The organism is Pandoraea sp. CB10b_02, from assembly GCF_002216225.1.
GTDB lineage: Bacteria > Pseudomonadota > Gammaproteobacteria > Burkholderiales > Burkholderiaceae > Pandoraea > Pandoraea nosoerga.
In genome coordinates, this window is record NZ_NJGW02000008.1 from 55,771 (window position 1) to 112,507 (window position 56,737).

Genomic DNA, 56,737 nt, shown 5'->3' on the forward strand with positions numbered 1-56,737 from the left:
CCTTTGAACTGTACGTCTCGTCTTTGAGGAACGGCGCGATACCCTCGGGCCGAGCGCGACACCCGCTCATGTTTCACGCCCTCGCACGCCGGCGAAAATTCCTGCCAAGAATACGTTGGTTGCGCATGAGATATATCCCAAATGCCGAGCTGGCATCTCGCTTCCCCACGAGTGCTGCGCTTGCGCGTTCGGCGCGAAGCAATTTTGGGAAATGACTCATCCAACACCGCTCGCATAGTGGGCCACGCCCAGGCTGCGCTTCACGCCATTTCACGCTTACCGCGGAGGCAACAGTCCTAATTTGAACAAACGTTAAAAAATGACTTACAATGCGGTCGACGGCGCGCGCGCATGTGCGTTGCCCTTTCCATTTCACTTACGCCAGCGAGTCTCCTCATGAGCGGTAGACCCAGAGAATTCGACGACGCAGCCGTCATCGACGCTGCCATGGACGTCTTCTGGACGCACGGCTATGAAGGCACCTCCGCGCAGGCGCTCGTCGAGTGCACCGGCCTCGGGCGAGGCAGCCTCTACAACGCCTTCGGCAGCAAGCTCAACCTCTATCACGAAGCCCTCACGCGCTATCAGACGCTCGGACTTCAGACCCAGGCCGATATCCTGAACGCCCCCGGCCCCGTCAAGGAACGGCTGCGCGCGCTCATGCAATGGGGTATTGACGAAGATCTCAATCCCGACAAACAGCGCGGCTGCATGTCGCTTTTCGCCGCTCTCGAACGTGGCGCGAAAGATCCCAAGGTCCGCCAGATCAGCCAGGCCTATCTCACGCGCATCGAGCAGGTCATCGTGCATCTGATCGCCGTCGGACAGCGTAACGGAGAGCTGTCCGCCGAACGCTCGCCGCTGCTCGTCGCGCGCACGTTCCTGTCCACCTATTACGGTCTGCGCGCACTGGGCCGCACCGTCAGCGATCGCGCCTTCCTCGAAGATATCGTCGAAGGCACCCTCGCTCAGCTCTGAGACCGCCCGGCGCCGAAGCCTCCGCGCACCACACAGACTCCCCGGACCCCGTCCTTTCACGGGTCCATTCCCCAACCCCAAATTTGTAATGAACGTTAAAAATATGCCATCAAGATCCACCATGCCACCCGTCGTCTATTTACTCGGACTTACCGTCTTCGCCATGACCACGGCCGAATTCATGGTCGCCGGGATGATGCCCGCCCTCGCGCGGGCGATGGACGTCGGCATCGGCGCCATCGGCAACCTCATTTCGCTCTACGCGCTTGGCATGGCTGTCGGCGGCCCCGTGCTCACCGCAGTGTTGCTCGCGCTGCGCACGCCGCACAAGCGCGCCCTCGTCTGCCTGCTCACGATCAACGTCGCCGGCGGCGTGCTCGCCGCCGTCGCGACCCGCTATGAGGTGATGGCGCTCGCGCGCGTCGTGATGGGAATTGCCAGCTCGGCCACGTTTGGTGTGGCGCTGACGCTGTGTGCCGATCTCGTCGCCCCGTCGGTGCGCGGGCGCGCCGCGGCGTTCGTGCTCGGCGGCCTGATGTTCTCGCCGGTGGTCGGCGTGCCGCTCACGGCCTACATCGAGCAGCATTACGGCTGGCGCGCCAGCTTCTGGCTCGTCGCCGTCCTCGCCGCGCTGTGTACCGTCGCCGTCGCGCTGTGGGCCCCGGCCACCGAAAAGCGCGGGCGCGAGAGCATCAGTCTCGCCGCCGAAATCCGCTCGCTGCGCAACCGTCCGCTATGGGCCGCATTCGCGACGAGCGGCCTCATCATCGGCGCCACCTTCGCCGCGTTCAGCTACTTCTCGCCCATCTTCCTGAACGTCGCCGGCCTGCCCGCCGCCGCAATCCCGAACCTGCTCGCGATGTACGGCGTCGCCAACATCATCGGCAACGCCGTGACGGGACGCTTCGCCGACCGCCACACGCTCACCGTGCTTGTCACGGGCCTGGGCGTACTGGCCCTCGCGCTGGTGAGCTTCGCGCTGTGGGCCCGACTCGCGCCCGTGGGCGTGGCGGCCTTCGCCGCCATCGGGCTGACCGGCGTGTCGCTCAACCCGGCCATGGTCGCCCGCGTGATGCGCGCCGCCGCGCCGGGGCCGCTGGTCAACACCATGCACACGTCGGTGATCACGGCCGGGCTTGCCTTCGGCACCTGGGCCGGCGGCGCCGCCATCGACGCCGGTTACGGCCTGCGCGCACCGCTGTGGATCGGCGCGGCCATGGCAGCGCTGGGCCTCGCCAGCCTGCTGCCCTACGTGCGCCACGGACTGGCGCAAGCGCCTGATACCGCGTGCCCGGCCTCGTGAGTCACCACTGACTCACCGCCAGCTTCAATGGCGGCGCCGTATCACGTGAACAGGCCGGCCACATCCGAGAAGACTGTCGCCACCGGTGCGGCCCGGCTTGCCCACGTCCCCACCATCACCATTGCGTCGCAGATCACGCCGATGGCAGGCATGTCGTCTCTCCGGTCGTTCGATTCCCTGTCGCCCGTTGCCCGTTCTCAGGCGTGCGGCTCAGAAGAAGTTGGCGAGGCCGGCCAGGAAGTCGGCCACCGGCTTGGCGCGCAGCGCCCACGTCCCCACCGTCACCAGTCCGTCGCAGATCGGTCCAATTGCAGCCATGTCACACCTCCGGTTGTCGTTTCGTTGTTTCGTTGTTTCGTCGTTTCGTTGTTTCGTCGTTTCGCGTTTGCCGCGAGTTGAGTGAACGATAAACCTCGGGACGCACGCCGGAAACTGAGATAAATCACAGGCGGCGCCCGGGCGACGGAAGGCGCCGGAGGCAGCCGCCGCGGTCGAAGGGCGCGCGCAGTGTAAACTGCAGGGTTTTCGACCCCCCAGTGGAATGGTGCAAGTGCCCCGGCGTCCCGTTATCAGCGCCCCGACACTCATACGCTCGCTGGCCCGTCTGAGCACGTTCGCGCCCCCGGAGGCAGCGCCGTCGCTCTCGGACCGCCTGAGTCAGTGGCTGGGCTGGACCGACGCCATCGCCCTGTCGTCGGCCCTCAAGGCCAACCCGCCGGCTGCAACACCCGGCGCGCGCGCGCCTGCGCAGGATCCGGCCGGCGAACTCGCCCGCGTGCGCGCAGACCTGGCGGCCGCTATCGCGCGCGATTGCGGACTAGCAGCCGCGCCGGGCGGGCGGATTCGCGCCCTGAGCGCCGCCGAGCGCCAGCGTGCGGCGTCCTTCGCGGATTTTCCGGCCTATCGCCAGCGCTACGCGACTTCGCAACAGACGATGGATACGGCCATCAGCGCCGTGCGCACGCGCATGCGAGCCCGGTTGGCCGCTCGTTCGCCACAGGGCGCGCGGCTCGCCGGCGTGGACGCCGTCATGGAACGCGTGATGGGCGCTCGCGAGCGCGCCCTGCTCGCGAGCGTGCCGAATCTGCTCGAAGGCCACTTCGTGCGCCTGCGCGACACGGAGCAGGCGGCGATGGCCGCCCCGCGCGTGAGCGGCGCGGCGCCGCTGCCGCCGGCCGGCGCCTGGCTCGACACCTTCCACCGGGACATGCAGAGCATCCTGCTCGCGGAACTGGATATACGCCTCGAACCCGTCGAAGGGCTGATCGCCGCCCTCGCCTCGGTATCGAACGGCGAAAACGTTAGTGAACCCGGACAACAATGACCCGTTACCTCGTTGATCTCGTCGCCTTTGTCGCAGGCCTGGCCGTCGTCGGCTGGATCGCCATCGGCTATGCCGGCACCAACACCCTCGCGCTGGCCATCGCCTTGCTGATCGCAGCGGTCTATCTCATCGGCGCGCTCGAGCTCAAACGCTTTCACCAATCGACCCGCGCGCTCGCGCGCGCCGTGGCCGGGCTCCATGCCACGCCGGCATCGCTGCCCGCCTGGCTCGACACGCTCCCGGCCGGTCTGCGCAACGCCGTGCGCCTGCGCGTGGAAGGCGAACGCGTCGGCCTGCCTGGCCCCGCTCTCACGCCGTACCTCGTCGGCCTGCTCGTGCTGCTGGGCATGCTAGGCACGTTCCTCGGCATGGCCGCCACGCTGCGCGGCACGGGTCTCGCCCTCGAGGGCGCCACCGACCTCGAAGCGATCCGCGCCTCGCTCGCCTCGCCGGTCAAGGGGCTCGGCTTCGCGTTCGGCACCTCCGTCGCCGGCGTTGCGACATCCGCCATGCTCGGCCTGCTTGCCGCCCTGGCCCGCAAGGAGCGCGCGCACGCGGTGCAAGCGCTCGACGCGCGCATCGCGACCACGCTGCGGCCGTTCTCGCAACAGCACCAGCGCGAAACCACGCTGCAATTGCTGGCACAGCAGGCCACCGTCATGCCCGCGCTCGTCGAGCGTCTGCAGGAGATGATGGCTGCGATGGAGCGCCACAGCCAGACGCTCGGCGAGCGACTCGTCGCAAGCCAGGACGCGCTTCACGCGAAGACCGGCGCGTCCTATGCACAATTGACCGACGCGATGCAGCAGTACCTGAAGGACAGCGTGGCCACCACGGCCAGCGCGGCCGGCGCCGCGATCCGCCCGGCAGTCGAAGCGACGATGGCGAGCCTCGCACGCGAGACGGCGTCCTGGCAGCAGACCGTTTGCGCCGCGATGCAAGATCGCATGGACGGCTTGTCCGATCGCTTCGAAGCCACCACCACACGTGCCGCAAACGTCTGGAACGCGTCGCTCGACGCCCAGTTGCGCGCCAACGAGTCGCTCGCAACCGACCTGCGCGCGGCGCTGGGCGAATTCACGCAGACATTCGATACGCGCTCGGCCAAGCTTCTCGACGAAGTCGCCGCGCGTCTGGAGAGCGCGACGGATCACGTCAGCGCGGCACACGCGGGCGTGGCGAAGCGCTGGGAAGCGTCGCTGGCCGCGCAACAGGCGACCAGCGACACGCTCGCCAGGGACCTCGCGGAGTCGCTCGCGCAATTCGCGCAGACGTTCGAAACACGCTCGGCCGGTCTGCTCGCCGACGTCACGTCGCGCCTCGATAACGCCACGGGCAGCATCGCCACCGCGCAGACCACGGTCGCGCAGGCCTGGGAGCAAGCCCTGGCCCAACAACAGCGCTCGCACGCCGCGCTCACGCAAGACCTCGGCGCAGCACTGGAGCGCTTCGCGCAGACGTTCGAGGCCCGCGCCAACGCGCTGCTCGCCGACGTGGCGACCCAGCTCGACGCGGCCAGCGGCAGCGTGAGCGGCGCGCACGAACGCGTTGCGCAAGCGTGGGACCGGTCGATCGCCCAACAAAAGCAAGCCAACGAAGCGCTCAACGCCGAGCTCGCTGGCGCGCTGGCGCGCTTTGCCGAAACCTTCGAGCAACGCTCGGCGCAATGGCTCCAGAGCGTCTGCGCCCGCATCGACTCGACCTCCGAGAGCGTGGCGCAGACCTGGCGCGAAGCCATCGCCGAACATACGCGCACGAGCGAGCGTCTGGCCGACGGCAACCAGCAGCTCATCGCCGCGACGACCAGCGCCTTCAATGATCACAGCGCGTCGCTGATGCAAGCGCTGAGCGCCGCCAACGCGGCCCACCACGACGCGACGGCCGAGCGCGAGACGCAACGCCTGTCCGCCTGGACGCAGACGCTCGAAGGCACGCTCGCCACGCTGCGCGCGGAATGGCAGAAGGTCGGCGAACACGCGGCCAGCCAGCAGCAGGCAATCTGCGACGCGCTCGCGCGTGCGGCGCTGGAGATGTCCGAACAGACGCGCGCCAACGCCAACGACACCATCGCCGAGATCTCGCGTCTGGTGCAAACCGCGTCGGAAGCCCCGAAGGCTGCCGCCGAGATCATCGGCGAACTGCGCCAGAAGCTCTCCGAGAGCATGGTGCGCGATAACGCGATGCTCGAAGAACGTTCGCGCCTGCTCGACACGCTCGGCACGCTGCTCGATACCGTCAAGCACGCCGGCAACGAACAGCGCGCCGCCGTCGACGAGCTCGTCACCACGTCCGCTCGTTTGCTCGAGCGCGCCGGCGCCAATCTCGGCGAGGCCATCGCCGCGCAGACCGACAAGCTCGCCGCGGCGTCGGCGCAGGTCGCCGGCAGCGCCATCGAGATCGCCAGCCTTGGGGACGCCTTCGGCGCGGCGGTGCAGAGCTTCGGCGAATCGAACGCGCAGTTGCTCGAGCATCTGCAGCGCATCGAAGCCGCGCTCGACAAGTCGATGGCGCGCAGCGACGAGCAGTTGGGCTACTACGTCGCGCAGGCGCGCGAGGTCGTGGAGCTCAGCGTGATGTCGCAGAAGCAGATCCTCGAGAATCTGCAGGATCTGGCGCAAACGCGGGCACAACCGGGTAGCGTGGCAGCATGAGGGACGAACTGGGCGCTGGCGTCGGCGAGGGCATGGAGGGTCTGGAGGGCGTGGGCAGCGTGGAGGGCGGCGACATTGGCGCCGCCTCGCCGACGTGGGCTGTCTTCGGCGATCTGATGTCGGTGATGCTCGGCGCGTTCGTGCTGATCATGCTCGGCGTGATCGGCGTGCAAATCGAGCTCTCGGCCCGACTGGAGCGCGAGGTCAAGGAGCGGCGCGCCGAGACGCAGCGCCGCGAGACGCTCGAAAAGGCGCTCGCCGGCCCCCTCGCGGGCGGGCGGGTCACGCTCGTGAACGGCCGCATCGGCATCAGCGGCAACGTATTGTTCGCGCTCAACTCCGATCAGTTGCAACCGCAAGGGCGCGAAGTGCTGCGCAGCCTCGCGGGGCCGCTTGCCGCCTACCTGCGCGCGAGCGACGAAATCCTGATGGTCAGCGGCTTTACCGACAACCAGCAGGTGCGCGAGACGAACCGGCGCTTCGCCGACAACTGGGAGCTCTCGGCGCAGCGTGCGCTCACCGTCACGCGCGAGCTGATCGCCGCGGGCGTGCCGCCGTCGTCGATTTTCTCGGCGGCGTTCGGCGCCGAGCAACCGGTGACGTCCAATGCCGACGAAGCCGGCCGCGCGAAGAACCGTCGCGTGGAAATCGCCCCCATGCCGCGCAGCAGCGCCAGCAACGCAGGTAAGCCCAATGCGTGACGCCCACTTCGATTCGCCCGCATGCGATGGCGCCTCGGCGTGCGAAGCGCCGCACGCGAACGCCGCACCCGACGTGCCCGCCGCGCCCGACGCCGTCTCGGCACAACTCGCGCAATGGCGCTCGCAAGGCGCCGACAAGCGCGACCCGGTGCTTTTCCATCGAATCGAAGCGCTCGCCGCGCGCAGCCGCGGCTATGGCGGAGACGTGCGGCGCATGCTCGACGAACGTCTGAAGATGCTCGTCGAAGCGTTGGCACGGCGGCTCGCGTCCGCTGAAACGGTAACGCAGGCGCCGCGGGAAACGCACGCCGACCCGTCCGTTGCGTCACCGCTTGCCGCGCTCGCCGCCGGCATCTCGCAACGCACCGGCGAGCGCGCCGCCCGGGCGTCGGCGTCTCGCGCCGCTCACGCTCATCGGCTCGCGGCACGCGGCGATCGTGAGCCGCATAGCGCTCGTGACGGGCAGGCGGGCGATGCGCCCGCGTCTTCCGTCGCCCCGGCTGCCGCAAGGCCTGCCGCCACGGCGCCTGCGCCCGTGGCCGTGCCGATCACGCCCACCGTCATCTCGACCGACGACGCCTTCGAGGATCTCGACGTGCTCGAGTACTTCCGCGAAACGTGGTCGAAGCTGAGCACCGACGGCAATCTGCGCCAATCGCTCGCGCAAGTGCCCGAGAACGCCGGCCCCCTGAATTCCAGCCATCTCGTGCACCGCGCCCTGTCGCTCATGCACGACGTCTCGCCCGACTATCTGCGGCACTTCCTGCGCCACGCCGATGCGCTCTCGTGGCTCGAAGACATGGAGGCGGCCGGCGGGCTTGGCGCCAAGGCCACCGCGCGCGCCACCGCCGCCGTCAAACCGGGTCGCACCAAGGCCCGCTGAGAGAGGTTCGCCGGGATCTTCTCCGGCATCGCGGCGAACACGGGGGCCCGGTCAGGGCGTGGGAGGCAGAGACGGAAGGCAGAGGCGGAAGGCAGAGACGGAAAGCAGGGATGGGGCGTCCTGCGATCAGCCGCCGTCAGCCCGCGACGCGCGGCTTTCCGCCGCCGGACATCCACCGCAGCGTCACCGCCCAGAAGCTCAGCGCGAGCAAGCTCACGAGCGCGCCCAGCGCGCATACGCCCGTCCATCCGAACGTCGCGAAGGTCGCCGTTGCGGCAACGCCGCCAAGGCCGCTGCCCGTCGCGTAGAACAGCATGTAAGCCCCGACGAGCCGACTCGGCGCCTGCGCACGCGCGGCGAAGATGAGGCTCTGGTTCGTCACGTGAATCGCCTGCGCCGCGAGATCGAGCAGCAACACCCCGAGCGCCAGCCACCCCAGCGACACGCGCAGGCCCGCAAGCGGCAGCCACGAGAGCGTGAGCACGAGCAACGCCGCGCCCGTCGTGCGCTGTGCCCAGCCGCGGTCGGCCCAGTACCCGGCACGCGCGGCCGCCAACGCCCCCGCGGCGCCGACGAGCCCGAACGCGCCGATGGTCGTGTGCGAGAAATGGAACGGTGCGGCGGACAACGGCAATACCAGCGCACTCCAGAAAATGCTCAACGCCATGAACATCAGCAAGGCAATGCCGCCGCGGACCTGCAAGGTGCGCTCCTCTCGGAGCAGCGCGAACATCGAGCGCAGCAGTGCCACGTAGGGCTGGCGCGTCGCCGGCGCCCGCTGACGCGGCAACGCGCGCCACAGCACGGCGCCGAGCACGAGCATCGCCAGCGCCGAGGCCAGATACACGCCACGCCATCCCGCAACGTCGGCAACGCCGCCCGCCATCACGCGCGCCAGCAACAGGCCGACCACCACGCCGCCCTGGGTGGCGCCCACGACGCGGCCTCGCTCGTGCTCGCCCGCCGCACTCGAGGCAAACGCAATGAGGCCCTGCGTCATGGCCGTGCCGAGCATGCCGACGAACGTCATGCCAAGCAGCAGCGCCCACGCCGAGGACGCCGCCGCAACGCACAGCAGACCGGCCGTCAACAAGCCGAGCTGCACAAGCATGAGGCGCCGCCGCTCCCATTGATCGCCGAGCGGCACGAGAAACACCAACGCCAGCGCACAGCCGATCTGGGTAGCGGTCACGACGCTGCCCGCCGCGCCGTGCGAAATCGAGAAGTCGTTCGCCAGCATGTCGAGCAGCGGCTGCGCGTAGTAGACGTTGGCGACGCTCAGCCCGGCCGCGCATGCGAAGACGGCCACGAGCGCACGGGGCATCCCGCCCGCGATTGTTGCCGGCGACACGTCCGCCGCCGGCGTCGATTGACACGATGACATGGGGGGCTCCCTCAACTGGTTTCAAATTGATACTTGTTGGATCATACCCAAACAAGTTCTAAAATGAAACCTAATTTCCAACACCCCGGCCCTCCGACGCCCGCGCCCTGCGCCAACACCCGCGCGGCGATGCCGGGCCGCCATCCGTCTGAAATCCCTCTGAACGAGGCCGCAGCCCATGCCCACATCGAAGTCCGTTGCCACGCCGGCGCCAAACCCGTCGCTCGATACCTGTCCCGTCGCGAGAACGGTCGACGTGATCGGCGATCGCTGGAGTCTGCTGATCGTGCGCGACGCCTTCGACGGCGTGCGCCGCTTCGGCGACTTCCTGCGCAGCCTGGGCGTGGCGCGCAGCATGCTCGCCACGCGCCTGCGCGCGCTGGTCGACGCAGGCATTCTTGCGGTGCAGCCAGCCTCGGACGGCACGTCCTACCAGGAATACGTACTCACGCCGCAGGGACGCGAACTCTTCACGCTCATCGTGGCGCTGCGGCAGTGGGGGGAGAAACACCGCTTCGGCCGTCGCGAGCCGCACTCGACGCTTGTCGATACGCGCACCGGCGAACCGCTGGCCGATCTGTGGCCGACGACCGCGGACGGGCAGCCCGTCGCGCCCGAGGACACGCAGGTGATTCGCCCGACCTGAGCGCGGATGAGGGCGCGCGCGCCGCCGTCAACTTGCCACTGGAGGCGATTCCGGGGGATAATCGAGCCCGCTCCCGCCGCCTCGATGCGGGAAAATCCTTTGAAAAATCATCGTGTTGGGCGTTGACTTGCGCTGTGATGCCAGTCCGCCGCCTCCCGCAATGCCTCGACAAGCCGTCGCCTCAGACGGCTTTTTGCTTCCATGACGAATCACGGACATCCGCCGGCCGACGACGCGCAACCGGCCCACGACGACGCAGCCGCCACCGGCGCGACGCCCTCCAACGAACAGGACGGCGACGTCTACGTCGGTCCGGACGGCGTGGCGCACCCGCGCCGCATTCGCAGCTTCGTGCGGCGTGCCGGGCGCAGCTCCGAAGCGCAGAAGCGCGCCTTCGACGCGCTCGGCCCGAAGTTCGTGTTGCCCTACGCCGCGCAGCCGCTCGACTGGCCGGCCGCATTCGGCCGCGACGGCGCGCCGCGCATTCTGGAAATCGGTTTCGGCATGGGCGACGGCACCGCTCATATCGCAAAGTTGCGGCCCAACGACGATTTTCTCGGCGTCGAAGTGCACGAACCGGGCGTGGGCGCGCTGCTCAAGCTCATTGGCGAAACACCGCTCTCGAACGTTCGCATCGTCCAGCACGACGCCGTGGAAGTGGTCGAGCACATGCTGCCCGCAGGCTCGCTCGACGGCGTTCACATCTTCTTCCCGGATCCGTGGCACAAGAAGCGCCACCACAAGCGCCGCCTGCTGCAGCCGCCCTTCGTGGCACTGCTCGCTTCGCGCCTGAAGTCCGGCGGCTATCTGCACTGCGCCACCGACTGGCAGGAGTACGCCGAGCAAATGCTCGAAGTGCTCGGCGGTGAAGCGTCGCTCGAGAACACGGTCGCCACGGCCGACGGCTATGCGCCGCGTCCCGACTATCGTCCCGTGACGAAGTTCGAGAACCGCGGCCTGCGTCTGGGTCACGGCGTATGGGATCTCGTATTCAGGAAACGCTGATCGTCCCCGGGCGGCAGCCGTTCGCCGCGTTCGCGCAAACACGAAGGGCACCCGAGGGTGCCCTTTCTTCGTTGCGGCGTGGACCGCGCGTCAGTCGGCCCAGACTACCAGGCCGCTGTAGGCCGTCGCCAGCACGACGATACCGAACACGATGCGATACCACGCGAATGCCGTGAAGTCGTGCGACGCGATGTAGCGCAGCAGCCAGCGCACGCAGATGAAAGCGCTGACGAAGGCCGCGACGAAACCCACGCCGAAGAGGCTGAAGTCGTCGAGCGACAGCGTCGAGCGCGCCTTGTACAGTTCGTAGACGGTGGCGCCGAACAGGATCGGAATCGCGAGAAAGAACGAGAACTCCGTCGCCACGCGGCGCTCGAGGCCGAACATCATGCCGCCGATGATCGTCGCTCCCGAGCGCGACGTGCCGGGCACGAGCGCAAGGCACTGCGCCAGGCCGACCTTCAGGGCGTCGGCGAAGGACAGATCGTCGATCGACGCCACGCGCGGCGGCTTGCCCGTTTCGGCGTTGCGGCGGTTGTGCCGCTCCACGAGCAGGATGATCACGCCACCGACGATGAACGCCGTGGCCACCACGATCGGATTGAACAGCACCGCCTTGATGTGCTTGCCGAAAAGCAGGCCGAGCACGATGGCCGGCACGCAGGCGACGACGACGTTGACGGCGAACCGGCGCGCCTTCGCGTCCCCGCCGAGCCCCAGCACCACCTGCGCGATCTTCGCGCGGAATTCCCAGCACACCGCGAGAATCGCGCCGAACTGGATGACGATCTCGAAGACCTTGCCCTTGTCGTCGTTAAAGTCGAGCAGACTGCCGGCCAGAATCAGATGGCCGGTCGACGAGATCGGCAGGAATTCGGTCAAGCCTTCGACCACGCCGAGAATGACGGCTTTGAGCGCCAGCAACAAGTCCATGCGATGAGTTCCTGAGAAGTCGTTAGGTGGGAAAAAAATGTACGAGATGAGCGCGTCGAGCGAGGCAGGCCGCGCGGGAAGGCGCAGCGGGAAGGCGCAGCGGGGAGCCGGAGCTCGGAAGCGCGCCGCCTCACGCGCGAGCCGTCATCGCGAATCGAATTTGACGTTCACGCCATGCGCGAGCACGGTAATCGCCCCCGGCTGACGCACGGCCCCGCCGATATTGAGCTGTTCGGGCTTGAACGTATAGATCGGCGCGTTCTGCAGCAACTGCATCGCGATCAGCGCGCCGGCCGCGTTCAGTTGCCGCGACCACCGCTCGGGCAGGCCGTCGATGGCGAACGTCTCGACTTCGGGATCGCGCAGCACGACCGACATCGTCGCGGGATCGTAGGCGAGCGCGCTGTCGATCGCGAGCGTGCCCGTGAGCGGCGCGCCGCCCAGCGGGTGCGTGACAGTGGCGTCGACCGACACCGCCAGCCGGTTGCGCTCGGGCAGCAAGGTCAGCCGCGGGTGCGACAGATTCACGTCGAGCACGGCGAGCACGCGCCGGTCGAATGGAAACTTGCGATCGAGCGCGCGCTGCAATTGGCCTTCGGAAAACGTGTAGTCGTTGCCGAACGGCAACCCGGCGCAGGCTCCCAGCCCGGCCGCGAGCAAGGTGGCGCCGCTCACGGCGAGCCAGCGCCGCCGCCCGGCGTCGGGAGCGTGGAGCGCGCCCCGCACCTCGCGGCACTGACGCATGGACGAATCTCGATACGAATTTGCCGGCATGTCGTGTTTCGCTACAGGGCTCTGGCGCCCGACACGCGCGACTATAGCACCCGAGTGCGACACGACACTACGCGTGGCCGGGCGCCGTCATCGCCTCCAGTGCGGACAGCCAGGCGATGGCCTGCGCACGATCGCTGCCACACATTTGCGCCGACGGTTGCAGCGATCCGCACACGGCCGGACGCAGCGCGCTGCCGAAAAGCCGGCAGCGGTCCTCGTCGTCGAGTTGCACGCAGCGCGTGTTCGCCGGCTTGCCGTTCGGCATGCCCGGAATGGGTGTCGAAATGGAAGGCGCGATGCAACACGCCGCGCAGCGGGGTCGGCAGTTCATGAAACGGCGGATCAGAGGATGAGAAGGATGAGAACAATCAGGGCAAGCGGGGGGCGACGCGCCGTCCCGCGCGGCGCCAGGCGATGCGAGGCGATGCGAGGCGATGCGAGATGATGCGAGGTGGCGCGATGGGGCGCGATGGGGCGCGTGTCGTGATCGCGAGGCCCCCGCATTTTAGCGCGAGCGGGCGCACGGCAGGGCACGCCGCGCGCCCGCCCAACGTTTACCACGGCAGGCTGCCCGACGCGTCGAAAAATCCGCCCGTGACCGGGCCGCGCTCGCCGAGCGCCAGCATCACCACGCTGCGCGCGGCCTGCGCAAGGTTCTCACGCGCCCGCTTGCCGCTCGCATCGCCCGCCAGATCGGCCGGCGCGCCAGGGTCGACCGAATTCACGGTGATCGACGTCTCGCGCAGCGTCTGCGACAGCTGCACGGTGAGCATGTTGAGCGCAGCCTTCGACGCATTGAAGCCGATACGCCGCATCGACGCATGTTCCCACGACGGATCGTTGTTGTACGCGAGCGAGCCCAGTCCGCTCGACACGTTGACGATGCGCCCGCGCTCGGCGCGCGACAGCCACGGCAGCATCGCCTGGGTAACGCGCAGGGTGCCGAAAAAGTTGGTCGCGAACACACGCTCGACCGCTTCGATGGAGGCGCGCTCGGGCGCGTCGTCGCGCGGATCGGTGACGCCGGCGTTGTTGACCAGCACGTCGAGCCGGCCGTAATACCGGCCAATGCGGTAAGCGGCAGCGTGCAGCGTCTCCGGCTGCAACAGATCGATGACGAGCGTCTCGGCCTGGAACCCGGCCTTGCGCAACGGCTCGACCACCTCTTCGCCCTTCGCCTGCTCGCGCGCGCCAACGAGCACCGTCATGCCCGCCTCGGCCAGCGAGCGCGCCACTTCCTGCCCGATCCCGCGAGTCGCGCCCGTCACCAGCGCCACTTGGCCCAGATGGCGCTGCGCGTCCTCGCGCACCACACTTTCGATAGCGTCCCGTTTCATCACTGCTCCCGTCGAATTGCCTGTTGTTCTGCGCCCGATCGCACGCAAATTTGTTAGCATCGAGTTTATGAAGAATCCTTCAGTTTTTCCATTCGCATATGAAACCTGACAGCCGAGGCCCCGCAGCGCCCCGTAAGACGCCGCAGCAGGCCCGGTCGCGGGTGACGATCGACGCGATTTTCGACGCAGCGCTTCAGGTTTTGCTGCTCGATGGCGGGCGTCAGCTCACCACCACGCGCGTGGCCGAGCGCGCCGGCGTGTCCGTCGGCACGCTCTATCAATATTTCCAGAACAAGCAGGTGCTGCTCTACGCGGTGCTCGAGCGGCATGTGGAGCGCATCGTCGAGACGGTCGAGACCACCTGTCTGGCCGCGCACGGGCAGCCGCTCGAGACGATGGCGCGCGAACTGGCCCGCGCCTACGTGGGCGCCAAGATGAGCGACATCGAAGAGGCGCAGGCGCTGTATCGGCTCTCCGAGGACCTGGACGGACGGGAAGTCTTCGCGGACGCGGCCACGCGCATGCACGCGGCTGTCGTGGGCATGCTCGCCAGCGCGCGCAATGCGCGCTTCGACGACCCGTCCACGGTCGCCTTCGTCTTCCTGAATTCGATGACCGGGCCCATCAAGGCGATCCTGGAGAACCGCGCACCGGCCGGCACCTGCCACGAGACGCTGGTCGCGCGGATCGCCGAGCAGATCGCGACAATGTGCGCCGCCTATCTCGATCGCGTGGCATGCCCGCAGAGCGTGCCGCAAACCTCGAAAACGGCGGCATAGACGCGTACTGCGTCAAAAGTTCACGCGTCATCGTGAGCGCCGCCCGGAACTGGTAAAATGCCGGGTTGTGTTTGCCTACTACCCACGGTAATCGAGATGAATTACGAACAGGCCCGCTTTAACATGATCGAGCAGCAAATCCGTCCCTGGGACGTGCTCGACCAGCAAGTGCTCGATCTGCTGACGATGGTCAAGCGCGAGGAATTCGTGCCGGCCGCCTACCGCGATCTCGCTTTCGCCGACGTCGAACTGCCCCTGCCGGGCGCTTCGATCGCCAACAAGAGCCAGCACATGATGTTCCCGCGCGTCGAAGCGCGCGTCCTGCAGGCCCTGGCACCGAAAAAGAACGAGAACGTGCTCGAGATCGGCACGGGCTCGGGCTACATGGCAGCCCTGCTGGCCTACAACGCCCATCACGTAACCACGCTCGAATTCGACGCGAACCTCGCCCAGGCCGCCCAGCAGACGCTGCGCGCCAACGGTGTGACGAACGTGGAAGTCGTCAATGCGGACGGCGCCCACGGCTGGAGCGCCGCCGCGCCATACGACGTGATCGCCATCTCGGGCGCACTGCCCGAACTGCCTCAGGCGTTCCTCGACCAGTTGAAGGTCGGCGGCCGTCTGGCAGCGTTCATCGGCGGCAACCCGGTCATGGAAGCGCAGCTGATCACGCGCCTGTCCGAGACCGAATACCGCACGGAAAACCTGTTCGAGACGCAAGTGGCCTATCTGGTGGCGCCGCAACCGTCGAGCTTCAGGTTCTGAGCCCGACGAGCCGGGGCGTGCCGCCGGCTGACGGCGCGCGCCGGATCGTCGCGAGCGGACCGGCTCCGCCCCGCGAGGGGTTCCACGAGAACCGGACGCCATCCATACGACACACGAACATCATGCAAAACATTTCACCGGCGCAATTGGCCCAGTGGCTCGCGGATGGGGAACGCGGGCAACCCACGCTGCTCGACGTGCGCGAGGACTGGGAGGTCCAGACCTGCCGCATCGCCCAAAGCAAGAATGTGCCGCTTGGCGACGTGCCGAATCGTCTGGGCGAGCTCGACGCCGACGCGCCGATCGTGTGCATCTGCCACCACGGCATGCGCAGCGCCCGCGCCGCGATGTTCCTGGAACAACAAGGTTTTACCCAGCTGTTCAATCTGGACGGCGGTATCGACGCCTGGGCTCGCCAGGTCGATCGGTCGATGCCGACTTACTGAGCCAGGGCCGTGCGCCCCCCGAGGCTCGCCGCGCGACGGCATGCGGCCGCGAGCGCCTTCGCGCTGATGGCGACGCTCGCCACGCTCATCGGCTTCGCCGCCCCCGCCGGCGCGACCGACCTTCTCCAGCTCTACGGCGAGGCGCAGAGCCGCGACGCGCTCATCGCCAGCGCCCGCTCCGCCTATCTCGCCAACATTGAAGCCCTGCCGCAGGCACGCGCCGCGCTGCTGCCCCAGGTCTCGGCGCGTTGGGGCGCCGTCAATACGCACTACGGCTCGGGCAACATCTCGAACACGTTCGGCAGCAGCGGCTACAGCCTCGCGCTCACGCAGCCGCTGTTTCACTGGGACAGTTGGCAGTCGTACCAGCAGGGCAAGCTCACCGTGGCCAGCGCCGAGGCGTCGTTTGCACAGGCGCAGCAGGACCTGATTCTTCGCGTGGCGACGGCCTACTTCGACGTGCTGGCCGCGCAGGACGACCTCGCGCTGGCCTCGACGCACAAGCAGGCCATTGCCGAGCAGCTTGCCTCGGCCAAACGGAATTTCGAAGTCGGCAACGCCACCATCGTCGACGCCAACGAAGCCCAGGCGAGCTTCGATCAGGCCACCGCGCAGGAAATCGCCGCGAATAATACGCTCGACGTGCGCCGCGCCGCGTTCGCGCGCATCGTCGGCCATCCGGTGGGGCCGCTCGCCACGCTTCGCGCCGGCGCCACACTGCCCTCGCCCGAGCCGAACAACGTGGCGGACTGGGTGGCGCAGGCCGAGCAAGCCAACTACGGCGTGCAACTCCAGACGCTCGCGCTGGAGATCGCGCGACGCGAGACGTCCAAGGCCAAGGCGGGCTACATGCCGTCGGTGGACCTCGTTGCCGCCGGCGCGCACTCGAACGTCGGCAACGCGAACAACCTGCTTACCTCGGCGATGTCGAGTCCGTCGAGTCAGGGTACGGGACCGAGCTCCGCGGGGCAGATCGGCATTCAGATCAGCATTCCGATCTTCTCGGGCGGCTCGGTGCAGAGCAAGATGCGACAGACGCTCGCGCTCGAGGACAAGGCACAGAGCGATCTCGACGACGCGCGCCGCCTGGCGGTGCTCAACGCGCGTCAGTCGTATCTCGGTGTGTCGAGCGGGCTGGCGCAAGTCAAGGCGCTCGAAGCGGCCGAACAGTCGGCGCAGTCGTCGGTGGCGTCGAACAAGCTCGGTTATCAGGTGGGCATCCGCATCAACGCGGACGTGCTCAATGCCGAAGACAAGCTCTTCGCCACGCGGCGCGATCTCGCCAAGGCGCGCTACAGCACGCTGCTCTCGAGCCTGCAGCTCAAGGCCAGCGCCGCCACGCTCGTCGACACGGACCTGCAACAGCTCAACGGGCTGCTCACGGAGAACCCGGACGCTTCGGCCGTGAGCGCCGGCGCGCGCGCACCGGCCGGCACGCCCGGCGTCGGAACACCCGAGCGCGGCGTGCGGCCGGGGACCATCGCGCCGCTGCGCCGCTAGGCGATCGGCGCACGGCGCCGACACGGAGCCGACATCGTCCGCGTCAAAACGAAAAGCCTCGCATGGCTTGTCGCCTCATAGCGAATGTGGCGAATGTGGCGAGCGTGGCGCGTTCCGCGGTTCGTCGAGCCACCGCCCCAGCGCGGCGACGGTGCGCGCCGTCGCGCCCTGATGCTGCCTGGCGAACAGCGTCGCGGCGGTACGCATCGCGAGACGATGGTCGTCGTTGACCAACAGGTCGGCCAGCGCCGTAGCGAGTTCGCCGGCATCGCTCACCCGCCGCGCCGCGCCGGCTGCCAAGGCGTTCTCGCTCGCCTGCGTGAAGTTGAACATGTGCGGCCCGAACACCACGGGCGTGCCCGCCGCGCACGCCTCGATCAGATTCTGGCCGCCCAGGGGCAGCAGGCTGCCGCCGATGAACGCCACATCCGCCGCCGAGAAGTACGCCGCCATCTCGCCCATCGAGTCGCCGAGAATGACGTCGATATGCGCGGGCAGCGGCGCGCCGTCGTCGGGCCATGCACTGCGACGCACGTAGTTGAGCCGGACCTTGTCGAGCATCGCCGCGACTTCGTCGAAACGCTGCGGGTGACGCGGCACCAGCAGCAGCAGCGACTGACGGCCCACGTCGGACGCCGCCGCCAGCATGGCGCGCGCCTGCAGCACCAGCGCCTCTTCGCCGTCGCGCGTGCTCGCCGCGAGCCACACCTTGCGCGCGCCGAAGCGCTCGCGCCAGCGTGCGCCGAGCGCGAGCAGCGGCTCGGGCGGCGTCATGTCGAATTTGAGGTTGCCCATCACGTCCACGTCGTGCGCACCGAGCATGCGCAAGCGCTCGGCGTCGGCATCGCTCTGCGCGAACACGCGGCTGAACCCGCCGAAGATCGGGCGCGTGGCGTCCCCAAAGCGGGCCGCACGCCGGAACGAGCGCGCCGACATTCGTGCGTTGGCGAGCACCAGCGGCACGCCGTCCTCGCGGCACGTGAGAATGAGATTCGGCCAGACCTCGGTTTCCATCACCACGCCGACGCTCGGTCGCCAATGCTTCAGGAACCGGCGAATCGGGCCGACCATGTCGTAGGGCAGATAGCAGCGTTGCACGCGCCCGCCGAACAGGCTCTCGCCCGTGGCGCGACCGGTCGGCGTCATGTGCGTGAGCACGACGCCATGCGACGGATAGCGCGCGAGCAGCGCTTCGATGAGCGGCTGCGCGGCGCGCGTCTCGCCGACGGAGACCGCGTGCACCCAGATGAGCGGGCGGCCGGTGTAGGGCGGCGCATCGTAGAAACCGAAGCGTTCCCCGATGTGACGGCGATAGCCGGGCTCGAAACGGCCGCGCCACCACAGGCGCACGACCGCCAGTGGCGCGACGACCCACCACAGCGCGCGATAGACGAGACGCAACACCATTCAGACGAGCGCGCGATGCGTGAGGCGTTGCAACACCGCCAGCGGCGAGCACTCGGGGTGCACCATGGCGTCGGCGGGCAGGAAGAAAGTCTGCTCCATCATGAACTGACCGGACATCACCGCGTGCGACGTCTGGTCCGAGAAACAGATCCAGACGCTGCCCGGCGGAAACGGCATGGTCTGCTGGCCGGCTTCGCGTTGATAGGTCAGGTCGGCCTTCATGCCATCGTGCAGATGCAGCATGATGTGATCGTAGCCGCTGCGCGGGCGCTTCGTGATGCCCACGGCGTTCTGCAGCCACGCGGAGCCGGGCCATTGTCTCGGCACCTTCGGCAGAAATCGTCTGGCCACGTCTTCGAACGGCTCGCCCACGCGCCACACGCGCGGCTGGCCGGCCGGATTGATGTTGGTGAACACGCGCAGAATGCGCTCGCCGTAGTTGGGGCGCGACGGGAAAGCGTCCACATGCAGACGGCTGTCGTCCTTGCGCCAGGAGGTCTGGCGCGTCTCCACCTGATGCAGGCGCAGGCTCGTCGGCGCCGCGCGCAGCTTGCCGCGATACTCGGGCAGCAGGCCATCGATCAGGCTGCACGCCTGCGTGTAGTAACGCTTGACCAGCGCGTGTACGGCACGCCGCGTGGCGTCGTCGGCCGCAACGCCGACAAGCACGTCGGTCTTCGGATCGAGACTGATGTTCTTGCGCTTCGGGTCGGCGATCGCGGGATCGAGCAGCCGCTGCTCGGCCGCGTCGATCGCAAACGCCAGGTGCGGGAAGTACAGCACCTTGCCGGCTTCAACATCGGCCACGAGCGTCTCGCGCGGCACCGACAGCGCACCGCCTTGCCAGTCCCCGGACTCGACGGTGACGATCTGACTGTTTTCGTTCGTTTGACTCATGCGATTGGGTCCTCCCCAGTCACGGCGGCGCCGCGAACGACGGGCCCGTCCCCCGCCGGCCGCGGCGACAGCGACGGCGCCAGCCGGCGCACGGCGTCGCGCACCTGCGTGAGGGTCGGCTTGTGTTGGGCGTCGCCGAGATTGACGATGCGCGGCGACCAGAATCCGCCGGTGCGCCACGCGGTGCTGAAATTGTATAGCTCGATGGTCGGACGGTTCAGCGCTGCGGCAATATGCACCAGCCCCGTGTCCACACCGACGGTCATCGCGCCGCGATCGATCAACCCCACGACCTGCGACAGATTCATCTTCGGCGGCACCCACGCCACGTCGCCCAGTGCGGCTGCCAGCCGCTCCGAGACGGCGCGCTCGGCCGGACTGCCCCACGGCAGCACGATCAGCAAGCCTTGCGAGGCAAGCTCGCGCCCCAGCGCGATCCAGTGGTCTTCCGGCCAGGTCTTGTCGTCTCTCGACGTCGCATGAACGAAGACGGCATACGGACGCTCGGGACACAGGCCGTGATCGGCCCGCTCGGTGGCGATGCCGAAATCGATCTCGGCGGGCACGGCGAATCCCATCGCTGCGGCAACCAGCAGCCGCGAGCGCGTGACGACGTGCGTGTGCGGTGCGATCCGCACCATCTGCTGATAAAGAAACCGCACCGGCCACTCGTAACTGGCCCCTTCGGTACGGTTGCCCAGCCCCCAGACGGTGCCGCGCGCCGTGCGCGCGATCCAGCCGGTCTTCACCAGACCCTGCGTGTCGATCACGTAGTCATACGGGGTTTCTCGCAACGCGCGGCGAAAGGCGCCGATTTCCTGCCAGGTCGACGCCGCGAACGGATGCTTACGCCAGCGGCGCAGCGCGAAAGGAATGACCCGGCGCACGCCGCGCACGAGTTTGACGAGGTCGACGAAGCCCTCTTCCACCACCCAGTCGATCTGGGCGTCGGGATAGTGGCGCAGGATGTCCTGCACCACGGGCATGTTATGGACGACGTCGCCGAGCGACGAGACTTTGACGATCAGAACCTGCAACCGAACGCCCCGGCGGTTCGGCCGGGCCTCGTGAGCAAAACCGCGATTTTACCCCGAGCCGGGGCGCCGCTCCTACGCGAACGCTGCCACCGTCGGGCAGGATGCCTTACCGTCTTACCGTCACCCCGCCCGGACTTCAGAACGGCAGCCTGGCGTCGGGCTTGACAGCCTGAATGGCGCGGCGGAAGTCGTCCTGAATGCGCCTGAGCGCGGCGTCGCTGTCGGCCTCGAAACGCAGCACCACCACCGGCGTGGTGTTCGACGAGCGTGCCAGACCGAAGCCGTCAGGATACTCGACGCGCACGCCGTCGATCTTCACGACGTCCTGCGCGCCATCGAACGTGGCCGTCTCGCGAAGCTTGTCGATCAGCGCGAAGTTTTCGCCCTCGGCGAGCGGGATTTGCAGCTCGGGCGTGGAAATCGAGTTCGGCAGCGCATTGAGCACGGCGCTCGGATCGGCCGCGCGCGACAGGATCTCGAGCAGACGGGCGCCGGTGTAGAGCCCGTCGTCGAAGCCGTACCAGCGGTCCTTGAAGAACACGTGCCCGCTCATCTCGCCGGCGAGCGGCGCGCCGGTTTCCTTGAGCTTCGCCTTGACGAGCGAGTGGCCCGTCTTCCACATCAGCGGCTCGCCTCCATGCTGTTTCACCCAGCTCGACAGGTTGCGCGTGCACTTGACGTCGTAAATGATCTTCTCGCCCGGATTGCGACTCAGCACTTCGGCGGCGAAGAGCATCAGTTGGCGGTCGGGATAGATGATCTGGCCGTCCTTGGTGACGACGCCCAGACGGTCGCCGTCGCCATCGAACGCCAGGCCGATCTCGGCGTCGGTGGTCTGCAGCGTGCGAATGAGGTCCTGCAGGTTTTCCGGGTGAGCGGGGTCCGGATGATGGTTCGGGAACGTGCCGTCGACGTCGCAGAACAGTTCGATGACCTCGCACCCGAGCGCGTTGAACAGCGCCGGCGCATACGCGCCCGCCACCCCGTTGCCGCAGTCGACGGCGATCTTCATCGGGCGGGCCAGATGCACGTCGTTCACGATGCGAGCGCGGTACGACTCGCCGATCTCGTCGGCCGTGTACGTGCCCTGGCCGGCGTCGAAGTCCTGCTGCTCGATGAGCCTGGCCAGTGCCTGAATGGCTTCACCGTAGATGGCGCGCCCGCGCAGCACCATTTTGAAACCGTTGTAGTCGGGCGGATTGTGGCTGCCCGTGACCATGATGCCGGAATCGACCACGCGGCCGTGCAGCGTGACGTTGGTGGCGAAATACACCATCGGCGTGACCACGACGCCGATGTCGACCACGTCGACGCCCGAGGCGCGCAGGCCGTCGGCGAGTGCGCCGACCAGTTCGGGGCCGGAGAGCCGGCCGTCGCGGCCGACCACCACGGCATTGCCGCCTTCGCGACGCAGGGCCGTGCCGAAGGCGCGGCCGATCAGATGCGCGACATTGGCGTCGAGCGTCTTGCCGACGATGCCGCGAATGTCGTAAGCCTTGAAAATCGCAGGCGAAACTTGCGTGGATTGCGTCATGGGAAAGGATCTCTCGGAAACGAGGGAGGAAATGAGCATTGCGGCGCGCGGATCACGCCATGCCGGCGGCCCGGGCGCGATGCGTCCCAAAGCGGCGCGCCGCCGGCCCCGGCTGCGCGGCGAACGAGAATTCCCGGCGCGACGTGCGGCCGGGAGCGGCTGCATTACGCTAAAATTATACGGGACTTCGCCGCAGCGCGGCATGTCCCGAAAGCCCTGTCAGCGAGCGCCTACAATCACGGTTTGATCACGGTTTGCGCCGCCCGACGAGCGGCCAGCACTACCCGCACCGGCCTCGCGAGGCCGGTTTTGCTTATTTCGAGAACGAGTGAGCCGCGCGAGCGCCACATGCCCTATCGGACCATCATTCGCAACATCCTCTGGATGCTGACCGAGCGCGGCGCGCAGATCGCCGGCGGCATCGCGGTCTCCGGGCTTTTGGCGCGCAGCCTCGGGGCCGCGCAGTTCGGCCTGTTTCAATACGCGCAATCGCTCGTGTTCCTCGCCGCCTCGCTCACGCTTGTGTGCGGCAGCGAAGTCGTCGTGCCGCGCCTGGTCGGCAGGCCCGAAGCGGAGCAGCGCACCGTCATCGCCCACGCCTTCGTGCTGCGCCTGGCCGCGGCCGCCATCGCCTACACGCTCCTTGCCGTCTATGTGATCGTGTTCGCCGAGTCGGCACTGCTCGCCGTCACGCTCTGGCTTGGCGTGGCACTGTGGTTGCGCGAGCCGTCGGGCGTCGTCGTCGCCTGGCTGCAAGCGCGCACGTTCAATCGTCCGAGCGTCACCGCCAATCTGTGCGCACTTGGCGTGAAGCTCGCGCTCGTCGCGGTCCTCTTCCTCGCGCACGCCGGCATTGCCGCGTTCGCGATCGTCTATGCGATCGAGGCTGTCGTCGCGGCGGCGTTGCTCGTGCGCCATTACCTCAGGCGTTCGCCCCGCACGCCGATCGTCTGGCAGCGCCGGCTGTTGCTCGAACTGCTCGAGAGCGGCACGGCGTTCTGGGCAGGCCTGATGCTCATGATGCTGTTCAAGCGCATCGACCAGCTCGTACTCAAGCCCATCATCCCGCTCGCCGAGCTCGGCGCTTATGCGGCGGCCATGCAGGTCACCGAGAACTTCGTGCTCGTCGCGCCAATCATCGCGAACTCGCTGGCGCCGCAACTGATCTTCCAGACGGCCGACAACGCGATCGCCCGACGCAACACCGTGCGGGCCGTATGGCTGATGGTCGCCGCCGGCGCCTGTCTGGCCGTGCCGATCGCCGTGCTCGCGCCATGGATCGTGCACCTGATCTACGGCGCCGGATTCGCCGAGTCGGCCGAGATCCTTCGCGTGTCGGCGCTCATGGGCATCCTGGTCTTTGCCGACGCCGCCCTGAACCTCACGCTGATTCGCCGCGGCGCCGGCCGCTGGGTGATCGCGAAGTGGCTGTGCGCGGCGATCGTGGCGTTCACCGTGGTGCGCGCGCTCGCGCCGACGTTCGGCGCACTTGCTGGCGCGCTGGGCTATGGCGCCGGTTACGCCGCCGCGCTGCTGCTCGGCGTCTGGCTGCTGCGGCGGGACTGACGCGATGACGGCCACGATCGACATGCCGACCTCGCGTGCGCGCGCCATCTGCCTGTTCACCGGCACGCTTGCCGCGTTCGCCGGCGCGGAGCGCGCCACCGCCACGCTCGCCAACGCGCTGGCCGCACGCGGACATCGCGTACACGTACTGTCGCTGTGGGGGCACGCGCCCGTCTTCGCGCTTGCCGACGGCGTCACTCACCACGCATTGTTTGCCGAGCGGGTGCCGTTCAGGCGTCACTATGCGTCGATCGTGTGGCGCGTGCGGCGCTATGTGCGTGAGCGCGCCGTGGACGTGATGATCGACGTCGACCCGATGCTCGCGCTCTACACGGTGCCGGCCACACTGGGATTGCCGGTGCAGCGCATCGCGTGGGAGCACAGCACCTATGCGAGCGACCTCGGACGCCGCGCGCGGCGCTGGGCGCGCGCGCTCGCCGCCGCGCGGTACGGCGCCGTCGTGGTTCTGACCGATGCCGACCGCGCCGCATGGCTGGCACACCACCCCCGCGCCCGCGCGCGATTCGTGACGCTGCCGAATCCGCTCGGGCTGCCGATGCCGGACGCTCCGACGCCGCATGACCACGATCGCTGCGTGCTCTCTGTGGGACGCCTCGTCCCGGACAAAGGCTTCGATCGCCTGATTGCCGCGTGGTCGCGAGTGGCCGCCGGCGCCCCCGGTTGGCGGGTGCAGATCGTGGGCGATGGTCCGCTGCGCGACGCGCTCATCGCGCAAGCGCGCGACGCCGGCGTGGCGGACAGCGTAAGCGTGTTGCCCGCGGTGCGCGACGTTGCCCGGTACTACGCGAGCGCCGCCGTCTATTGCCTGCCGTCCCGGCGCGAGAGCTTCGGACTGGTGCTTCTCGAAGCCAAGGCCTACGCATTGCCCGTAGCGGCCTACGCTGCCGACGCCGGGCCGCGCGCGCTGCTGCACGATGGCGTGGACAGCCTCGTCGTGGAGGACGGCGACATTCCCGCGCTGGCAGACGCCCTCGCCCGCCTGATCGGCGACGCCGGCCTGCGCGAGCGCCTCGGCCGTGCGGGCTACGCTCATGCCCGGCAGTTCGATGCGGCGGTCATCGCCGCACGCTGGGAGGCGTTGTGGACACCGTCTGAGTTGACGACGGAGGACGTCCGATGAAAATCGCCCTGTTCGTCACCGGATTGCAACTGGGCGGCGCGGAAACGCAGGTCGTCGACCTCGCAAGAGGGTTTCTGGCGCGCGGGCACGATGTGGCGCTGATTTCGCTCACGGGCCGGTGCGCGATTGCGCTGCCCGAGTCCGAGCGACTTGCGCTGGTCGAGTTGCGGGCCGGGAAAACGCCGTGGTCGCTTGCCGGCGCGTTGTGGCGGCTCGTGTCGTACCTGCGCGCATGGCGCGCGGACGTCGTGCATGCGCACATGGTGCACGCGAATCTGCTTGCACGCGTGGCGCGATGGTTCGCGCCGATGCCGGTGCTGGTCACGAGCGCGCACAGCCGCAACGAAGGCGGATACCTGCGCATGCTGGCGTACCGCCTCACCGATCGCTGGACGGATCTGACGACCAATGTGAGCGAGGACGCCGTGGCCGCATTCCTTGCACGCCGGGCCGCGCCGCAGGGGCGCATCGTCAGCATGCCTAACGGCATCGACACCGCACGTTACCGGCCCGACGCGCAGGCGCGCGCGAACGTGCGCGCCGCACGGGCGTGGGGGCTAACGCCGACGACGCCGGTTGTCTTCGCCGCGGGCCGCCTCGTCGACGCGAAGGACTACCCGACGCTGATCGACGCGTTTTCCCGCGTGCTCGCCCAGATGCCCGACGCGAGGCTGTTCGTCGCCGGAGACGGGCCGCTGCGCGCGTCACTCGAGGCGCTCGTACAGGCAAGGCAACTCGTGGGCGCCGTCACGCTGCTGGGGCGTCGAAACGACATCGCGCAATGGATGTGCGCCGCCGACGTGTATGCGATGTCGTCCGCCTGGGAGGGACTGCCGCTGGTGATCGGCGAGGCGATGGCGTGCGGGCTGCCCGTGGTGTCGACCGATTGCGGCGGTGTGCGCGAACTGCTCGGCGTTCATGCCGGCAACGCACTCGTGCCCGTCGGCGACGCGCGGGCCTTGGGCGAAGCGTTATTGCGGCAGTTGCGCCTTCCGCGCGACGCGCAGGACGTCCGCGAAGCGACCGGTGCCGCCAACCGCGAGCGCATCGTCGCGCATTATTCGCTCGACGCCGTCGTGACGCGATGGCTCGACATGTATGCTCGTCTGGCGAGGACGAGCCCGGAAAATTGATGTTCCTATGCAACCACCTGTCCTGTTCTGCTCGAATTCGTTCTGGTCGATCCACAACTTCCGTGGCGGGCCGATTCGGGCGCTTCTGAGCGCCGGCTACCGGGTGCATGTCGTGGCCCCGGACGACGATTACGCGCCGCTGCTTCGGGCCATGGGTTGCACCGTACACGTCATGCCCATGGCGTCGAAGGGCCAGAACCCATTGGAGGACATGGCGCTGACATGGCGGCTGTTTCGTCTCTATCGGCGAGTCCGCCCCGTCGTGTGTTTTCACTACACGATCAAGCCGAACATCTATGGCGCCGCCGCCGCGCATTGGGCCGGTATTCCGTCGGTGTCGATCACGACGGGCATGGGCACGGTGTTCATCAACAAGTCGTTGATTACTTTCGTAGTTCGCCAACTGTACCGTTTCGCGTTCCGCCACACACTGGAGAATTGGCTGCTCAACGAGTCCGATTTCCGGGCGATGGTCGACGGCGGTCTGATCGACGCCCGCAAGGCCCGGCTGCTGCCTGGCGAAGGCGTGAATCTCGATCATTTCGCGCGCGCGCCGTGGCCGGAGGAAGATGGCACGTTCCGATTCTTGTTGATTGCACGTCTTTTGCGTGACAAAGGGGTGCTGGAATTCGTGCAAGCCGCGCGAAAGCTCAAGCCGTCGATGCCCCAAGTGCGTTTTCAGTTGCTGGGGCCCGCAGACGTCGAGAATCCGACGGCCATCTCGCGAAAACAGGTTGCCGCCTGGGTCGATGAAGGCCTCGTCGAGTATCTCGGGGTCACGCAGGAGGTGCGCCCCTTCATCGCGCAAGCGCATTGCATCGTGCTGCCCTCCTATCGGGAAGGCCTGTCACGGACGCTGGTCGAGGCCAGCGCCATGGGGCGCCCGGTGCTCACGACCGACGTTCAGGGATGCCGGGAAGTGGTAACCGAGGGCGTAACGGGATGGATCGTCCCGGTACAGGACGCGGCGGCCCTGGCTGCACGAATGAAGGAAGTCGCCGGCATGCCGGCACGTGCGCTGGAGGCGGTAGGCGAGGCCGGCCGTGATAAAGTAGCGCAGAATTTTGACGAGCGAAGGGTAATTGCCGAATATTTCCGCATATTGGGCGTTGTCAATCGCGATACCCCCGCCTCTACGCCCGGCGTTTAAATCGCGGCGTACCGAGAAAACACCCGTCGAATCGAATAACCCCGGTAAAGAGGCAATCGACTTCTCCGTACTATGCTGAACCTGACCTTGGCATTGGTGGTTTCATTTGTCACTACGCTGCTGATCGTGCGTTATGCCCATGTGCACGCGCGTTTTTCGAGCGATAGCGATACGCAGGGCGTTCAGAAGGTTCATGCGCATCCCGTACCCCGTATTGGCGGACTGGGCATCATGCTCGGACTGCTCGCGGCGGGCACATTTGCGACACTCTATTATTCCGGCAATCTCCGGGAAATTCTGCTGCTGACGGCCAGTGCGGCGCCGGTATTCCTCGGCGGGTTCATCGAAGACATTACCAAGCGCGTGTCGCCCAGAACCCGTTTGCTGTGCGCAATGGTCTCGGCGGTGGTGGCTTACTGGATTCTTGGCATTCACATCAACCGCGTCGATATCGCATTCATCGACAAAGGGCTTGCGCTTCCCTGGATTTCAGTTGCGCTGACGGTCATTTGCGTCGCGGCGATGACCAATGCGATCAATATCATCGACGGATTTAACGGCCTGGCCGCCATGGTCAGCATTTTCATGTTCGCGTCGCTCGGATACGTCGCTTTTCAGGTTGGCGACAATGTCATTCTCTCGGCGACCATGATCATGGTCGGCGCCGTTCTGGGGTTCTTCATTCTCAACTATCCGAACGGACTGATCTTCCTCGGCGACGGGGGTGCGTATTTCATCGGCTTCATGCTCGCCGAGCTTGCCATTTTGCTAGTCATGCGCAATCCGGCGGTGTCGCCCTGGTATCCGGCGTTAATGCTGATTTATCCGATCTTCGAGGTTTGCTTTTCGATCTACCGGCGTCGGTTCGTGCGCGGCGTCTCGCCGAGCATGCCCGACGGTGTGCACCTGCACATGCTCATCTACAAACGAGTATTGCGCTGGGCCGTCGGCTCAAAGGTCGCCGAGCAGCTCGCACGGCGAAATTCGATGACGTCCCCGTATCTGTGGGTGCTGTGCCTGCTGGCGGTCATCCCGGCCACGATATTCTGGCGACACAGCGGCTTGCTGGCCATGTGTTGTCTTGTGTTCGTGATCGTATATACCTGGCTCTATCAACGCATCGTGCGGTTCCGCTCACCCCGCTGGATGACTTTCAAGAAGAAGTAAGCCAGTCCCCATCGTTCCCTGATGGTCGGTCCATCGGCCATCGACAAGTCTCATGCTGAGTCTCGCCATCGCCCTCGTCGTGTCGTTTGCGGCGACACTGTTGATCGTTCGCTATGCGCACGTTCACGCCCGCTTCTCCGGCGACAGCGACGTCGCCGGCGTACAGAAGTTCCACGTGCGCCCGGTGCCACGCATCGGCGGCGTCGGCATTCTCGCCGGTCTCATCGTCGCCGCGACCGCCCTTGCGTTTTTCTACCCGAAGGTCTCTCGCGACATCCTGCTGCTCGTCGCCTGCGGGCTGCCCGCATTCCTCTCCGGCTTCATCGAAGACCTGACGAAGAAGGTCACGCCCACCGTGCGGCTCGTCTGCACCATGTTCGCCGCCCTGCTCGCCTGGCTGATGCTCGACATCCACATCACGCGCATCGACATCGGCGTCGCCGACCGCGCATTGGTGCTCGCCGCCGTGTCGGTGCCGCTCACCGTGCTGTGCGTGGCCGGCATGGCCAACGCCGTCAACATCATCGACGGCTTCAACGGCCTGGCCGCCATGGTCGCGATGATCATGTTCGCCTCGCTCGGCTACGTCGGCTTCCAGGTGCAGGACCCGATCGTCCTTACCACGTCGATGATCATGGTCGGCGCCATCCTCGGCTTCTTCATCTTCAACTTTCCCGGCGGGCTGATCTTTCTCGGCGACGGCGGCGCCTATTTCCTCGGTTTCATGCTCGCCGAGATCGCCATCCTGCTCGTCATGCGCAACCCGCAGGTCTCGCCGTGGTATCCGGCGCTCATGGTCATCTACCCCGCCTTCGAGGTGTGCTTCTCGATCTATCGGAAGCGCTTCGTGCGCGGCATCTCGCCGGGCATCCCCGACGGCGTGCATCTGCACATGCTCGTCTACAAGCGGCTGATGCGCTGGGCTGCCGGCGCACGCACGGCAAGCGCCCTCACGCAGCGCAACTCCTTGACGTCTCCGTACCTTTGGCTGCTATGCTTGTTGGCAGTGATCCCGGCAACGGTCTTCTGGCGACATAGTCTCGTGCTCGCGCTATGCTGCGTGGCCTTCATGGTGACTTACGTGTGGTTGTATCTGCGCATTGTCCGCTTCAAGGCGCCGCGCTGGCTGATCTACAAGAAGTGAACGACACCGGGGGCGGCGCACATAACTCGTGCGGTCGCGGCACTCCCCAGCCCCGTGATCGGGACGACAAGACAAGACAGCGCCACCAACGCGATGCGTGACATCTATGCCATCGGCGACCTCCAGGGTTGCCAAACGTCGTTTGAAGAACTGCTCGCGCGCCTGCCGCAGGACTCGGATCTGTGGCTCGCCGGCGATCTCGTGAATCGCGGCCCGCGCTCGCTCGATACGCTGCGTCAGGTCATCGCGCTGGGCGATCGCGTGACGGCCGTGCTCGGCAATCACGATCTGCACCTGCTCGCCGTGGCCGCCGGCGTGCGGCAGGCACATGGCAGCGATACGATCGACGACATTCTCAACGCGCCTGATCGCGACGCGCTCATCGACTGGGTGCGCCGTCAACCGCTCGCACACTTCGCACACGGGCACCTGATGGTGCACGCCGGCGTGCTGCCGCAGTGGGACGCCGCGCAGGTCATCTCACTCGCACGGGACGTCCAGACGCAACTGCGCGGTCCCAACTGGAAGACGTTCCTGTCGCGCATGTTCGGCAACCAGCCCGACCAGTGGCACGAGAATCTCAATGATGAGGATCGGCAGCGGCTCGCCATCAATGCGCTGACCCGCATGCGTTTCTGCACCGTGGACGGGCGCATCGACTTCAAGATCAAGGAGGGCGCCGACGCGGCCACCGACGAGCTCAGGCCGTGGTTCGACGTGCCGGGACGACGCACCGGCGAGGTCACAGTCGTGTTCGGGCACTGGTCCGCACTCGGATTGTTGATGCGCGAGCGACTGCTCGGCCTGGACACCGGCTGCGTGTGGGGCGGCAAGCTCACCGCAGTGAAGCTCGCCGACACGCCGGCGAGGCGCGAATTGATTCAGATCGCGTGTGCGCAGATTCGCGATCCGTTCGCGTCGGCGGACGACAGGCGGCGCGACAGGATCAGGAAGGCTGACAAGGCCGCGGAGGCTGAGAAGGTTGAGAAGTTCGAGAAGGCTGGCAAGGCCGAGAAGGTTGACAAGGCCGACAAGACAGAAACATCGGAAAAAGCCGCCAGGCGCAAGGGGGCTTGACGGCCTCGCGGGAACGCCGTGCGCGTGCGCACCTCAGGCCTGCACCGGCTGCGCCGCGTCCCCCTCGTCGTCGCCCAGGGTCGCCTCGCGCGAACCGACCGAGCCGCTTTCCGGCAACACCGCTTCGGGCAGAAACGCCTGCAAGGCTTCCCCCACGGCCTTCTGCGCCCCGAGCGCCAACTCGCGGCGATGCTGGCCTTCGTGCGGATACTGCGGCTCGCCGATCGACAGGCGCACGGTCATCGGCGGTGCGCGCAGGATCATGTCGATGGATTCGATCAGACTCATCTCGCCGATGTACGCCGGCGCCATCGTGTGGCGCTCGCTGGCCGCATCCGCATAGAACAGGCACAGCGGCTGTACCGGCTTTGCCGTGGTGAGCGGCGCCTGCAGCAAGTTCGCGTGAAATGGCAGCAGGCTGCGGCCGTCCGTTGTCGTGCCTTCCGGAAACACCGTGATGATGTCGCCGTCGCGCAGGCAGTCGGAGAGGTAGTGCATGATGCGGCGTGCGTCGGCACGACGCTCGCGTTGCAGGAAAATCGTGCGCGTTTGCACGCACAGCCAGCCGACGAGCGGCCAGTGCCGGATTTCCGCCTTGGCCACGAAGCGCACCGGCTGCCACGCGTTGATCGCAAAGATGTCGATCCAGGACACGTGATTGCACAACAGCATCACACCGCTGTCGGGCAGCGGCGCGCGTTGCTCGACCTCGAGGCGCATGCCGCACAGTTTGAGCAGTTTCCGCGACCATGCGCGAATGCGCCGGTGCTTGGCCGCCTCGGACAGAAACGGAAACAGCAGCAGCGCGGTCAGCAGACCGCGCGCGAGGTGCAGGCCCAGACGGAGTTTTTTGATCAACAGCACGGCAATCGCATCCTAGACGGCGAGGGCGTGGTACGCCACGTGGCCACCGACCAACGTGAGCCGAACGCTGCCCGGCAGTTCGTATCCCAGAAACGGGGTGTTGTGTCCGGCGCTGCGCAACTGTTGCGCCGAAACGGTCCAATGCGACGATGGTGCAAACACACAGACGTCGGCCGCCAGCCCCACGGCCAGCCGGCCGGCGCCCGGCGCGGCGGCGCCGAGCCGCTGCCCCGGCCCGTGTGTCACGCGCGCGAGCGCATCGACGAGCGGCACGCGGGCCTCGTCGGCCCACTTCAATACCAGCGACAACAGCAGTTCCAGCCCGCTTGCGCCGGGCGCCGCCTCGGCGAAAGGCACGAGGCGAGCGTCCGCCGCCAACGGCGTGTGGTCCGAGCAGATGGCATCGATCGTGCCATCGCGGGCCGCATCGCGAATGGTATCGCGGTCGCGGCCGCCCCGCAGCGGCGGATCGAGCCGGTGCTGGGCGTCAAAATAACCGATGTCCATGTCGGTGAGATGCAGATGGTGCGCGGCGACGTCGCACGTCACCGGCAGCCCCTCGGCCTTGGCCGCACGCACGAGCGCGACACCGGCCGCCGATGACAGACGGCACAGATGCACGCGCGTGCCCGTGATGCGCACAAGCTCCAGAATGGTGTGCAGCGCGATGGTTTCCGCGGCGACGGGAATGCCCGCGAGCCCGAGGCGAGACGCCACCGCGCCGCTCGCCGCCACGCCGCCCGCGGCAAGCGGCGCATCGTGGGGACGCAGCCACACGCTCAGGCCGAACGTGCCCGCGTACTGCAGCGCCCGCAGCAGCGTGCGCGTGTCGGGCATTGGCGCGCTCGCCTGCGACAGGCCGATGCAACCCGCCTGCGCCAGTTGCGCCATCTCGGCAAGCTCCCTGCCCGCCAGCCCGACGGTCAGCGCGCCGAGCGGATGGACCTGCACGTGATGCGTCGCACGGGCGCGCAGTTGCAACATTTCCACGAGATCCGGCTCGTCGAGCACGGGATCGGTGTCAGGCGGGCACACGACGCGGGTCACGCCGCCCGCGAGCGCCGCAGCGGCCTCGCTGGCTGCCGTCACTCGCCGTGCGGCGAGATCGACGAGCCCTGGCATCACGATCGCGCCCGCGACGTCGACGGTTTGCTCCGCCGTGAAATCGGCAGGCGCCGCGTCCAGTGCAACGATCTTGCCGTCGGCGATGAAAACGTCCTGCGCGCGATCGGTTCGGGTGGCGGGGTCGATGAATCGGCCGCCCTTCAGATGCAGTTTCATCGCGCCCTCATCCGTGGTTCGCGGCAACGATGCTCATCACCGCCATGCGCACGGCAATGCCGAACGACACTTGTTCGAGAATGACCGATTGCGGCCCGTCGGCGACGGCTGAATCGATCTCCACGCCCCGATTGAGCGGGCCCGGATGCATCACGATGGCATCCGACCTGGCCAGCGCCAGGCGCTGCGGGGTCAGGCCGTAGTACCTGAAGTACTCCGCCGCCGACGGCAACAGCGCACCGTTCATGCGTTCGTTCTGCAGGCGCAGCATGATAATCACGTCGACGCCGCGCAGCCCTTCGTCCATGTCGTGAAACACACGAACGCCCAGTTGCTCTAGCCCCGTGGGCAGCAACGTGCGCGGGCCGATGGCGCGCACTTCGGGCACGCCCAGCGTCGTCAGCGCGTGGATGTCGGAGCGTGCGACACGCGAATGCAGGATGTCGCCGACGATCGCCACCGTCAGGTTCTGGAATTCGCCCTTGTGGTGACGAATGGTGTACATGTCGAGCAGCCCCTGCGTCGGATGCGCATGACGCCCGTCGCCCGCATTGATGACGTGCACGTGCGGCGCACAGTGCCCGGCGATCAGGTACGGAGCGCCCGCCTGTGCATGACGCACGACGAACAGATCGGCGTGCATCGCCGAGAGGTTGCCGATGGTGTCGAGCAGCGTTTCGCCCTTGCTCGTCGACGACGCATTGACATTCAGATTCAGCGCATCGGCCGATAACCGTGCCGCGGCGATTTCGAACGTCGTGCGCGTGCGCGTGGAGTTCTCGAAGAACAGGTTGAAGACCGATTTGCCGCGCAGCAGCGGAACCTTCTTCACGTCCGCATCGTTGACGCTGACGAACTGCGCCGCCGTGTCGAGGATGTGCAGGATCACGGCGCGCGGCAGCCCTTCCACCGTGAGCAGATGCTTGAGTTCGCCGTTGCGGGTGAGCTGGGGATGGCCGCGTCGCCCGAGGATTCCGTTAGCCATGCGCGGCCTCCGAGGGCGGGGAAGCGGCGCAATGGGCATGGCGCAATGCGGCGGCGGACATAACCTCAGGCAGGGACATGCTCGTCGAAATATTGCTGAAGGATGATGCGGGCGGCCTCGGCATCGAGCGAGGTCTTTGAGGTCTTTGGCGAGCGCTTGACGCCGGCCTCGGCCAGCGCGGCGGCTGCCGCCACCGACGAGTAGCGCTCGTCGACCCAGACGACGGGCACGTTGAAACGTCCATTGAGCTGGTTGCCGAAGCGCTTGGCTTGCTGGGTCATGTCGTGCGGCGTGCCGTCCGGATGGCACGGCAGGCCGACGACGATCAGCCCCGGCTGCCACTCGGCGATCAGCTTGCCGGTCTCGGCAAATCGCACTTCGCGGTTGAGATTAGCGATGACGGTCAGCGCGCGCGCCTCGCGCAGCATCTGATTGCCGATCGCGACGCCGATCCGGCGCTCGCCGTAATCGAAAGCGAGCACCGTGGCGCTGCCTGCCGTCATGCGTGACCCGCGTCGGCGGAGAGCATGGACGACGTCACGCCGAGCAGTGCCAGCGCGGCGTCGAAGCGCTCGGCGGGCGGCACGTCGAACACGATGCCCGGATCGGCGGCGACCGTCAGCCAGCCGTTGCGGCTGATCTCGTCCTCGAGCTGCCCGGCGCTCCAGCCCGAATGGCCAAGCGTGAGCAGGAAGCGGCCCGGCCCTTCGCCGTTGGCCACGGCTTCGAGCACATCCTTGGACGTCGTCATTTCGAGCCCGCCCGGCACCGACAGCGACGAACTGTACGCCGTACCGGTGGCCTCGTGCAGCACGAAGCCACGCTCGGTTTGCACGGGACCGCCGAAGAACACCGGTTGGCTCGCCAGCGGATCGATTTCGAGCTTCAGATCGAGCCGCTCGAACAGCGACTTCAGATCGATGTCGGTGGGACGATTGATGACCAGCCCGATCGCGCCTTTTTCGCTGTGCTCGCACAGGTACACGACAGTGCCGGAAAACGTCGGGTCCGCCATGCCCGGCATGGCGATGAGGAATTGATTGGTGAGGTTGATACGGTCGTTCGGCATATGGCCAGAGTTTATCGGAGCCTGGTGACGGTCTGCTGCCCGGTCGCTCGCCCCGTCACCGGTGCCTCGGCACCGGGTGGGCCCGCGCGGCACTCGCCGGCGGCCCGTCAGCGGACGAACGCTTTGCGCATCGTGGTACGGCCATCGGCCGCCAGCGGCAGCCCTTTCGCCGACTTTATCACGGAACGTCGCGTGCGGTGACGAGCCGCTGCCCGAACACACTGGCGTCCAGCGCGCGCTCGCGCCACATCGCCATCTCGGCGATCAGGTCCGGGCGAGGCTCGGGGTACGTGTCGGCGGCAAATTGATGCAGCATGCCGCGCAGCGCCTTGACCGTCATCGCCAGCGCGGCCGGCCCGCCGGGCTCCGCGGGCGGGGAAGCCGCCAGGCGCTCCCCGGTGGCGGCCACCGCTGCGGCCAGCCGCGCAACCGGCGCCAGCCCGATCGCGGCCGAATACTCGGCCACGCGCGCGGCCACGGCGGGATCGCTCAAATTCGGGAGGGCCTCGTCGGCAAGGCTCAGATACGTCTGGCAGACGTCCTGACGCACCGCGAGCGGCCCGATACGCAGCCAGTCCCGTGAACTGCTGCCGGCCCCCTGCTTCTGGCCCGCCTGTGCGGCATCGACGAGCGGTTCGGGCAAATGAGCCGCCCGGCGCAGCACGCCGAAGTCGGCCAGCAGCGTGCCCAGCCAACTGTCGGGCGCCTGTGCGTTCCAGGTGGCGAGAGCCTCGATCAGATCGTGACCCGGCACGGCTTGCGCCGCGTTTTTGCCTGCCGCGGCGGCCGCGGGTGCGGCAGAGGCTGCCGCCTCCGCGCTGCCCGGCACGCCGGGGCGGGCCAGTTGCCTGCGCAACGCCATGTTCATTCGCCCGAGTTGCCGCTTGTCGGCCAGACTCAGGGGGGCCCGCACGAACCGCAACCAGGCCGCGGCCAGACGCCAGTAATCGAGCGGCGCGCTCGCGCCTGCGCGGTGAAGGTCGGCGGCGAGATCGGCCAGCTCGCCGAGGGCGGCGGTCGTGTCGGTGACATCGGCATCCGGCCGCAACAGTCTCAGCAGCACCCGTTCGACGTCGGCGCGCAACGGCGCCGTGCCGGGCGGCAGCCCATGCAGACGCGGGCGGGCAATGGCCCAGCCGGCCATGCGCAACTCGCCGGTTGTCGGCTCGCCGGGCCAACGGCCCGGCTTGCCGGGTTCGGCCCCATTGGCGCTCTCGGCAGGGGCTTCCGCGGCGGGCGCGGTGGGCGCAGGGGGCGCAGGGGGCGCAGGGGGCGCAGTAGGCACGGTGGCGGTGGGCACGGTGGGCGCGGCGCCTGCGCGCCAGATGTCGCGTTCGAACTGACGCAACGCATTGCGCTGAACGTCCTGACCGCCGGGCTCGCCGTATGCGGCTTCGGCGATGGCCTGCACCAGACGCTCGCCATGCAGCGCCCAATCGGCATGCCCGCTCGCCTGCAGCAGACGGTTGGCGCGGCGCAGGGGACCGAGCGCCGCTGCCGGACCATTCGACCACGCGTCCGAGGCCTGCGTGAGCGCGTCGGCCACGTCGGGCAGGCGCCACAGCGGCATGTCGCGCGAAGGCGTGCTGTCGGGAGGCGTTTGCGGCGTCACCATAGGCCATCTCCAGGCCGCGAGGCCAGTCTTCGTGAATTCGGGCGGGGAGTTTGCCGCACCGTCAGCCGGTTGCCCGGCGCGACGGCGGGCGGGTACGTCGGAAAATGCTGGCGCGGCGCGGGCATCCGGTCGGGCGGACGGCAGCGCCGTCCGGCCTCAGATCTGCACCATCTCGAAGTCTTCCTTGCGCGCGCCGCACTCGGGACAGGTCCAGTTGATCGGCACGTCTTCCCAGCGCGTGCCGGGCGCGATGCCCTCGTCGGGCAAACCTGCCTGTTCGTCGTAGATCCAGCCGCAAATCAGGCACATCCAGCTCTTGTATTCCATTCTTTCTTCAGCGACGAGCGTTCCGTTACAATGGCTTGTCAACCGCTTCGGGCACCCCGGCGCAGATGCCGGAGGGTGTCGTGAGCGCCCTGCCGGTCCATGGCCCGGCAGGAACCGCCCACGGCGCTGGAAAGCGCTCCGAAACGGGCATTTAAGGCGTGATGGTACCAACGAACCCCAAGCCTGACCAGATCGCCGTCTATCCTGCCTCCATGCACACTGAATCCCCTCCCATCCTCCTGACCTTCGGACTCTCCGACCCTACTTCGGCAACCGGCGTGCAGGCCGACCTGCTCACGTTCGCGAGCATGGGCGGCTATGGCGTCTCGGTCCTGACCGGCTACTCCTCGCAGGATTCGCGCGCCTGCGACGACGTGCAGCCGATCGATCCCGACTGGATCGGCGACCAGGCGCGCATGCTGCTCGAGGACATGCCGATCGCCGCGTTCAAGGTCGGCAGCGCGATCAACGCCGAAAACGTTGCGGCCATCGCGGAAATCGTGGCCGATTACGATGAAACGCCGCTCGTGGTCGCGCCCGACTTCGGGCTGGCGGGCGATCATCTGCTCTCCGCCGACGAATTGCGCGAAGCCACCGCCAGCCTGCTCGTGCCGCAAGCGAGCGTGCTCGTCGTGAGCCCGGCCAGCGCGATCGCCCTCGCGCAGGCCGCATCGGAGAACGAAAACCTGTCGCTCGACGAGGCGGTGAGCCTGCTGCTCGAAGGGGGCTGCGAATTCGTGCTGGTGAGCGATGGCAACGCCCCGCAGTTCACGCATACGCTCTACAGCGACGGCGGCGTCGTGCGCGAGGACGCGTGGGAACGCCCGGCGAACAACGTCGCCGGCGCGATCGACACGCTCGCCGCAGCCGTGGCGGCCATGCTCGCCAATGGGCTGGCCGTTCCCGAGGCCGTGCGCGAAGCGCAGGAGTACCTGCAGCAGGTGCTGGAGAACGCCTTCCGTCCCGGCATGGGCCGGCACTTTCCCGACCGCTTCTTCTGGGCGCGCAGTGAAGAGACCGATCAGGACATCGAAGCCGGTGATGCCTGATACCCGAACGGGTCGGCGCACGCCGCGGCGATACCGTCCGTTTCCCGAAGGACCATGAAAAACGCCCGCGGATCCGCGGGCGTTCTTCTTTGAAGCGCGTGCGTTCGCCGCGCCAGGCCTCCGCTCAGGAGACGCGTCGCGACGCGCCATGCACCGGTGCCATCGCTTCGTCGTCGCACCCATCGCACTCGCCGGCCCCCTCGCCCTTCGGCCGCCCCCATGTCTCGATCACGTGCCGCGTGAACGGCTTGAGTTCGTCGCCCTGGGCGCGCAGCATGCGCACGAGCGCGGCGTATTGCGCTTCGAAGATCAGCGAGTTGTAGTTCTTCAGACGCGTGATGTCGTCCATCGCCTCGTCGTTGCGACCGGCCAGCGCAAGCAGCACGATGTAGCGCTTGATCATCGTCGGCCCCGCACCAAGCGCCAGGGCTTCGCGATGCGCGGCAAGCTTCTCGTCGAGCTGGTCGCGATTGAGAAAGAGCGCCCCCGTCACCGCATAGTCGCCATACGGCGCAAAGAACAATGCCGGATCCGTGCGGTAAGCGTCGATCTTGCCCGCCCGGTACGCCACTTCGACACGCTGATAGTCGCCGTACAGCCACGGAATCGCCACGCACGCGAACACCACGATCACGCCGTTGACGGCGCCGGTCGCCGTCGGCGACACGCTGTCGATGGGTTTCGTCTCGCACAAGCCGAGCAGGAACAGTGCAGGCAGCAGGAAGAACGCATAGTGCTGCGGATACTCGAGCATCGCATGCACGGCGAGCATGCCCAGCAAAATGAATGCGAAGGCGACGGGCGGCGTCTTGATGCCGCGCACCGCGCGCGCGAACCAGAACACCAGCGGCAGCAGCACGAGCAGCGTGCCGACGAGGCCCGTCTTCGCCAGCAGATCGATCAGCACGTTATGGGCGTTGTCGGCCATCTCGACCGGGCCGAGCTTGTCGACCAGCGCGAATTGCGCGTCGATGTAGTTCGACCAGCCGGCGCCAAAGAGCCAATGCTCGCGGAAGATGGCCAATCCGTATTCCCACAGATTCAGGCGCCCCGTGACCTGGCCCGCCTGATGCATGCGGGCCACGGCGCTGCCGTCGAGCTGCCATCCCCAGGCGACGTTTGCCCAGCCGACGAACATCGTCATCGCGGCGAGCAAGGGCAGGATCGCGACGGGAACGAACCAGCGCATGGGGCGACGGACGTTGCGCGCTGACTCCGCGCGTTCGATCCATACGAGCCACAGGCCGAACGTCGACATGAGCGCCAGTTGCAGCCATGGCGTGCGCGAGCCTGTCAGGCAGATGCCGAGGTCTAACACTGCACTGGCGAGCAGCCAGGCCCACGCCGGCAATTTGCGTTGATACCAGAGATAGAAGGCACCGGCGCTGGCCAGCGACAGATACGTCGCCAGGTGATTCGGCTGGTACATGTTGCCGAAGAGCCGTCGCGCGACCGACACCGTATATCTCGCGACGAGCCACGGCACATGTGACTCCAGATGAAACGCCTGCACGAGCTGTGCCGCCACGGCGTATAGTCCGCCCAGCGTGAGCGCCACGGCGCTCCATCGCATGAGCACGCCGCGCCAGCCCAGTTGCGCCAGCCAGAAGCCTGCGCTCACGGCCACGATCATCGCCACGCCGTAGAGCAGCGCCGTCATCATCAACTGCGGCAGCTCGGTGGACAGCATCGCGCGCTGCACCAGGATCACGCCGACGAACGCCAGCGGCATCCACGTCACACGCGGCATGCGCAGCACGCGCGAGTCGCGCTGCCACACGGCCACCATCGACAGTGCGCCGAGCAGCGCGAACAGCGCGAAGGCCAGCGTCTCCGAGTAGAACGTCGAGATCGGATACGTGTGCTTGACGAGGTTATAGGGCAAGGCCCAGATCAGGGCCAGCGTGAGCCCGATCAGCGAAAGCAGCAGTGGAGGAAACAAGGTCGTCGCCGTGCAATGCACCGGTGGAAAGATGCGCAAGCATAACGAAAAATGGCCGCCCGAGGGCAGCCATTTCACGCCTCGCGCGCCTCGCGCGCATCAAGCAACCGCCCGCGCAAACGACGCGCCAGGCTGCCGGGAGCGCGGCAGCGCCGCGCCGTGCAGCCTGTGCGCCGGTCACTCTCAGGCCCCGGTCTCGGCGGCCTTGGCGCCCCGGCATTCCGGCGGGGCCAGCTTGGCGGGCAACGTTGCCCCGCCCGGCGCGCCTTCGCGGCCCTGGGCGTAGCAGGTCCAGACGATCTGCCCCTCGGGCGCCTTGCCGACCGTGAGCGCCTCCTGCCGGCCTTGTGCGCCGGTGCTTGTGGGCACCAGCACGATCGCACCGTCGCCGGCGCGTTGCGTGTAGGCGACCGTCACATTGCCGCTCGCGGAATCGATGGTCACGCCGCTCACGTTGTCCGTGGCGCTCGGTGCCTGCCAGCCGCTGTTGAACGGCGCGCCATGCATGGCGTTCTCGCTTACGAGCGCCTTGGCCGATGCAGCGGCCCCCAACCCCTCGACGACCCTGGCGCGCACCAGATAATTCTGCAGATAAGGCACTCCAGCCGTGACCAGAACACCGATGATCGCCAGCACGATCATCAGCTCGATCAGGGTGAAGCCCCGGGACTTGGCGATACCGGTGGTCCGGTGGCCGAAACGACGCATTGTGTAACTCCCAGCGAAAGCATTGAAAACGAAACGGACGCGCTGTCCGGACATGGGACGGCGCTCGTCGGGGGGAAGTGGGCGGAGTATGCCACACGCCCTGGGGCGCGAGCCCTGCCACAGATCAAAATCGGGCGGCGCCGTGCGGGTACGGAGAATCGTCCTAGTGACGGGCCGGACGATTCGTCCGAGCCGGGCGTGCGTCTTCCCACAATGTCATGGCGGACGCCCGGCGTCCGCCACCGCAATGGACCGCGTTACTCGGAAGAGGTTGCACGCGTTTGACGGGCCTCGCTGCGGCGCTTGAGCACGAGCCCCAGCGCCACGACGAGCACGGCCCCGGCCGCTGCGGCCACGTAGTGGGTGTATTCGGCCGCGGCGCCCGGCAGTTGCAGCCACGGGCCGATGCCCGGATCGGAGACGATGAGGCCGCCGGCGATCCAGCCGAGCAGGCCTGCGCCGGCGATCACGATGACGGGGAAACGATCGAGCGCCTTGAGGACCAGTTGCGAGCCCCAGACGATCAGCGGAATGCTCACGAGCAGACCGAAGATCACGAGCGGCAACTGGTGATGGTCGGCCGCCCCTTGCGCGGCGCCGGCAATCGCGATCACATTGTCGATGCTCATCACGAGGTCGGCGACGATGATGGTTTTCACCGCCGTCCACAGTTTGTCGGCGGGCTTCACGCTGTCGTGCGCGTCATGGTCGGGCACGAGCAACTTGACCCCGATCCAGAGCAGCAGCACCCCGCCCAGCGCCTTCAGATAGGGAACTTCGAGCAGCGTCACGGCAAACGCGATCAGAATCACGCGCAGCACGATCGCGCCGACGGTCCCCCACACGACGCCCTGCAGCCGCTGTTTGGCCGGCAGGTTGCGGCAGGCGAGCGCGATCACCACGGCATTGTCGCCACCCAGCAGGATGTCGATCATGATGATCTGCAGGACCGCGGCCCAGTTCAGCTCGGCAAAGAACGCAAGCATGGCGGGAAAATCCTCGGAAGCGAAAAACGGTAACGTCAGGGATACGGCAAGAGCAAAAAAGGGAGCCCGAGGCTCCGGGCTCCCTTCTTGAAGACCTCTCGCGCGGCCGCCGGTTCCGGCAGCCCGCGCGCGGTCGTGCGGCGGATATTACAGCACCGACTTGAGCAGACGGCCCATTTCCGACGGGTTCTTGGTCACCTTGATACCGCAGGCGTCCATGATGGCCAGCTTGGCTTCGGCCGTATCGGCACCACCCGAGATCAGCGCGCCGGCGTGGCCCATGCGCTTGCCCGGAGGCGCCGTCACGCCAGCGATGAAGCCGACGACCGGCTTCTTCATGTTGCCCTTGATCCACTCGGCGGCCGTCGCTTCGTCCGGACCACCGATTTCACCGATCATGATCACGGCGTCCGTATCCGGATCGTCGTTGAACATCTTCATGACGTCGATGTGCTTCAGGCCGTTGATCGGGTCGCCACCGATACCGACGGCGGTCGACTGGCCCAGGCCCAGCGCGGTCAGCTGGCCCACGGCTTCGTAGGTCAGCGTGCCCGAGCGCGACACCACGCCGATGCGGCCCTTCTTGTGGATGTGACCCGGCATGATGCCGATCTTGAGCTCGTCCGGCGTGATCACGCCCGGGCAGTTCGGGCCGAGCAGCAGGGTCTTGCGACCTTCGCGGCGCATACGGTCCTTCACTTCGATCATGTCGCGCACGGGAATCCCTTCCGTGATGCAGATCGCCAGGTCCAGGTCGGCTTCGACGGCTTCCCAGATCGCGGCGGCAGCGCCTGCGGGCGGGACGTAGATCACCGAGACGGTCGCGCCGGTTTGTTCCTTGGCTTCCTTGACCGAGCCGTAAATGGGAATGCCCTCGAAGTCTTCGCCAGCCTTCTTCGGGTTCACGCCGGCGACGAACGCATTCTTGCCGTTCGCGTATTCGCGGCACATGCGGGTATGGAACTGGCCGGTCTTGCCAGTGATACCTTGGGTGATGACCTTGGTGTCTTTGTTGATCAGAATCGACATTGCTTGATTTCCTTCATCCGGTTGCCTGACAGCGCTCGCGCGGCCCCTGCGGGCGGCACGCCGCTGCGGCTTCGACAGTTCTGGTTACTTGCCTGCGGCAGCCGCGACAACCTTCTGGGCAGCTTCTTCCATGCTGTCCGCAGAGATGATCGGCAGGCCGGACTCGGCGAGCATCTTCTTGCCCAGGTCCTCGTTCGTGCCCTTCATGCGCACGACCAGCGGCACCTTCAGCGAGACGGCCTTCGATGCAGCGATCACGCCCTCGGCGATGACGTCGCAACGCATGATGCCGCCGAAGATGTTGACCAGAATGGCGGTCAGGTTCGGGTTCTTCAGCATGATCTTGAACGCTTCGGTGACCTTCTCGGTCGTGGCGCCACCGCCCACGTCCAGGAAGTTGGCCGGCTCGCCGCCGAACAGCTTGATGGTGTCCATCGTCGCCATGGCCAGACCGGCGCCGTTCACCAGGCAGCCGATGTTGCCGTCGAGCGAGATGTAGGCCAGATCGAACTTCGACGCTTCGACTTCAGCCGGATCCTCTTCGTCCAGGTCGCGGTAGGCGACGATTTCCGGATGACGGAACAGGGCGTTCGAATCGAAGTTGAACTTGGCGTCCAGCGCGGTGACCGTGCCGTTGCTGCTCACGTTGAGCGGGTTGATTTCGGCCAGCGAGGCGTCCGTTTCCCAGAACGCCTTGTACAGACCCTGCAGGATCGCGCGACCTTGCGGGATCGAAGCGTCCGGAATGCCGATCTTCTTCGACAGGTCGTCGGCTTGCGCGTCGGTCAGGCCGACCGACGGCTCGACGATCACCTTGTGGATCAGTTCCGGGTGCTTTTCGGCGACTTCTTCGATGTCCATGCCGCCTTCGCTCGAACCCATCAGCACGATCTTCTGCGAGATGCGGTCGACCACGAGGCTGACGTACAGTTCGTTCTTGATGTCGGCGCCTTCTTCGATCAGCAGGCGATTGACCTTCTGACCTTCCGGACCGGTCTGGTGCGTGACCAGCTGCATGCCGAGGATCTGGCCAGCGTATTCACGCACTTGCTCGATCGACTTGGCAACCTTCACGCCGCCGCCCTTGCCGCGACCGCCCGCGTGGATCTGGGCCTTGACCACCCAAACCGGACCGCCGAGTTCCTCGGCTGCCTTCACGGCCTCGTCCACGGAAAACGCCGGAATGCCGCGGGGCACCGCGACTCCGAATTTCCGGAGGATTTCCTTGCCTTGATACTCATGAATCTTCATGCGTGATTCCCTTCTTGCTGAGTTGGAAGTTTGGGTTCGAGCGTGCGAGTCGAGACACCGTCGCGCTCCGCTTCTGTCGTGGCGGGCGTCGAGGGCTCGTTCGCTCGATCGTTTGCGCGGCCGTTGAACCAGCGCGGGTAGAACCGGCGCACCGCCTCGCCATCAAACCGCAGGGCGTGACAATGTCCGAGTTGGAAAGGGGGCGCCGCGTTATCGGCATCGTTGGCCGCCGTGTCCGGCGTATGAATCACCACACCGGCAAAGGCCTGAATCGCTGCCGTGGGCAGGACGCTGCAGAGTTCCGTGAGATGGGTGCAGCCGGCGGCGCCGCCAAGGCGCTCGCGAACCGCGCGGCGAAAGCCGAAGCGCAGATTAAGACCAATCAACTTACGGTATTGCGGGCCGATCTGGTCACAAATGCCGGGATATGGCACCCAGTCGGAGACGGCCTCGGCGTCATGCACTTCGAAGTTCTCGTCGATCGTCAGACGCAGCCGCAGTTCGTGGATCGGCGTGCCTTCCTTGCGAAGTCCCGTCGCCAATGCAAAATCCCGATCCTTGTGATCGGTCAGACAGGCTTCGATGTCCCATAGGCCGTCGTCGCGCGAAAACGCTTCGACAGCGATCGTGCGACGGTGACGCAGAGTACGAGGGGCAGGCGCGGAGAGCGGCATGCGGGAGTGTGCAATGCATGAACGCGGAAAGATCTTGATTCTAGCATAGGCGGCCGGCGGGACTGCCGCAGCGCAGCAGAAGCCCGCCGCATAAGGCCGAATTACCCGACCCATCGGTCGGGTTATCAAAATTGGCGGGTCGCCGACGGTATGGTGCAACGCCAAATGGCGATAACCGAGAAGTGACGCGTCACGCGGGAGTCCGCCCCAGCGGGCGTTGTCGTTCAGGTCGGCTCGTGCGCGACGGGCGTTGCCCGTTTTTCGGCGATGAATCGCGGCACATCCATCAGAAAATGGAGGGGATGAGAGGTCAGAGATCGTCGGAAAAGTCGTCCACGCCACGCACGATTTTGCTGATAACGGTACGCGAGAAGCCGCGCGAGGCCAGAAAACGCATCTGTCTGGCCCTCGCTTCGGGCGTGGTGGCCACCTCGCCGAACTTTTTTTGCCACACGGCCCGGGCGCGGGCCAACTCGGTGCTGCGCAATTGTTCGGCAAGCTCCGCCACCGTCTGCGCATCGACCTGATGCTGCTTGAGTTCGTTGACGATGCGCGTCGTCCCTAGCCGGGACGCCCGGCGATTGAGCACACTCTGCGCGAAGCGCTCGTTGGAGAGCCAGCGCTCGTGCTCCAGGTTGTCGAGCAGGCGCTCCAGCGCGTCGGGATCCTCGGCGTCGGCATAGGGAAGCAGCTTGCGGCGCAACTCGGCGCGGCTGTACTCGCGGCGCGCGAGGTAGGACAACGCCCGCCCCTTGAGGCTCAGCGCGGGTTTGCGCGACGGCCTGGCCGCGACGGCCTCGTCGCCCGGCGGGGGCGGCGCGTTCGGATCTCGGGGCGGACGGCGGTGGATCATGGCCTCAATGGGGTGCAGTGCGACACGCGATCTGCAGCATCTTCGTCATGCAATCAGTGGCAGAAACAAAAAACGGCAACGCGCCGCCGCAAAGCTTCGCGTTGCCGTCCCGACTCCGAGGTCCTCAGACTTCGTCGTCTTCTTCTTCGATCTCGCCGGTTTCGTTGATCGCCGTCACCCCCAGCGACGCGCGCACCTTGTTCTCGATCTCGCGGGCGACTTCCGGATTCTCGCGCAGGAACTCACGCGCATTGTCCTTGCCCTGGCCGATTTTCTCGCCGTTGTAGCTGTACCAGGCGCCGGCCTTCTCGACGATCTTCGCGCTCACCCCCAGGTCGATGATCTCGCCTTCGCGCGAAATACCCTGACCGTAGAGGATGTCGAAAATCGCTTCGCGGAACGGCGGCGACACCTTGTTCTTGACGACCTTGACGCGGGTTTCGTTACCGACCACCTCGTCGCCCTTCTTGATCGAACCGATACGGCGGATGTCCAGGCGCACCGAGGAATAGAACTTCAGCGCGTTGCCGCCCGTCGTCGTTTCCGGGTTGCCGAACATCACACCGATCTTCATACGAATCTGGTTGATGAAGATCACCGTGCAGTTCGTGCGCTTGATCGTACCGGTGAGCTTGCGCAGCGCCTGCGACATCAGACGCGCCTGCAGACCCGGCAGCGAGTCGCCCATTTCGCCTTCGATTTCGGCCTTCGGCACCAGTGCCGCGACCGAGTCGATGATGATGAGGTCAATCGAGCCCGAGCGCACCAGTGCGTCGGCGATTTCCAGGGCCTGCTCGCCCGTGTCCGGCTGCGAAATCAGCAGATCCGGCACGGAGACGCCCAACTTGCTGGCGTAGCCGACGTCGAGCGCGTGTTCCGCATCGATGAACGCGCAGGTGCCGCCAAGCTTCTGCATTTCCGCCACGACCTGCAGCGTGAGCGTGGTCTTGCCCGACGATTCCGGGCCGTAGATTTCAATCACGCGGCCGCGCGGCAGACCGCCGACGCCGAGCGCGATGTCCAGACCCAGCGAGCCGGTCGAGACGACCTGGATGTCGGCTTCGACCTCGCCGTCGCCCAGACGCATGATCGAGCCCTTGCCGAATTGCTTCTCGATCTGCGCGAGGGCGGCGGCGAGCGCCTTGCCTTTCTCGGCCGACAGATTGGCAGACCCTTTCTTGCTTTCTTCCATGAATCGTCCTTTGATATGATGAGCGAGACGGCTCGAGTGAGGCGTGAATGCCGGTACTGTATAAAAAACCAGTGCTCTTTGCAAGTGCCTGTTGTCCGAAAGCGCCGAAACGAGAAAAAAAGCCGCGAACCACGCGCCGCAACATCACAGGAGACACACCGCAGCCGTCAGGCTTCGGTGCCTACACAAGCCTATCACGCCCATGCGAATTCTCATCGCAGAGGATGACAGCATTCTGGCCGATGCCCTGACCCGCTCGCTGCGCCAGGGGGGCTACGCCGTCGATCACGTCAAAACCGGGCTCGAAGCCGACTCCGCTCTTTCGGCCCAGACGTTCGATCTGCTGATTCTCGACCTCGGTCTGCCCCGCCTGCCGGGTCACGAAGTTCTGCGCCGGCTGCGCGCCCGCAATTCCCATCTGCCCGTTCTGATCCTGACCGCCTCCGACAGCGTCGACGCCCGCGTGAAGGGCCTCGACCTGGGCGCCGACGACTACATGGCCAAGCCGTTCGCACTGGCGGAGCTCGAAGCGCGCGTGCGGGCGCTGACCCGGCGTGGCGCCGGCGGCGGCTCCACCGTCATCCGCCATGGCCCGCTCAGTTTCGACCAGGTCGGACGCACCGCCTATATCAACGAGCAGATGCTCGACCTCTCCGCGCGCGAGCTCGAACTGCTCGAAGTGCTGTTGCTGCGCACCGGCCGTCTGGTCTCGAAGGAACAGCTTGTCGACCATCTGTGCGGCTGGGGCGAAGAAGTGAGCAACAACGCCATCGAGGTGTACATGCATCGGTTGCGCAAGAAAATCGAGCCGAGCGGCGTGCGCATCGCCACCATCCGCGGATTGGGGTATTGTCTGGAGAAGCCAGCTTCCGCGCCTGCCAACGCCGCCTGAGTCCGCGCATGTCGCCGCACCGGGCGACTCGTGCGATCCGATTCATGCGATCCATTACGAACTTGTTACGAAGTTATTGCGAAGTCCATTGCGGGATTCGGCGCGCGAGGGCTGAGCGGGTGCCTGACGACGGCAGGCGCCGAGGCGGGCCGAGCCGCCCGCGGACCGCCCTCCGCCGGCAACGTCATCCCTGAACCCTCGCCGTCCCGGCAATTTCGCTCTCCCAGTCCGCCCGCCCGATGCGTCTGAGCCTTCGCCATCACCGTCGCGCCCCGGTCACTCCGGCCGATCCGGTCCGTCCGGCAGACGGCATTCGCGCGCCCGACGCGGACCCCTTCGACCCCTACGCCGATCCCTTTGCGCGCCAGGGCTTCGGCGCACCGCTCGAGCGCGAGGCCGAGCCGCCGCCGCGCTCGCTGTTCGGCGAGATTCTCGACTGGATGCTCGCGCCCCTGCTGTTGCTCTGGCCGATGAGCATCGCGGTGACGTATCTCGTCGCGAAGTCGATTGCCAACGGCCCGTTCGACCGCGCCCTGGAGACCAATACCTACGTGCTCGCCCAGCAGGTGCACTCGGATCGCGGGCAAGTCACGCTCACGTTGCCCATGCCCGCACGCGATCTGCTGCGCGCGGACGCCACCGACAACGTCGACTTCCAGGTGCTCGGCGCGAAGGGCGAACTCGTCGCCGGGACGGCCGAGCTGCCGCTACCGCATGAAGACGACCGGCCGCAGCCCGGCGTCGTGCAGTTTCGCGACGAGACGGTCGGCGGCAACGACATTCGCGTCGCCTTCACCTACGTCGATCTGCCGCGCATGGATCCCCCCGGCAGCATGGCTCTCGTGCAGGTCGCGGAGACACTCGACAAGCGCAGCCAACTGGCCAACGAGATCATCAAGGGCGTGATCCTGCCGCAGTTCGTGATCCTGCCATTGGCAATCGTGCTCGTCTGGTTCGGGCTCTCGCGCGGCCTCGCGCCGCTGCATGCGCTGCAGGAGCACATTCGCGCGCGGCGGCCCGACGATCTGTCGCCGCTCGAAGCCCGGCAGGCGCCGCCGGAGATCGCCCCGCTCGTCAATTCGTTGAACGATCTGCTCGAGCGACTGGAACAGAACATGAAGCTGCAGCAACGCTTCATCGCGGACGCGGCGCATCAACTCAAGACACCGCTTGCCGGCCTGCGCATGCAGGCGGAGCTCGCGCTGCGCCAGACCTCGCCGGACGAGCTGCGCCGTTCGCTCTCGCAGATCGCCGCGAGCTCCGAGCAGGCCGCACGCCTCGTCAACCAGTTGCTCGCACTGGCTCGCGCCGAGAACAGCGCCAACGACGCCGCCGCCTTTACGCCCGTCAATCTGAGTCTGCTCGCGCGCAGCGCCATGCAGGACTGGTTCCAGGCGGCCTTTGCCAAACGCATCGACCTCGGCTTCGAGGAGCCGCCCTTCCCCGTGCATCTGTCGGGCCAGCCGGTGATGTTGCGCGAGTTGCTCAACAACCTGATCGACAACGCGATCCGCTACACCCCGGCCGGCGGCAAGGTAACGGTGCGGCTGCGCCACGAGGCGTCCGACGGCTTCGTCCATCTGGAGGTGGAAGATACGGGGCCCGGCATTCCGGCCGCGGAGCGCCCGCGCGTGTTCGAGCGCTTCTATCGCATTCTCGGCAGCGACAGCGACGGCAGCGGTCTCGGGCTCGCCATCGTGCGCGAGATCGTGCAGATTCATCGCGGCGAGGTGAGCGTGCTCGATCACGTCGACGCACAGCACCCCGAAGCAACGGGCACGCTCATTCGCGTAACCCTGCCGCTTGCGGAGCCTATCGAAAACCCGCATGCGTGACGAAAGTACGTCAAATACGTTCGAAATCGGGCCAAAGTCGAGGGTAAGTCCCTAGCCGCGTAAGCTTCGAGTCAGTTTCGCGTCAGACGGCGGTAAGGTTGTCCTCCAATAATCAGTTGCAACGGCCCGGGCGTGTCCCAGGGGCGTGCTTACATTACAGGAGACAACCGCATGGCTACTGCAACGACAGCCACCACCCATGCGCCGATGACCGCGGAAGAACGGAAGGTCATCTTCGCGTCGTCGCTGGGCACGGTGTTCGAGTGGTACGACTTTTATCTGGCCGGTTCGTTGGCCGCCTTCATCAGCAAGCATTTCTTCTCCGGCATCAACCCGACGGCGGCCTTCATCTTCACGCTGTTGTCGTTCGCCGCCGGCTTCGCGGTGCGCCCGTTCGGCGCCATCGTGTTCGGCCGCATCGGCGATCTGGTTGGCCGCAAGTACACGTTCCTCGTCACCATCACTCTGATGGGTCTGTCGACGCTGGTGGTCGGCCTGCTGCCGAGCTACGCTTCGTGGGGCATCGCGGCACCGGTGATCTTCATTGCCATGCGTCTGCTGCAGGGCCTGGCGCTGGGCGGCGAGTACGGCGGCGCCGCCACCTACGTTGCAGAGCACGCACCGCACGGCCGCCGCGGCTTCTACACGTCGTGGATCCAGACGACGGCAACGCTCGGCCTGTTCCTCTCGCTGCTCGTGATTCTCGGCACCCGCATGGTGATGGGTGAAGAGGCGTTCGGCGACTGGGGCTGGCGCGTGCCGTTCGTGCTGTCGATCGTGCTGCTGCTGATCTCGCTGTGGATTCGTCTGCAACTGAACGAATCGCCGGCGTTCCAGCGCATGAAGGCGGAGGGCAAGGCATCGAAGGCGCCGCTCACCGAATCTTTCGGTCAGTGGAAGAACCTGAAGATCGTGATCCTGGCGCTGGTCGGTCTGACGGCGGGTCAGGCGGTCGTGTGGTACACGGGCCAGTTCTACGCGCTCTTCTTCATGACGCAGGTGCTCAAGGTCGACGGCAACACCGCGAACATCATGATCGCGCTGGGCCTGCTGATCGGCACGCCGTTCTTCGTGTTCTTCGGCGCACTGTCGGACAAGATCGGCCGCAAGCCGATCATCATGGCCGGCTGCCTGCTCGCGGCGCTGCTGTACTTCCCGATCTTCAAGGCGCTCACGCACTATGCCAACCCGGCACTGGAAGCGGCGACGGCACGCTCGCCGATCACGGTGATTGCCGACCCGAACGAGTGCTCGTTCCAGTTCAACCCGGTCGGTACCTCGAAGTTCACCAGTTCGTGCGACATCGCGAAGAGCTACCTGTCGCGCGCCGGTCTGAACTATCACAACGAAGCGGCGCCGGCGGGCACGATCGCGTCGGTGAAAATCGGCGACAAGGTGATCCAGTCGGTCGACGGCAAGGCTGCCGATGCGAAGGACAAGACCAAGGCGTTCGAGACCGACATGTCGGCCACGCTCAAGGCTGACGGCTATCCGGCGAAGGCCGACCCGGCGCAGATGAACAAGCCGATGGTCGTGATCCTGCTGGCGATTCTGGTGATCTTCGTGACGATGGTGTACGGCCCGATTGCCGCGATGCTCGTGGAGCTGTTCCCGACGCGCATTCGCTATACGTCGATGTCGCTGCCCTATCACATCGGTAACGGCTGGTTCGGCGGCTTCCTGCCGGCGACCGCCTTCGCCATCGTGGCCGCCAAGGGCGACATCTACTCCGGCCTCTGGTACCCGATCGTGATCGCGCTGGTGACCTTCGTGATCGGCATGCTCTTCGTCAAGGAAACCAAGGACGTCGACATCTACGCCAACGACTGACGGGGCACCCCGTCATCCAGGCCGGGATGACGCAATGACGGCAACGCCGGGGCCTTCGGGTTCCGGCGTTGTTTTTTGGCGCGAGCGCGCTGGATGAACGTGGCACGGCATCGCCTGCCCTCTGTCTCGGCCATCCGTCTCGGCCCCGGCGCCGCGCGTCGCCCATGTCCGCGGTTTTCGAATTCTCGCAAAAAACTGTTGACAGTCCATATAGGCCTACCTATAATCTCTCTTCTACGGCGAATTAGCTCAGTCGGTTAGAGCGACGGAATCATAATCCGCAGGTCCGGGGTTCGAGTCCCTGATTCGCCACCAAATGCGAGAACGGCTTCCAGCGATGGAAGCCGTTTTCATTTGTGCGCGTCGCACGAAGCGAAAGCCAGTCCCTCAGGACTGGCTTTTTCATTGGCACGGTCGTGCGAGCCGAGGCCATCCATTGGCCGGCGTCAGTCGAAATCGAACATCTCGAAAAGCGACTTCTTCCTGCGAGGCTGCTCATAGTGACGACGGCGGCCGTCGTGACCATACTGGGGACTGCGGCGATGCGCGCCGTCGCCGTATTCGCGATGGTCGTGCGGATCACGATACTCGCGCGGCAGGCGCTCGTCGCCGGCGCCGCCGCGCGCCGGATGCGCCGGCATCGTGCCGCCGCCGTCCGCGCGCTCGATCAGTTTGTCCAGCTCGCCGCGATCGAGCCACACGCCCCGGCAACTCGGGCAGTAATCGATTTCCACTCCCTGACGCTCCGTCATCAGCAGGTCCGGGGTACCGCACACAGGACACTTCATCGTTTCGCTCCGTCACGTAAAAGACAACGCCTTCAATGTATCGGCGGCAGCTCAACGAAAAAACCTGCATTTCCATTCGCAAAACTTCGAAAAATCCGAATCCTCCCGCCCTCTTAGTCCTCTTCCAGTTCTCTTCCAGTCCTCTTCCGGTCTCTTCCGTCTCATTTCCGCACATGCGCGCAAAAAAAGCGGCGCCAGCTCTCGCCGACACCGCCCGGGGCACCACGTCAGATCCGGCGAATGGTCAGAGTCCCGCCATCGTCCCGTCGCCGTGGGCCTCAGTGCAGGACCTTCGCCCTCGCCGCGTCACGCCGCGCCCTGGCGCGTCGCGTGAGCATGTTCAACCCTTCGACGAACGCCGAGAACGCCATCGCCGCGTAGATGTAACCCTTCGGGATATGCGAGCCAAAGCCTTCCGCGATCAGCGTCATGCCGATCACCAGCAGGAAGCCCAGCGCCAGCATCACCACCGTCGGGTTCGCGGCAATGAAGCGCGACAGCGGGCCGGCCATGAACAACATCGCCGTCACCGCGGCAATCACAGCCACGAACATGATCGGGATGTGCTCCGTCATGCCCACCGCCGTCACGATACTGTCGATCGAGAACACCAGGTCTAGCATGAGGATCTGCAGCACCGCCGCGCGCGCCGAGATCGTCGCGAGCGTGCCGCCCGCGGATGCCTCACCAGGTTCGCCATGCGCGTCGTCCGGCCCCGTCGCGACGTGATGATGCATCTCCTTCGTGGCCTTCCAGACAAGGAACAGCCCGCCCGAGATCAGGATCAGGTCTCGCCACGAAAAACCGTGACCGAACAGCTCGAACAGCGGCGCCGTCAGCTTCGCAATCCACGCCACGGTGCCCAGCAGCGCCAGTCGCATGACCAGCGCCAGCGCAATGCCCATGCGCTGCGTGCGCGCACGCATCGACTCCGGCAATTTGTTGGTGAGGATCGAGATGAAAATCAGGTTGTCGATGCCGAGCACGACCTCCATCACCACCAGCGTGACGAGCGCCGCCCATACCGCCGGGTCGACCGCCAAAGCAAGAAGATAGTCCATATGTGCGCCAGAGTTTCCGTAGGTTATCGGCCCGTCGCCGCCGTCCCCGGCGGCATTCAGAGCCTTCGTTATCCCGCACTCTGCGTAGTGTGCGAGTCAGGACAGCATCATCACGCAACTCACGCTTCGCAAAAACCAGCCATATACTTCACAACAGTTCGGTTTTTTCGAAGTCACCCATCATGTTGAACTACCGACATCTTTACTATTTCTGGGTCGTCGTCAAGGAGGGCGGGTTCGCACGGGCGGCCGAACGTCTGGACATGGCCGTGCAGACGATCAGCGCCCAGGTGCGCGAACTCGAGAAATCGCTGGGGCATCAGTTGCTCAAGCCGGCCGGGCGCGGGGTTGCCATGACCGAGTCGGGTCAGGCGGCGTTCCGGCGGGCCGAGGAGATCTTCCGCCTCGGACAATCGATTCCGGATGAAGTCCGTGAAGCGGCAAGCGGGCGCGTCGCGCGCCTTGCGGTCGGCCTCGCGGACGGCATCTCGAAGCTCGCCGCGCACGCGATTCTCGCGCCGGTTCTCGACACGCCCTCGCTGCGGCTCGTCTGCCACGAAGGCGAGCACGAGCAACTGCTCGCCGAACTCGCCCTCCACAAGCTCGACCTCGTGCTCGCGAGCCAGCCCGCGCCGTACAACCCGACGCTGCGACTGGCCAGTGAGCGCCTGGTGGAGTCTCCCGTGGACTGGTACGGTCCCGCATCGATCGTGCGCCATACGTCGCGCGACCACTTCCCCGCATGCCTGAGCACGCTGCCCGTCCTGCTGCCCACCGGACATTCGGCGCTGCGCGCCCGTCTGGATCTGTGGTTCGAGGCGCAGGGCATCCGCCCGAACGTCGTGGGCGAATTCGAGGACAGCGCGCTCATGGCCGTGTTCGCCACGCGCGGCATGGGCGTGTTTGCGTTGAGCGAGACCGGCGCGGGCGACGTGTCGATGCTGCGCGGCCTGCGCTGGCTCGGCCGGCCCGACGGCGTTCACGAGGAAATCCATGCGATCCGCTCGCGACGCGGCGAGGGCCATCCGCTCGTGCTGCGCATTCTCTCGCAATTCGGCCCGTCGCCCGATTCTGATATAAGAACGGTGAAGGCGCTTTCGGCGCCGCCCTCCTCTGCAAGGAAATCCCATGTCAAGTCGTAGCGACCAGCACAAGGTCTTCCAGCTCATGCTGTTCGTCGTGACGGTGGTGTTCGGATGGATTCTGTTTCCGCTGTTCGGCGCCCTGTTCTGGGGGACGATTCTCGCCGTACTGTTCCAGCCGGTGCAGCGCCGCCTGCTCACCCACATGCGCGGCAGGCGCAATCTGGCCGCGCTCATCACGCTCGCGCTGGTACTGCTGATCGTGATTCTGCCGCTCACGCTCGTCGTCGGCATGCTCACCCAGGAAATCAGCGCGGCGCTCGTGCGCTTTCGCACCGATCTGCCGCAACTCACCATCGCCTTTCAGCAACTGCTCGACCGCCTGCCCGCCAGCGTGCACCGCGTGATGGACCTGGCCGGCGTGCAGGACCTGAACGCCATCCAGCAACGGCTTGGCGACGGCGCGGCCCAAATCGGGCGTTTCGTCGCCGTCAACCTGGTGAGCATCGGCCAGAACACGGCACAGTTGCTCGTGAGCTTCGGCGTGATGCTCTACCTGCTGTTCTTTCTACTGCGCGACGGCGCGATCCTCGGCACGATCGTGCGTCGCGCCATTCCGCTCGACGAGCGCCACAAGAGCCAGTTGATCCGCCAGTTCACGACCGTCGTGCGGGCGACCGTGAAGGGCAACATCGCCGTCGCGGTGGCGCAGGGCGCGCTCGGCGGTTTCATCTTCGCCGTGCTGGGCATTCAGGGGTCGGTGCTCGCCGCCGTGGTGATGGCGTTTCTGTCGCTGCTGCCGGCCGTCGGCGCCGCGTTCGTGTGGGTGCCGGTCGGCGTCTGGCTGCTGCTTTCGGGCTCGATCTGGAAGGGCGTGGTCCTGTTCGCGTTTTGCGGCATCATCGTGAGCCTGGTCGACAACGTGCTGCGGCCGATTCTCGTCGGCAAGGACACCAAGATGCCCGACTGGGTGGTGCTGATCTCCACGCTCGGCGGCATGTCGCTCATCGGGCTCACCGGCTTCGTGATCGGCCCGCTCATCGCCGCCCTGTTCATCGCGAGCTGGAACATCTACACACGCATGGGCGAGGATGACAGCGATCAGGCAGACGCCGGCTGATCATTGGCGGGACGCCGGCCGACGGACGCACCGGCGCCGGGGCGCGGCGCGCCCTACGGCGTGACGAGCTCGCCTTGCCGCCACAGGGCCAGATCGGCGCCGGCCTGCGCCATCACGCTGCCCCAGTCGCCGCGTTGCGGCTGACGATAAAGCGTGACAGACGGATACCAGTCGCTGTCCCGGCGCGAGAGCTGCCAGCGCCAGTCCGGCGTGAAGCCGAGCAGCCCCCAGACCGGCTTGCCGAGCGCCCCGGCCACATGCAGCGCGGCCGTGTCCACGGCAATCACGAGATCCATCTGTGCGATGACGGCCGCCGTCTCTGCGAAGTCGCTGAGTTTCGCGCCGATGTCGCGCACATTGCCGTGCGCCGCGAGCTGCGCGCGCTCCTCCTCCGTCGCGTCGACCTGCAGCGAGTAAAACTGTGCGCCGGTATCGAAGACCGGCGCCCAGTGCTCGAGCGCCACGTCGCGATTCGGCGGGAAAGGCCGTGCGCGCCACACGAAGCCCACGCGCAATTGCCCTTCCGGCCTGGCGCCCAGCATCGAGCGCCAGATCGTCTCGCGCGCCGCGCTCGCGCGCAGATAGGGCGAAGACATGGCAACGTCGCCGCCGATCTCGAGCAGGTGCGGCAGGCTCAACAGCGGCATCTGCCAGTCGAACGACGGCACCGGCATGTGCTCGCCGAGCACGGTCACGCCGCGCGCGAAGCCGCCAAGGAGCGTGACGAGCGGCGCCTGCACCGAGAGCACCACGTTGGCGCCCATCTCGACAAGGCGCGGCACGAAACGCACGAACTGCAGCGTGTCGCCGAAGCCCTGCTCGCTGTAGACGAACACGGTCTTGCCCGCGAGCGGCGCCTTGCCGTCCCACAGCTTCTCGCTGAACCGGCGCTTCTGGCCACCGTCCTGCCAGCGCCACTCATAGTCGTGCCAGCCATGCTCGAAGTCGCCGAGCAGCAGATTGGTCTGTGCGCGGTTGGTGCGCGCACCGGGATGTTCGGGCGCAAGCTTGACCGCCTGACGCAGGCACTGCAGCGCCTCGGCAAATTCGTGCCGCTCACGCAGCGCCACGCCCAGGTTGACCAGCGGATCGGGCTGCTGCGGGGCGATGGCGTTGGCGAGCCGGTAGGCGTCGATCTCTTCGTCATAGCGCCCGAGCGCACCGAGCGCGCGACCGCGATTGAAATGCGCCTGCCACAGCGCGGGCGCTTTCGCCGACGTGCGCTCGAACCAGAGAAGCGCACGCGCGTTGTCGCCCGCCTGGGCCCAGGTAAGGCCGATCGTGTGCATCGTGCCGATGATGTCGGGCGACTGCTGGACGGTCGCCTCGAACAATGCCTCCGCGCGGATCGGACGGCGTGCCTTGAGGCTGGCCATCGCGGCGTCGTAGGTGGCTTGCGCGCCGGCCTGCGGCACGAGTGCGAGCAACCGGTCGAAGGCGTCGGCGGCATCTTCGAACGCGCTCGTGCGCAACGAGACATAGGCGAGCCCTTCGAGGGCGGGCAGAAATTCGGGAGATTGTTTCAGTACTTGACGCAACTCGGCGATCGCTTCGTCGAGCCGGCCGGCGGCACTCAGTTGTCGTGCACGCTCGCAACGCGCGTCCAATGGCGTCGTCATGCGGCGCATTCCTTGCTTGTCTA

At 66.6% G+C, this 56,737-nt stretch carries 52 protein-coding genes and 1 tRNA gene; 26 read left to right on the top strand and 27 right to left on the bottom strand.

From position 1 onward, the window contains the following. Positions 1-396 precede the first annotated feature (396 nt). The 6 genes from CDN36_RS10515 (at position 397) to CDN36_RS10540 (ending at position 7,840) form a co-directional block, all read left to right on the top strand. On the top strand, positions 397-978 hold the full coding sequence (locus tag CDN36_RS10515) for a TetR/AcrR family transcriptional regulator (RefSeq protein WP_150554695.1): 582 nt from the start codon (positions 397-399) through the stop codon (positions 976-978). A 121-nt stretch (positions 979-1,099) separates the two neighbouring features. Continuing rightward, entirely contained in the window at positions 1,100-2,281 is a 1,182-nt protein-coding gene (locus tag CDN36_RS10520; RefSeq protein ID WP_287496690.1) for an MFS transporter, read from the top strand. Positions 2,282-2,822: 541 nt separating this feature from the next. Beyond that, complete coding sequence (locus CDN36_RS10525) at positions 2,823-3,605, top strand: DUF3348 domain-containing protein (protein WP_287496691.1); 783 nt, start codon at positions 2,823-2,825, stop codon at positions 3,603-3,605. Continuing rightward, a complete protein-coding gene (locus tag CDN36_RS10530) occupies positions 3,602-6,256 on the top strand; it encodes a DUF802 domain-containing protein (protein WP_287496692.1) in 2,655 nt (884 codons plus the stop codon). Before CDN36_RS10525 ends, CDN36_RS10530 begins: the two co-directional genes overlap by 4 nt. 32 nt (positions 6,257-6,288) lie before the next feature. After that, positions 6,289-6,957: an OmpA family protein gene (locus tag CDN36_RS10535; protein WP_150554844.1), complete on the top strand. Its 669-nt coding sequence runs from the start codon at positions 6,289-6,291 to the stop codon at positions 6,955-6,957. Continuing rightward, entirely contained in the window at positions 6,950-7,840 is an 891-nt protein-coding gene (locus tag CDN36_RS10540) for a DUF2894 domain-containing protein (RefSeq protein WP_287496693.1), read from the top strand. Before CDN36_RS10535 ends, CDN36_RS10540 begins: the two co-directional genes overlap by 8 nt. 136 nt (positions 7,841-7,976) lie before the next feature. On the opposite strand, the gene CDN36_RS10545 is transcribed toward CDN36_RS10540, so the two are convergent. Beyond that, positions 7,977-9,224, bottom strand: coding sequence for an MFS transporter (locus CDN36_RS10545; RefSeq protein WP_502920357.1), 1,248 nt, complete (start codon positions 9,222-9,224; stop codon positions 7,977-7,979). 178 nt (positions 9,225-9,402) lie between these two features. Here CDN36_RS10545 and CDN36_RS10550 point away from each other — a divergent pair, with 178 nt between their 5' ends. Then, a complete protein-coding gene (locus tag CDN36_RS10550) occupies positions 9,403-9,870 on the top strand; it encodes a winged helix-turn-helix transcriptional regulator (protein ID WP_150554701.1) in 468 nt (155 codons plus the stop codon). A 201-nt stretch (positions 9,871-10,071) separates the two neighbouring features. Beyond that, positions 10,072-10,875, top strand: a complete 804-nt coding sequence (trmB, locus tag CDN36_RS10555) for a tRNA (guanosine(46)-N7)-methyltransferase TrmB (RefSeq protein WP_150554702.1) — start codon at positions 10,072-10,074, stop codon at positions 10,873-10,875. A gap of 90 nt (positions 10,876-10,965) precedes the next feature. Here trmB and CDN36_RS10560 read toward each other — a convergent pair whose 3' ends face one another. From CDN36_RS10560 to CDN36_RS10575, 4 genes are all read right to left on the bottom strand, one after another. Next, positions 10,966-11,808 (bottom strand): undecaprenyl-diphosphate phosphatase, encoded by an 843-nt coding sequence (locus CDN36_RS10560; RefSeq protein ID WP_287496694.1) that lies wholly within the window; start codon positions 11,806-11,808, stop codon positions 10,966-10,968. A 144-nt stretch (positions 11,809-11,952) separates the two neighbouring features. Next, complete coding sequence (locus tag CDN36_RS10565) at positions 11,953-12,552, bottom strand: DUF1439 domain-containing protein (RefSeq protein WP_150554704.1); 600 nt, start codon at positions 12,550-12,552, stop codon at positions 11,953-11,955. 97 nt (positions 12,553-12,649) lie between these two features. After that, the gene (locus tag CDN36_RS10570) at positions 12,650-12,913 is read right to left on the bottom strand and encodes a YkgJ family cysteine cluster protein (RefSeq protein ID WP_150554705.1); all 264 of its coding nucleotides are present in this window, start codon (positions 12,911-12,913) and stop codon (positions 12,650-12,652) included. Positions 12,914-13,136: 223 nt separating this feature from the next. Further along, positions 13,137-13,919 carry an SDR family NAD(P)-dependent oxidoreductase gene (locus tag CDN36_RS10575; protein ID WP_287496695.1) on the bottom strand — a complete coding sequence of 261 codons (783 nt, stop codon included), beginning with the start codon at positions 13,917-13,919 and terminating at the stop codon, positions 13,137-13,139. A 161-nt stretch (positions 13,920-14,080) separates the two neighbouring features. Between CDN36_RS10575 and CDN36_RS10580 the strand changes: the two genes are divergently transcribed. The 4 genes from CDN36_RS10580 (at position 14,081) to CDN36_RS10595 (ending at position 17,409) form a co-directional block, all read left to right on the top strand. Next, the gene (locus CDN36_RS10580; protein ID WP_287496696.1) at positions 14,081-14,698 is read left to right on the top strand and encodes a TetR/AcrR family transcriptional regulator; all 618 of its coding nucleotides are present in this window, start codon (positions 14,081-14,083) and stop codon (positions 14,696-14,698) included. 96 nt (positions 14,699-14,794) lie between these two features. Next, positions 14,795-15,463, top strand: a complete 669-nt coding sequence (locus CDN36_RS10585; protein WP_150554707.1) for a protein-L-isoaspartate O-methyltransferase family protein — start codon at positions 14,795-14,797, stop codon at positions 15,461-15,463. A 122-nt stretch (positions 15,464-15,585) separates the two neighbouring features. Then, positions 15,586-15,909, top strand: coding sequence for a rhodanese-like domain-containing protein (locus CDN36_RS10590; protein ID WP_287496697.1), 324 nt, complete (start codon positions 15,586-15,588; stop codon positions 15,907-15,909). Positions 15,910-15,918: 9 nt separating this feature from the next. Next, a complete protein-coding gene (locus CDN36_RS10595) occupies positions 15,919-17,409 on the top strand; it encodes a TolC family outer membrane protein (RefSeq protein WP_287496698.1) in 1,491 nt (496 codons plus the stop codon). 75 nt (positions 17,410-17,484) lie between these two features. On the opposite strand, the gene waaA is transcribed toward CDN36_RS10595, so the two are convergent. From waaA to CDN36_RS10615, 4 genes are all read right to left on the bottom strand, one after another. After that, positions 17,485-18,813, bottom strand: a complete 1,329-nt coding sequence (waaA, locus tag CDN36_RS10600) for a lipid IV(A) 3-deoxy-D-manno-octulosonic acid transferase (RefSeq protein WP_287496765.1) — start codon at positions 18,811-18,813, stop codon at positions 17,485-17,487. Positions 18,814-18,816: 3 nt separating this feature from the next. Beyond that, positions 18,817-19,713, bottom strand: a complete 897-nt coding sequence (gene kdoO, locus CDN36_RS10605; protein ID WP_287496699.1) for a Kdo hydroxylase KdoO — start codon at positions 19,711-19,713, stop codon at positions 18,817-18,819. Further along, positions 19,710-20,699 (bottom strand): lipopolysaccharide heptosyltransferase I, encoded by a 990-nt coding sequence (gene waaC, locus CDN36_RS10610; RefSeq protein ID WP_287496766.1) that lies wholly within the window; start codon positions 20,697-20,699, stop codon positions 19,710-19,712. Before waaC ends, kdoO begins: the two co-directional genes overlap by 4 nt. 187 nt (positions 20,700-20,886) lie before the next feature. Further along, a complete protein-coding gene (locus CDN36_RS10615) occupies positions 20,887-22,284 on the bottom strand; it encodes a phosphomannomutase/phosphoglucomutase (protein WP_150554712.1) in 1,398 nt (465 codons plus the stop codon). Positions 22,285-22,632: 348 nt separating this feature from the next. On the opposite strand from CDN36_RS10615, the gene CDN36_RS10620 reads away from it, so the two are divergent. The 7 genes from CDN36_RS10620 (at position 22,633) to CDN36_RS10650 (ending at position 30,662) form a co-directional block, all read left to right on the top strand. Further along, on the top strand, positions 22,633-23,850 hold the full coding sequence (locus CDN36_RS10620) for an oligosaccharide flippase family protein (RefSeq protein WP_174966284.1): 1,218 nt from the start codon (positions 22,633-22,635) through the stop codon (positions 23,848-23,850). Positions 23,851-23,854: 4 nt separating this feature from the next. Continuing rightward, positions 23,855-24,991 (top strand): glycosyltransferase family 4 protein, encoded by a 1,137-nt coding sequence (locus tag CDN36_RS10625; RefSeq protein WP_287496700.1) that lies wholly within the window; start codon positions 23,855-23,857, stop codon positions 24,989-24,991. After that, positions 24,988-26,124: a glycosyltransferase gene (locus CDN36_RS10630; RefSeq protein ID WP_287496701.1), complete on the top strand. Its 1,137-nt coding sequence runs from the start codon at positions 24,988-24,990 to the stop codon at positions 26,122-26,124. Before CDN36_RS10625 ends, CDN36_RS10630 begins: the two co-directional genes overlap by 4 nt. Before the next feature lie 7 nt (positions 26,125-26,131). Further along, positions 26,132-27,274 carry a glycosyltransferase family 4 protein gene (locus tag CDN36_RS10635; RefSeq protein ID WP_287496702.1) on the top strand — a complete coding sequence of 381 codons (1,143 nt, stop codon included), beginning with the start codon at positions 26,132-26,134 and terminating at the stop codon, positions 27,272-27,274. A gap of 72 nt (positions 27,275-27,346) precedes the next feature. After that, positions 27,347-28,441 carry an MraY family glycosyltransferase gene (locus CDN36_RS10640; RefSeq protein ID WP_287496703.1) on the top strand — a complete coding sequence of 365 codons (1,095 nt, stop codon included), beginning with the start codon at positions 27,347-27,349 and terminating at the stop codon, positions 28,439-28,441. A gap of 52 nt (positions 28,442-28,493) precedes the next feature. Continuing rightward, on the top strand, positions 28,494-29,585 hold the full coding sequence (locus CDN36_RS10645) for an MraY family glycosyltransferase (RefSeq protein ID WP_150554718.1): 1,092 nt from the start codon (positions 28,494-28,496) through the stop codon (positions 29,583-29,585). Positions 29,586-29,678: 93 nt separating this feature from the next. Beyond that, complete coding sequence (locus CDN36_RS10650) at positions 29,679-30,662, top strand: symmetrical bis(5'-nucleosyl)-tetraphosphatase (RefSeq protein ID WP_353846860.1); 984 nt, start codon at positions 29,679-29,681, stop codon at positions 30,660-30,662. A 33-nt stretch (positions 30,663-30,695) separates the two neighbouring features. On the opposite strand, the gene CDN36_RS10655 is transcribed toward CDN36_RS10650, so the two are convergent. The 7 genes from CDN36_RS10655 to CDN36_RS10685 all read right to left on the bottom strand — a co-directional run bounded on the left by CDN36_RS10655 (position 30,696) and on the right by CDN36_RS10685 (position 36,803). After that, the gene (locus CDN36_RS10655; RefSeq protein WP_287496704.1) at positions 30,696-31,526 is read right to left on the bottom strand and encodes a lysophospholipid acyltransferase family protein; all 831 of its coding nucleotides are present in this window, start codon (positions 31,524-31,526) and stop codon (positions 30,696-30,698) included. Positions 31,527-31,538: 12 nt separating this feature from the next. Further along, positions 31,539-32,807 (bottom strand): dihydroorotase, encoded by a 1,269-nt coding sequence (locus CDN36_RS10660; RefSeq protein ID WP_287496705.1) that lies wholly within the window; start codon positions 32,805-32,807, stop codon positions 31,539-31,541. A 7-nt stretch (positions 32,808-32,814) separates the two neighbouring features. Next, a complete protein-coding gene (locus tag CDN36_RS10665; protein WP_353846861.1) occupies positions 32,815-33,792 on the bottom strand; it encodes an aspartate carbamoyltransferase catalytic subunit in 978 nt (325 codons plus the stop codon). Positions 33,793-33,857: 65 nt separating this feature from the next. Next, positions 33,858-34,295 (bottom strand): Holliday junction resolvase RuvX, encoded by a 438-nt coding sequence (ruvX, locus tag CDN36_RS10670; protein ID WP_287496706.1) that lies wholly within the window; start codon positions 34,293-34,295, stop codon positions 33,858-33,860. Next, positions 34,292-34,861, bottom strand: a complete 570-nt coding sequence (locus tag CDN36_RS10675; RefSeq protein WP_039405698.1) for a YqgE/AlgH family protein — start codon at positions 34,859-34,861, stop codon at positions 34,292-34,294. The genes ruvX and CDN36_RS10675 overlap by 4 nt, the downstream gene beginning before the upstream one ends. Before the next feature lie 178 nt (positions 34,862-35,039). After that, positions 35,040-36,476, bottom strand: a complete 1,437-nt coding sequence (locus tag CDN36_RS10680; protein ID WP_287496707.1) for a hypothetical protein — start codon at positions 36,474-36,476, stop codon at positions 35,040-35,042. Between the two features lie 156 nt (positions 36,477-36,632). Next, on the bottom strand, positions 36,633-36,803 hold the full coding sequence (locus CDN36_RS10685) for a rubredoxin (RefSeq protein ID WP_039405704.1): 171 nt from the start codon (positions 36,801-36,803) through the stop codon (positions 36,633-36,635). 212 nt (positions 36,804-37,015) lie between these two features. Here CDN36_RS10685 and thiD point away from each other — a divergent pair, with 212 nt between their 5' ends. Beyond that, the gene (gene thiD, locus CDN36_RS10690; protein ID WP_287496767.1) at positions 37,016-37,852 is read left to right on the top strand and encodes a bifunctional hydroxymethylpyrimidine kinase/phosphomethylpyrimidine kinase; all 837 of its coding nucleotides are present in this window, start codon (positions 37,016-37,018) and stop codon (positions 37,850-37,852) included. Between the two features lie 124 nt (positions 37,853-37,976). On the opposite strand, the gene CDN36_RS10695 is transcribed toward thiD, so the two are convergent. The 8 genes from CDN36_RS10695 to recA form a co-directional block, all read right to left on the bottom strand. After that, positions 37,977-39,794, bottom strand: a complete 1,818-nt coding sequence (locus CDN36_RS10695; RefSeq protein ID WP_287496708.1) for an O-antigen ligase family protein — start codon at positions 39,792-39,794, stop codon at positions 37,977-37,979. A 183-nt stretch (positions 39,795-39,977) separates the two neighbouring features. Next, positions 39,978-40,502 carry a pilin gene (locus CDN36_RS10700; RefSeq protein ID WP_150554726.1) on the bottom strand — a complete coding sequence of 175 codons (525 nt, stop codon included), beginning with the start codon at positions 40,500-40,502 and terminating at the stop codon, positions 39,978-39,980. Between the two features lie 257 nt (positions 40,503-40,759). Further along, on the bottom strand, positions 40,760-41,488 hold the full coding sequence (locus CDN36_RS10705; protein WP_150554727.1) for a TerC family protein: 729 nt from the start codon (positions 41,486-41,488) through the stop codon (positions 40,760-40,762). A 147-nt stretch (positions 41,489-41,635) separates the two neighbouring features. Next, positions 41,636-42,517, bottom strand: a complete 882-nt coding sequence (gene sucD / locus CDN36_RS10710; protein ID WP_150554728.1) for a succinate--CoA ligase subunit alpha — start codon at positions 42,515-42,517, stop codon at positions 41,636-41,638. 84 nt (positions 42,518-42,601) lie between these two features. Continuing rightward, the gene (gene sucC, locus CDN36_RS10715) at positions 42,602-43,768 is read right to left on the bottom strand and encodes an ADP-forming succinate--CoA ligase subunit beta (protein ID WP_150554729.1); all 1,167 of its coding nucleotides are present in this window, start codon (positions 43,766-43,768) and stop codon (positions 42,602-42,604) included. Then, entirely contained in the window at positions 43,765-44,442 is a 678-nt protein-coding gene (locus CDN36_RS10720) for a DUF2889 domain-containing protein (RefSeq protein WP_150554730.1), read from the bottom strand. Before CDN36_RS10720 ends, sucC begins: the two co-directional genes overlap by 4 nt. A gap of 310 nt (positions 44,443-44,752) precedes the next feature. Further along, a complete protein-coding gene (gene recX, locus CDN36_RS10725) occupies positions 44,753-45,295 on the bottom strand; it encodes a recombination regulator RecX (protein ID WP_353846862.1) in 543 nt (180 codons plus the stop codon). A 124-nt stretch (positions 45,296-45,419) separates the two neighbouring features. After that, positions 45,420-46,487 (bottom strand): recombinase RecA, encoded by a 1,068-nt coding sequence (gene recA, locus CDN36_RS10730; RefSeq protein ID WP_150554732.1) that lies wholly within the window; start codon positions 46,485-46,487, stop codon positions 45,420-45,422. Between the two features lie 202 nt (positions 46,488-46,689). Between recA and CDN36_RS10735 the strand changes: the two genes are divergently transcribed. The 4 genes from CDN36_RS10735 to CDN36_RS10750 all read left to right on the top strand — a co-directional run bounded on the left by CDN36_RS10735 (position 46,690) and on the right by CDN36_RS10750 (position 51,359). Continuing rightward, positions 46,690-47,379, top strand: coding sequence for a response regulator transcription factor (locus CDN36_RS10735; protein ID WP_150554733.1), 690 nt, complete (start codon positions 46,690-46,692; stop codon positions 47,377-47,379). Positions 47,380-47,618: 239 nt separating this feature from the next. Then, positions 47,619-49,214, top strand: a complete 1,596-nt coding sequence (locus tag CDN36_RS10740; RefSeq protein ID WP_287496709.1) for a sensor histidine kinase — start codon at positions 47,619-47,621, stop codon at positions 49,212-49,214. 171 nt (positions 49,215-49,385) lie between these two features. Beyond that, entirely contained in the window at positions 49,386-51,044 is a 1,659-nt protein-coding gene (locus CDN36_RS10745; RefSeq protein WP_150554735.1) for an MFS transporter, read from the top strand. Between the two features lie 238 nt (positions 51,045-51,282). Continuing rightward, positions 51,283-51,359 (top strand) — tRNA-Met (locus CDN36_RS10750). 131 nt (positions 51,360-51,490) lie between these two features. Here the strand turns inward: CDN36_RS10750 and CDN36_RS10755 are convergent. Together CDN36_RS10755 and CDN36_RS10760 are read right to left on the bottom strand one after the other, a co-directional pair. After that, entirely contained in the window at positions 51,491-51,832 is a 342-nt protein-coding gene (locus CDN36_RS10755; protein ID WP_287496710.1) for a TFIIB-type zinc ribbon-containing protein, read from the bottom strand. 278 nt (positions 51,833-52,110) lie between these two features. Beyond that, entirely contained in the window at positions 52,111-52,893 is a 783-nt protein-coding gene (locus CDN36_RS10760; protein ID WP_150554748.1) for a TerC family protein, read from the bottom strand. A gap of 182 nt (positions 52,894-53,075) precedes the next feature. On the opposite strand from CDN36_RS10760, the gene CDN36_RS10765 reads away from it, so the two are divergent. Together CDN36_RS10765 and CDN36_RS10770 are read left to right on the top strand one after the other, a co-directional pair. Further along, positions 53,076-54,035 (top strand): LysR family transcriptional regulator, encoded by a 960-nt coding sequence (locus CDN36_RS10765; RefSeq protein WP_287496711.1) that lies wholly within the window; start codon positions 53,076-53,078, stop codon positions 54,033-54,035. Then, the gene (locus CDN36_RS10770; RefSeq protein ID WP_150554750.1) at positions 54,022-55,095 is read left to right on the top strand and encodes an AI-2E family transporter; all 1,074 of its coding nucleotides are present in this window, start codon (positions 54,022-54,024) and stop codon (positions 55,093-55,095) included. Before CDN36_RS10765 ends, CDN36_RS10770 begins: the two co-directional genes overlap by 14 nt. A gap of 53 nt (positions 55,096-55,148) precedes the next feature. Here CDN36_RS10770 and CDN36_RS10775 read toward each other — a convergent pair whose 3' ends face one another. After that, entirely contained in the window at positions 55,149-56,714 is a 1,566-nt protein-coding gene (locus CDN36_RS10775) for a tetratricopeptide repeat protein (protein WP_287496712.1), read from the bottom strand. Positions 56,715-56,737: the final 23 nt, after the last annotated feature.

Coding starts and splice junctions, on each gene's coding strand:
- CDN36_RS10760 (WP_150554748.1), bottom strand. CDS start 52,893: ATGGACTATCTTCTTGCTTTGGCGGTCGACCCGGCGGTATGGGCGGCG.
- CDN36_RS10565 (WP_150554704.1), bottom strand. CDS start 12,552: ATGCGTCAGTGCCGCGAGGTGCGGGGCGCGCTCCACGCTCCCGACGCC.
- CDN36_RS10540 (WP_287496693.1), top strand. CDS start 6,950: ATGCGTGACGCCCACTTCGATTCGCCCGCATGCGATGGCGCCTCGGCG.
- CDN36_RS10680 (WP_287496707.1), bottom strand. CDS start 36,476: ATGGTGACGCCGCAAACGCCTCCCGACAGCACGCCTTCGCGCGACATG.
- CDN36_RS10685 (WP_039405704.1), bottom strand. CDS start 36,803: ATGGAATACAAGAGCTGGATGTGCCTGATTTGCGGCTGGATCTACGAC.
- CDN36_RS10560 (WP_287496694.1), bottom strand. CDS start 11,808: ATGGACTTGTTGCTGGCGCTCAAAGCCGTCATTCTCGGCGTGGTCGAA.
- CDN36_RS10620 (WP_174966284.1), top strand. CDS start 22,633: ATGCCCTATCGGACCATCATTCGCAACATCCTCTGGATGCTGACCGAG.
- CDN36_RS10645 (WP_150554718.1), top strand. CDS start 28,494: ATGCTGAGTCTCGCCATCGCCCTCGTCGTGTCGTTTGCGGCGACACTG.
- kdoO (WP_287496699.1), bottom strand. CDS start 19,713: ATGAGTCAAACGAACGAAAACAGTCAGATCGTCACCGTCGAGTCCGGG.
- sucD (WP_150554728.1), bottom strand. CDS start 42,517: ATGTCGATTCTGATCAACAAAGACACCAAGGTCATCACCCAAGGTATC.
- CDN36_RS10775 (WP_287496712.1), bottom strand. CDS start 56,714: ATGACGACGCCATTGGACGCGCGTTGCGAGCGTGCACGACAACTGAGT.
- CDN36_RS10525 (WP_287496691.1), top strand. CDS start 2,823: ATGGTGCAAGTGCCCCGGCGTCCCGTTATCAGCGCCCCGACACTCATA.
- CDN36_RS10520 (WP_287496690.1), top strand. CDS start 1,100: ATGCCACCCGTCGTCTATTTACTCGGACTTACCGTCTTCGCCATGACC.
- CDN36_RS10625 (WP_287496700.1), top strand. CDS start 23,855: ATGACGGCCACGATCGACATGCCGACCTCGCGTGCGCGCGCCATCTGC.
- CDN36_RS10740 (WP_287496709.1), top strand. CDS start 47,619: ATGCGTCTGAGCCTTCGCCATCACCGTCGCGCCCCGGTCACTCCGGCC.
- CDN36_RS10635 (WP_287496702.1), top strand. CDS start 26,132: ATGCAACCACCTGTCCTGTTCTGCTCGAATTCGTTCTGGTCGATCCAC.
- CDN36_RS10735 (WP_150554733.1), top strand. CDS start 46,690: ATGCGAATTCTCATCGCAGAGGATGACAGCATTCTGGCCGATGCCCTG.
- sucC (WP_150554729.1), bottom strand. CDS start 43,768: ATGAAGATTCATGAGTATCAAGGCAAGGAAATCCTCCGGAAATTCGGA.
- trmB (WP_150554702.1), top strand. CDS start 10,072: ATGACGAATCACGGACATCCGCCGGCCGACGACGCGCAACCGGCCCAC.
- ruvX (WP_287496706.1), bottom strand. CDS start 34,295: ATGACGGCAGGCAGCGCCACGGTGCTCGCTTTCGATTACGGCGAGCGC.
- CDN36_RS10755 (WP_287496710.1), bottom strand. CDS start 51,832: ATGAAGTGTCCTGTGTGCGGTACCCCGGACCTGCTGATGACGGAGCGT.
- CDN36_RS10765 (WP_287496711.1), top strand. CDS start 53,076: ATGTTGAACTACCGACATCTTTACTATTTCTGGGTCGTCGTCAAGGAG.
- CDN36_RS10700 (WP_150554726.1), bottom strand. CDS start 40,502: ATGCGTCGTTTCGGCCACCGGACCACCGGTATCGCCAAGTCCCGGGGC.
- thiD (WP_287496767.1), top strand. CDS start 37,016: ATGCACACTGAATCCCCTCCCATCCTCCTGACCTTCGGACTCTCCGAC.
- CDN36_RS10720 (WP_150554730.1), bottom strand. CDS start 44,442: ATGCCGCTCTCCGCGCCTGCCCCTCGTACTCTGCGTCACCGTCGCACG.
- recA (WP_150554732.1), bottom strand. CDS start 46,487: ATGGAAGAAAGCAAGAAAGGGTCTGCCAATCTGTCGGCCGAGAAAGGC.
- CDN36_RS10570 (WP_150554705.1), bottom strand. CDS start 12,913: ATGAACTGCCGACCCCGCTGCGCGGCGTGTTGCATCGCGCCTTCCATT.
- CDN36_RS10675 (WP_039405698.1), bottom strand. CDS start 34,861: ATGCCGAACGACCGTATCAACCTCACCAATCAATTCCTCATCGCCATG.
- CDN36_RS10640 (WP_287496703.1), top strand. CDS start 27,347: ATGCTGAACCTGACCTTGGCATTGGTGGTTTCATTTGTCACTACGCTG.
- CDN36_RS10630 (WP_287496701.1), top strand. CDS start 24,988: ATGAAAATCGCCCTGTTCGTCACCGGATTGCAACTGGGCGGCGCGGAA.
- CDN36_RS10535 (WP_150554844.1), top strand. CDS start 6,289: ATGGAGGGTCTGGAGGGCGTGGGCAGCGTGGAGGGCGGCGACATTGGC.
- CDN36_RS10575 (WP_287496695.1), bottom strand. CDS start 13,919: ATGAAACGGGACGCTATCGAAAGTGTGGTGCGCGAGGACGCGCAGCGC.
- CDN36_RS10770 (WP_150554750.1), top strand. CDS start 54,022: ATGTCAAGTCGTAGCGACCAGCACAAGGTCTTCCAGCTCATGCTGTTC.
- CDN36_RS10585 (WP_150554707.1), top strand. CDS start 14,795: ATGAATTACGAACAGGCCCGCTTTAACATGATCGAGCAGCAAATCCGT.
- CDN36_RS10615 (WP_150554712.1), bottom strand. CDS start 22,284: ATGACGCAATCCACGCAAGTTTCGCCTGCGATTTTCAAGGCTTACGAC.
- CDN36_RS10665 (WP_353846861.1), bottom strand. CDS start 33,792: ATGGCTAACGGAATCCTCGGGCGACGCGGCCATCCCCAGCTCACCCGC.
- CDN36_RS10550 (WP_150554701.1), top strand. CDS start 9,403: ATGCCCACATCGAAGTCCGTTGCCACGCCGGCGCCAAACCCGTCGCTC.
- CDN36_RS10745 (WP_150554735.1), top strand. CDS start 49,386: ATGGCTACTGCAACGACAGCCACCACCCATGCGCCGATGACCGCGGAA.
- CDN36_RS10545 (WP_502920357.1), bottom strand. CDS start 9,224: ATGTCATCGTGTCAATCGACGCCGGCGGCGGACGTGTCGCCGGCAACA.
- CDN36_RS10515 (WP_150554695.1), top strand. CDS start 397: ATGAGCGGTAGACCCAGAGAATTCGACGACGCAGCCGTCATCGACGCT.
- waaC (WP_287496766.1), bottom strand. CDS start 20,699: ATGCCCGTGGTGCAGGACATCCTGCGCCACTATCCCGACGCCCAGATC.
- recX (WP_353846862.1), bottom strand. CDS start 45,295: ATGATCCACCGCCGTCCGCCCCGAGATCCGAACGCGCCGCCCCCGCCG.
- CDN36_RS10530 (WP_287496692.1), top strand. CDS start 3,602: ATGACCCGTTACCTCGTTGATCTCGTCGCCTTTGTCGCAGGCCTGGCC.
- CDN36_RS10660 (WP_287496705.1), bottom strand. CDS start 32,807: ATGAAACTGCATCTGAAGGGCGGCCGATTCATCGACCCCGCCACCCGA.
- CDN36_RS10650 (WP_353846860.1), top strand. CDS start 29,679: ATGCGTGACATCTATGCCATCGGCGACCTCCAGGGTTGCCAAACGTCG.
- CDN36_RS10705 (WP_150554727.1), bottom strand. CDS start 41,488: ATGCTTGCGTTCTTTGCCGAGCTGAACTGGGCCGCGGTCCTGCAGATC.
- CDN36_RS10590 (WP_287496697.1), top strand. CDS start 15,586: ATGCAAAACATTTCACCGGCGCAATTGGCCCAGTGGCTCGCGGATGGG.